The 55071-nt window shown below is 45.5% G+C and carries 50 protein-coding genes, 1 tRNA gene, 1 other RNA gene and 4 pseudogenes; 30 read left to right on the top strand and 26 right to left on the bottom strand.

What is annotated here, in order from left to right; genetic code table 11:
- A pseudogene (locus KIH43_RS02645) lies at positions 1 to 753 on the bottom strand (LPS-assembly protein LptD); the annotation flags it as partial.
- Between the two features lie 33 nt (positions 754 to 786).
- Here KIH43_RS02645 and KIH43_RS02640 point away from each other — a divergent pair.
- From KIH43_RS02640 to ruvB, 10 genes and pseudogenes are all read left to right on the top strand, one after another.
- Positions 787 to 1791: a phosphotransferase gene (locus KIH43_RS02640; protein ID WP_297717440.1), complete on the top strand. Its 1005-nt coding sequence runs from the start codon at positions 787 to 789 to the stop codon at positions 1789 to 1791.
- Positions 1792 to 1799: 8 nt separating this feature from the next.
- Entirely contained in the window at positions 1800 to 2516 is a 717-nt protein-coding gene (murU, locus tag KIH43_RS02635; RefSeq protein WP_297717437.1) for an N-acetylmuramate alpha-1-phosphate uridylyltransferase MurU, read from the top strand.
- Complete coding sequence (pepP, locus tag KIH43_RS02630; protein ID WP_297717434.1) at positions 2509 to 3867, top strand: Xaa-Pro aminopeptidase; 1359 nt, start codon at positions 2509 to 2511, stop codon at positions 3865 to 3867. The genes murU and pepP overlap by 8 nt, the downstream gene beginning before the upstream one ends.
- Positions 3867 to 5024, top strand: coding sequence for an FAD-dependent monooxygenase (locus KIH43_RS02625; RefSeq protein WP_297717431.1), 1158 nt, complete (start codon positions 3867 to 3869; stop codon positions 5022 to 5024). The genes pepP and KIH43_RS02625 overlap by 1 nt, the downstream gene beginning before the upstream one ends.
- Positions 5025 to 5175: 151 nt before the next feature.
- Positions 5176 to 6192, top strand: a complete 1017-nt coding sequence (dusB, locus tag KIH43_RS02620) for a tRNA dihydrouridine synthase DusB (RefSeq protein WP_297717428.1) — start codon at positions 5176 to 5178, stop codon at positions 6190 to 6192.
- A 71-nt stretch (positions 6193 to 6263) separates the two neighbouring features.
- Complete coding sequence (locus KIH43_RS02615) at positions 6264 to 6503, top strand: helix-turn-helix domain-containing protein (protein ID WP_296967395.1); 240 nt, start codon at positions 6264 to 6266, stop codon at positions 6501 to 6503.
- Between the two features lie 58 nt (positions 6504 to 6561).
- Positions 6562 to 8142: a bifunctional phosphoribosylaminoimidazolecarboxamide formyltransferase/IMP cyclohydrolase gene (gene purH / locus KIH43_RS02610; protein WP_297717425.1), complete on the top strand. Its 1581-nt coding sequence runs from the start codon at positions 6562 to 6564 to the stop codon at positions 8140 to 8142.
- A 28-nt stretch (positions 8143 to 8170) separates the two neighbouring features.
- Positions 8171 to 8629, top strand: a pseudogene (gene ruvC, locus KIH43_RS02605) (crossover junction endodeoxyribonuclease RuvC); the annotation flags it as partial.
- 89 nt (positions 8630 to 8718) lie between these two features.
- A complete protein-coding gene (ruvA, locus tag KIH43_RS02600) occupies positions 8719 to 9300 on the top strand; it encodes a Holliday junction branch migration protein RuvA (protein WP_296967389.1) in 582 nt (193 codons plus the stop codon).
- Positions 9301 to 9354: 54 nt separating this feature from the next.
- Positions 9355 to 10416 carry a Holliday junction branch migration DNA helicase RuvB gene (gene ruvB / locus KIH43_RS02595; RefSeq protein WP_296967388.1) on the top strand — a complete coding sequence of 354 codons (1062 nt, stop codon included), beginning with the start codon at positions 9355 to 9357 and terminating at the stop codon, positions 10414 to 10416.
- A gap of 26 nt (positions 10417 to 10442) precedes the next feature.
- On the opposite strand, the pseudogene KIH43_RS02590 reads toward ruvB, so the two are convergent.
- The 3 genes and pseudogenes from KIH43_RS02590 to tyrS form a co-directional block, all read right to left on the bottom strand.
- Positions 10443 to 10769, bottom strand: a pseudogene (locus KIH43_RS02590) (M15 family metallopeptidase); the annotation flags it as partial.
- Complete coding sequence (locus KIH43_RS08910) at positions 10682 to 11095, bottom strand: M15 family metallopeptidase (protein WP_366069216.1); 414 nt, start codon at positions 11093 to 11095, stop codon at positions 10682 to 10684. The gene KIH43_RS08910 and the pseudogene KIH43_RS02590, both read right to left, overlap by 88 nt.
- A gap of 59 nt (positions 11096 to 11154) precedes the next feature.
- A complete protein-coding gene (gene tyrS, locus KIH43_RS02585; protein WP_297717422.1) occupies positions 11155 to 12387 on the bottom strand; it encodes a tyrosine--tRNA ligase in 1233 nt (410 codons plus the stop codon).
- Positions 12388 to 12474: 87 nt separating this feature from the next.
- Between tyrS and KIH43_RS02580 the strand changes: the two genes are divergently transcribed.
- On the top strand, positions 12475 to 13602 hold the full coding sequence (locus KIH43_RS02580; protein ID WP_297717419.1) for an anhydro-N-acetylmuramic acid kinase: 1128 nt from the start codon (positions 12475 to 12477) through the stop codon (positions 13600 to 13602).
- 6 nt (positions 13603 to 13608) lie between these two features.
- Here the strand turns inward: KIH43_RS02580 and erpA are convergent, their stop codons facing one another.
- From erpA to rplM, 4 genes are all read right to left on the bottom strand, one after another.
- Positions 13609 to 13995 (bottom strand): iron-sulfur cluster insertion protein ErpA, encoded by a 387-nt coding sequence (gene erpA / locus KIH43_RS02575; protein WP_297717416.1) that lies wholly within the window; start codon positions 13993 to 13995, stop codon positions 13609 to 13611.
- A gap of 88 nt (positions 13996 to 14083) precedes the next feature.
- Positions 14084 to 15142, bottom strand: coding sequence for an N-acetyl-gamma-glutamyl-phosphate reductase (gene argC / locus KIH43_RS02570; protein ID WP_297717413.1), 1059 nt, complete (start codon positions 15140 to 15142; stop codon positions 14084 to 14086).
- A gap of 139 nt (positions 15143 to 15281) precedes the next feature.
- Positions 15282 to 15683 (bottom strand): 30S ribosomal protein S9, encoded by a 402-nt coding sequence (rpsI, locus tag KIH43_RS02565; RefSeq protein WP_296967375.1) that lies wholly within the window; start codon positions 15681 to 15683, stop codon positions 15282 to 15284.
- Between the two features lie 9 nt (positions 15684 to 15692).
- On the bottom strand, positions 15693 to 16121 hold the full coding sequence (rplM, locus tag KIH43_RS02560; RefSeq protein ID WP_297717408.1) for a 50S ribosomal protein L13: 429 nt from the start codon (positions 16119 to 16121) through the stop codon (positions 15693 to 15695).
- A gap of 418 nt (positions 16122 to 16539) precedes the next feature.
- On the opposite strand from rplM, the gene KIH43_RS02555 reads away from it, so the two are divergent.
- On the top strand, positions 16540 to 16962 hold the full coding sequence (locus KIH43_RS02555) for an OsmC family protein (RefSeq protein ID WP_296967370.1): 423 nt from the start codon (positions 16540 to 16542) through the stop codon (positions 16960 to 16962).
- On the opposite strand, the gene rnpB is transcribed toward KIH43_RS02555, so the two are convergent.
- The 13 genes from rnpB to KIH43_RS02490 form a co-directional block, all read right to left on the bottom strand.
- Positions 16963 to 17269: RNase P RNA component class A (gene rnpB / locus KIH43_RS02550), an RNA gene on the bottom strand.
- A gap of 50 nt (positions 17270 to 17319) precedes the next feature.
- Positions 17320 to 18378 (bottom strand): dihydroorotase, encoded by a 1059-nt coding sequence (pyrC, locus tag KIH43_RS02545; protein WP_297717405.1) that lies wholly within the window; start codon positions 18376 to 18378, stop codon positions 17320 to 17322.
- A 1-nt stretch (position 18379) separates the two neighbouring features.
- Positions 18380 to 19720, bottom strand: coding sequence for a glycerate kinase (locus KIH43_RS02540; RefSeq protein WP_297717403.1), 1341 nt, complete (start codon positions 19718 to 19720; stop codon positions 18380 to 18382).
- Positions 19721 to 19729: 9 nt separating this feature from the next.
- Complete coding sequence (locus KIH43_RS02535; RefSeq protein ID WP_297717400.1) at positions 19730 to 21553, bottom strand: ABC transporter ATP-binding protein/permease; 1824 nt, start codon at positions 21551 to 21553, stop codon at positions 19730 to 19732.
- 9 nt (positions 21554 to 21562) lie between these two features.
- The gene (nudB, locus tag KIH43_RS02530) at positions 21563 to 22021 is read right to left on the bottom strand and encodes a dihydroneopterin triphosphate diphosphatase (protein ID WP_296967362.1); all 459 of its coding nucleotides are present in this window, start codon (positions 22019 to 22021) and stop codon (positions 21563 to 21565) included.
- 33 nt (positions 22022 to 22054) lie between these two features.
- Positions 22055 to 23854 (bottom strand): aspartate--tRNA ligase, encoded by a 1800-nt coding sequence (aspS, locus tag KIH43_RS02525; RefSeq protein ID WP_296967360.1) that lies wholly within the window; start codon positions 23852 to 23854, stop codon positions 22055 to 22057.
- Between the two features lie 15 nt (positions 23855 to 23869).
- Positions 23870 to 24523 carry a DUF502 domain-containing protein gene (locus KIH43_RS02520; RefSeq protein WP_297717396.1) on the bottom strand — a complete coding sequence of 218 codons (654 nt, stop codon included), beginning with the start codon at positions 24521 to 24523 and terminating at the stop codon, positions 23870 to 23872.
- A gap of 52 nt (positions 24524 to 24575) precedes the next feature.
- Positions 24576 to 26162: a ubiquinone biosynthesis regulatory protein kinase UbiB gene (gene ubiB, locus KIH43_RS02515; RefSeq protein WP_297717393.1), complete on the bottom strand. Its 1587-nt coding sequence runs from the start codon at positions 26160 to 26162 to the stop codon at positions 24576 to 24578.
- Positions 26163 to 26165: 3 nt separating this feature from the next.
- Positions 26166 to 26783: an SCP2 sterol-binding domain-containing protein gene (locus KIH43_RS02510; protein WP_297717390.1), complete on the bottom strand. Its 618-nt coding sequence runs from the start codon at positions 26781 to 26783 to the stop codon at positions 26166 to 26168.
- A gap of 53 nt (positions 26784 to 26836) precedes the next feature.
- Positions 26837 to 27763: a Tim44-like domain-containing protein gene (locus KIH43_RS02505; protein WP_297717387.1), complete on the bottom strand. Its 927-nt coding sequence runs from the start codon at positions 27761 to 27763 to the stop codon at positions 26837 to 26839.
- A 65-nt stretch (positions 27764 to 27828) separates the two neighbouring features.
- Positions 27829 to 28572 (bottom strand): bifunctional demethylmenaquinone methyltransferase/2-methoxy-6-polyprenyl-1,4-benzoquinol methylase UbiE, encoded by a 744-nt coding sequence (gene ubiE, locus KIH43_RS02500; RefSeq protein ID WP_296967351.1) that lies wholly within the window; start codon positions 28570 to 28572, stop codon positions 27829 to 27831.
- On the bottom strand, positions 28569 to 28970 hold the full coding sequence (locus tag KIH43_RS02495) for a DUF971 domain-containing protein (RefSeq protein WP_296967350.1): 402 nt from the start codon (positions 28968 to 28970) through the stop codon (positions 28569 to 28571). The genes ubiE and KIH43_RS02495 overlap by 4 nt, the downstream gene beginning before the upstream one ends.
- Entirely contained in the window at positions 28970 to 32809 is a 3840-nt protein-coding gene (locus tag KIH43_RS02490; RefSeq protein ID WP_297717382.1) for an FAD/FMN-binding oxidoreductase, read from the bottom strand. The genes KIH43_RS02495 and KIH43_RS02490 overlap by 1 nt, the downstream gene beginning before the upstream one ends.
- Before the next feature lie 134 nt (positions 32810 to 32943).
- On the opposite strand from KIH43_RS02490, the gene ilvA reads away from it, so the two are divergent.
- The 3 genes from ilvA to queF are packed head-to-tail and all read left to right on the top strand — an operon-like array spanning position 32944 to position 36223.
- Positions 32944 to 34464, top strand: a complete 1521-nt coding sequence (ilvA, locus tag KIH43_RS02485; RefSeq protein ID WP_297717380.1) for a threonine ammonia-lyase, biosynthetic — start codon at positions 32944 to 32946, stop codon at positions 34462 to 34464.
- Between the two features lie 12 nt (positions 34465 to 34476).
- Positions 34477 to 35385 carry a 5'-nucleotidase gene (locus KIH43_RS02480; RefSeq protein ID WP_297717377.1) on the top strand — a complete coding sequence of 303 codons (909 nt, stop codon included), beginning with the start codon at positions 34477 to 34479 and terminating at the stop codon, positions 35383 to 35385.
- Positions 35386 to 35395: 10 nt separating this feature from the next.
- On the top strand, positions 35396 to 36223 hold the full coding sequence (queF, locus tag KIH43_RS02475; protein ID WP_297717374.1) for an NADPH-dependent 7-cyano-7-deazaguanine reductase QueF: 828 nt from the start codon (positions 35396 to 35398) through the stop codon (positions 36221 to 36223).
- A gap of 86 nt (positions 36224 to 36309) precedes the next feature.
- On the opposite strand, the gene ssb is transcribed toward queF, so the two are convergent.
- Positions 36310 to 36765 carry a single-stranded DNA-binding protein gene (ssb, locus tag KIH43_RS02470; protein ID WP_296967342.1) on the bottom strand — a complete coding sequence of 152 codons (456 nt, stop codon included), beginning with the start codon at positions 36763 to 36765 and terminating at the stop codon, positions 36310 to 36312.
- Between the two features lie 87 nt (positions 36766 to 36852).
- The gene (locus KIH43_RS02465; protein WP_297717369.1) at positions 36853 to 38031 is read right to left on the bottom strand and encodes an MFS transporter; all 1179 of its coding nucleotides are present in this window, start codon (positions 38029 to 38031) and stop codon (positions 36853 to 36855) included.
- A gap of 37 nt (positions 38032 to 38068) precedes the next feature.
- On the opposite strand from KIH43_RS02465, the gene uvrA reads away from it, so the two are divergent.
- Positions 38069 to 40957, top strand: coding sequence for an excinuclease ABC subunit UvrA (gene uvrA / locus KIH43_RS02460; protein ID WP_297717366.1), 2889 nt, complete (start codon positions 38069 to 38071; stop codon positions 40955 to 40957).
- Positions 40958 to 40975: 18 nt separating this feature from the next.
- On the opposite strand, the gene KIH43_RS02455 is transcribed toward uvrA, so the two are convergent.
- On the bottom strand, positions 40976 to 42958 hold the full coding sequence (locus KIH43_RS02455) for a monovalent cation:proton antiporter family protein (protein ID WP_297717363.1): 1983 nt from the start codon (positions 42956 to 42958) through the stop codon (positions 40976 to 40978).
- 11 nt (positions 42959 to 42969) lie between these two features.
- Between KIH43_RS02455 and KIH43_RS02450 the strand changes: the two genes are divergently transcribed.
- The 9 genes from KIH43_RS02450 (at position 42970) to rapZ (ending at position 49405) form a co-directional block, all read left to right on the top strand.
- Positions 42970 to 43962 carry a KpsF/GutQ family sugar-phosphate isomerase gene (locus KIH43_RS02450; protein WP_296967333.1) on the top strand — a complete coding sequence of 331 codons (993 nt, stop codon included), beginning with the start codon at positions 42970 to 42972 and terminating at the stop codon, positions 43960 to 43962.
- A gap of 20 nt (positions 43963 to 43982) precedes the next feature.
- Entirely contained in the window at positions 43983 to 44555 is a 573-nt protein-coding gene (locus KIH43_RS02445; RefSeq protein ID WP_297717361.1) for an HAD hydrolase family protein, read from the top strand.
- Positions 44556 to 44558: 3 nt separating this feature from the next.
- Positions 44559 to 45200, top strand: coding sequence for an LPS export ABC transporter periplasmic protein LptC (lptC, locus tag KIH43_RS02440; protein ID WP_297717357.1), 642 nt, complete (start codon positions 44559 to 44561; stop codon positions 45198 to 45200).
- A 10-nt stretch (positions 45201 to 45210) separates the two neighbouring features.
- Positions 45211 to 45762 carry a lipopolysaccharide transport periplasmic protein LptA gene (lptA, locus tag KIH43_RS02435; protein ID WP_296967326.1) on the top strand — a complete coding sequence of 184 codons (552 nt, stop codon included), beginning with the start codon at positions 45211 to 45213 and terminating at the stop codon, positions 45760 to 45762.
- Positions 45759 to 46526 (top strand): LPS export ABC transporter ATP-binding protein, encoded by a 768-nt coding sequence (gene lptB / locus KIH43_RS02430; RefSeq protein ID WP_296967324.1) that lies wholly within the window; start codon positions 45759 to 45761, stop codon positions 46524 to 46526. The genes lptA and lptB overlap by 4 nt, the downstream gene beginning before the upstream one ends.
- A gap of 183 nt (positions 46527 to 46709) precedes the next feature.
- Positions 46710 to 47033 carry a ribosome-associated translation inhibitor RaiA gene (gene raiA, locus KIH43_RS02425; RefSeq protein WP_296967322.1) on the top strand — a complete coding sequence of 108 codons (324 nt, stop codon included), beginning with the start codon at positions 46710 to 46712 and terminating at the stop codon, positions 47031 to 47033.
- Positions 47034 to 47066: 33 nt separating this feature from the next.
- Positions 47067 to 47528 (top strand): PTS sugar transporter subunit IIA, encoded by a 462-nt coding sequence (locus KIH43_RS02420; protein ID WP_296967320.1) that lies wholly within the window; start codon positions 47067 to 47069, stop codon positions 47526 to 47528.
- Complete coding sequence (gene hprK / locus KIH43_RS02415; RefSeq protein ID WP_296967319.1) at positions 47525 to 48511, top strand: HPr(Ser) kinase/phosphatase; 987 nt, start codon at positions 47525 to 47527, stop codon at positions 48509 to 48511. Before KIH43_RS02420 ends, hprK begins: the two co-directional genes overlap by 4 nt.
- A gap of 3 nt (positions 48512 to 48514) precedes the next feature.
- Complete coding sequence (gene rapZ / locus KIH43_RS02410) at positions 48515 to 49405, top strand: RNase adapter RapZ (RefSeq protein ID WP_297717354.1); 891 nt, start codon at positions 48515 to 48517, stop codon at positions 49403 to 49405.
- On the opposite strand, the gene mutY is transcribed toward rapZ, so the two are convergent.
- Both mutY and mutM read right to left on the bottom strand, forming a co-directional pair.
- Positions 49350 to 50492, bottom strand: a complete 1143-nt coding sequence (gene mutY / locus KIH43_RS02405; protein ID WP_297717351.1) for an A/G-specific adenine glycosylase — start codon at positions 50490 to 50492, stop codon at positions 49350 to 49352. The two genes, rapZ and mutY, sit on opposite strands and share 56 nt — an antisense overlap.
- Positions 50477 to 51313, bottom strand: a complete 837-nt coding sequence (gene mutM / locus KIH43_RS02400; protein WP_297717349.1) for a bifunctional DNA-formamidopyrimidine glycosylase/DNA-(apurinic or apyrimidinic site) lyase — start codon at positions 51311 to 51313, stop codon at positions 50477 to 50479. The genes mutY and mutM overlap by 16 nt, the downstream gene beginning before the upstream one ends.
- Before the next feature lie 35 nt (positions 51314 to 51348).
- Between mutM and KIH43_RS02395 the strand changes: the two genes are divergently transcribed.
- The 5 genes and pseudogenes from KIH43_RS02395 to KIH43_RS02375 form a co-directional block, all read left to right on the top strand.
- On the top strand, positions 51349 to 52836 hold the full coding sequence (locus KIH43_RS02395; protein ID WP_297717347.1) for a lipoprotein insertase outer membrane protein LolB: 1488 nt from the start codon (positions 51349 to 51351) through the stop codon (positions 52834 to 52836).
- Complete coding sequence (gene ispE, locus KIH43_RS02390; RefSeq protein WP_297717345.1) at positions 52829 to 53713, top strand: 4-(cytidine 5'-diphospho)-2-C-methyl-D-erythritol kinase; 885 nt, start codon at positions 52829 to 52831, stop codon at positions 53711 to 53713. Before KIH43_RS02395 ends, ispE begins: the two co-directional genes overlap by 8 nt.
- A 5-nt stretch (positions 53714 to 53718) precedes the next feature.
- A tRNA-Gln gene (locus KIH43_RS02385) sits at positions 53719 to 53795 on the top strand.
- 54 nt (positions 53796 to 53849) lie between these two features.
- On the top strand, positions 53850 to 54815 hold the full coding sequence (locus tag KIH43_RS02380) for a ribose-phosphate pyrophosphokinase (protein ID WP_296967313.1): 966 nt from the start codon (positions 53850 to 53852) through the stop codon (positions 54813 to 54815).
- 146 nt (positions 54816 to 54961) lie between these two features.
- A pseudogene (locus tag KIH43_RS02375) lies at positions 54962 to 55071 on the top strand (50S ribosomal protein L25); the annotation flags it as partial.

Below are 55071 nucleotides of genomic sequence, written 5' to 3'. Positions count from 1 at the left end.
AGATGTGTATAAGAGACAGCTTCCCATCGGCAAACTGAAATAGGGCACATAGGCCATAGGAATATTGAACACATGCATGACACCATCCTGGCCGGTCATCTCTTTTTGTTCAGTGTCAATCTCAATTTTGCTGGCGGTAAAGTACCAATCTAAATTTTGCGGATTACAAGTGGAATAGCTTGCGTTATCAAATCCAAAAATATCGCCGCTCTTAATCGTCAGTAAGCTAGCTTTTCCACTTGCGCGTGTATCGCCAAATTCATAAACCGGCAGATCCATTGAACCATCACGCGCATCAACTTTAAGCTTTGCTTTGGGGCCTTTGAAATTGACATTGCCTTTACTCATTTCCGCATTACCCACTACATCAGCAACATCGGTATCGGGATCGTAGATGATTTCATCACCCTTGATCACTGTTCCATTGCGACGTATTTGTGCGCGCCCTTGCAAATGCATGTCTCTCTCAACGACACCGTCAATAACGTCACTAGCAGTAAATGTCAAAGCCCTGTTGTCTTTAATTGGAATGCCAGTACGCAATTGGTCATCTAGCTTTAAAACTGTCACATTGCCGCGATCGGGCAATATCGGCGGAGCTTCAGCAGGCTTCGTAGCAGTTGGTGATGCTGGCGCCATCTGCGCACTCGCCAAAGATGAAAACTGTAGGGCGACCAACCCTAATCCGATCCGTCGGGCTATAGCGAAAAAAAGAGGGGCGCTAAAGCCGGCGCGACGGCGATAATGAGTCATGGATCCTAACCCGCCTTATTATACGAATCGACCATGATTGACACACGCCTAGACACCCTCCGAAACTGGTTAAAAGCCCTGCAGCCTAAATGGCAATTGGATCTCGATACATTGGCTCCAGCCTCTGCCGATGCCAGCTTTCGCCGCTATTTCAGAATTGAGTCCAAAAACCCGGATTTTGGTACCCTGATCGTGATGGACGCGCCCCCACAGCATGAACCATTGGACGCCTTTATTCAGGTCGATTTCTTGCTGCTTGCTGCAGGATTAAATGTTCCTAAAATTTTGGAACAAAATGCTGCCGATGGATTTCTCCTGCTAAATGATCTCGGCAACGAAACTTATCTCATGGCACTGAATGAACACAGCGCCAACGCTTTATATCAAGATGCAACGGTTGCATTAATTAAGATGCAACTCGCAAGTCAGCCTGATGTTCTACCCAATTATGATCGTGCACTCTTGCAACGAGAATTAGATTTATTTCCAGAGTGGTATTTACACAAGCACCTAGGCATTGAATTAAATACTCAGCAGCAAGCGCAACTCAAGCAATCATTTGAGCTCATTATTGAGAATAATTTAGCGCAGGCCAAAGTGTATGTTCACCGCGACTATCACTCACGCAATCTCATGGTCACTAGCGTGAATAATCCTGGCGTACTAGATTTTCAAGATGCTGTATACGGCCCCATTACCTATGATGCCGCATCATTGTGGCGCGATGCATATATTGCATGGCCTGAAGAACGCGTGATTGATTGGGTTGTGAAATTTTGGGAACAAGGTCGCAAAGCAGGTTTACCAATGCCAGAAGATTTTGGTCACTTTTATCGCGACTTTGAGTGGATGGGCATACAGCGCCACCTTAAAGTACTCGGCATTTTTGCAAGGTTATTTCATCGTGACGGCAAAGACGGATATTTAAAAGATATTCCATTGGTTCTTGAATATGCAATAGCAACTGCTAATCGGTATATAGAACTCAAACCATTAGCTCGTATTTTGGAATCTACCCGTATAACCCATTCTCAATAATCATGGTTATGCATCAGACCATTTCACTCCCTTGTTTTATTTTGGCTGCAGGCAGAGGTGAACGCATGCGTCCCCTAACGGATAGCGTGCCAAAACCTTTGCTTACCATTGGTAATAAGTCTTTGCTTGCCTGGCATCTTGAAGCACTCTCAAAAGCAGGTCTAAAACAGGTGGTCATTAATCATGCGTGGTTAGGCGAAATGATTGAGCGCTCCCTGGGATCTGGGGAGCAATTTAATGCTGCAATCACTTATTCTCCAGAAAAAACAGCTTTAGAAACTGCCGGGGGAATTGTCAAAGCTTTACCTCTGCTTGCGCCATTGGACTACTTTTTAGTCATTAATGGCGATGTATTCACCCCTGATCTACCTCTACACAATATTCTGGAGACTGTCTCTCGCTTGAGAAATGATCCAGAAAAACCACTGGCCCATCTTTTATTAGTTCCCAATCCAAGCCAACATCCTCAGGGCGATTTTTATCTGCAAAATAGCAAAGTCATGAATGTGAATCCAGGCCAGTCCGAGCGTTTAACCTTTTCTGGCATAGGTATTTATCACAAAGATCTTTTTCAAGGCCTCCAAGTGGGCAGCCCAAGCAAACTCGCCCCATTACTCATTACTGCCATGGAGCTAAATCGAGTAACTGGTGAAAAATATTTAGGTCCATGGCACGATGTAGGTACGCCACAACGCTTACAAGAGCTAAATGCAGCATATGAATAAAAATTCCATTTATCAACAACGCAGAAATGTTTTAGCAAAATACATTTTTGATAAAACGGGTGGGGGCATTGCTGTCATTGCAACTGCACCCGAAGTCACGCGTAATCGTGACAGCGATTTTCCCTATCGACATGACAGTGACTTCTTTTATCTCACTGGCTTTGAAGAACCCGGCGCTACATTAGTCATGAATATTATTCCCAAGGGAAAATCATTCGATCTTCAATCTCATCTCTTTTGCAGACCAAAAGATCTAGAGAGAGAAATCTGGGATGGCATCCGCTTAGGCCCAGAAGCTGCGCCAGAGGCGCTAGGTATTGAATTTGCCCACAGCAATGAGCATCTCGATCAAAAGCTTAGCGAATTATTGGCTGATCAAACCGCAATTTATGTACGACTAGCCGAAAGCGCAGAGGCGGATCGGCGCTTACGACATTGGATGAAACAAGTCCGTGGACAGGCGCGTAGCGGAGTTAATGCCCCAGGAGAGTTTCATGATGTCGATGCATTCATACATGAAATGCGCTTATTTAAAGATGCTCATGAAATAGAAATCATGCGCCGTGCAGCAGCAATCTCTGCACGCGCCCACATTCGTGCAATGCAGACATGTAAACCTGGCATGCGCGAGTACCACCTAGAAGCTGAGTTATTGCATGAGTTTCGTCACAGTGGGGCGCAGAGCGTAGCCTATAACAGCATTGTTGCTGCCGGACCAAATTCTTGCATATTGCACTATCGCGCAGGCTCAACCGAATTACGCAGTGGTGATCTATGCTTAATTGATGCTGGTTGTGAATTAGATGGTTATGCTTCTGACATCACGAGAACTTTTCCAGTCAACGGAAAATTTACTGGACCACAACGTGCGCTCTATGACATCACATTAGCCGCGCAGGAAGCCGCTATTGCAGCCACACGCCCAGGCAACACCTTCATGGAGCCGCATGATGCAGCGTTAAAAGTCCTTACTCAGGGTCTACTTGATGAAAACTTACTCAAGTTATCTGAAGTGGGCTCATTAGATAACGCAATTGAAACAGGTGCATATCGCCGCTTTTATATGCATCGCACTTCCCATTGGCTAGGCATGGATGTTCACGATGTAGGTTCTTATCGTGAATCTACCGCAGAAAAAGAAAAGCCTTGGCGCACACTTCAAAATGGCATGGTGATCACTATTGAACCAGGACTCTATGTGCGTCCAGCCGATGATGTAAATGAAGCCTTTTGGAATATCGGCATTCGCATTGAAGATGATGCCGTTATCAACGACTCCGGCTGTGAATTAATCTCTCGTGGCGTTCCAGTGAAACCCGATGAGATCGAAGCAATCATGAAGAATGGCTAATGAGCGCAAACGTTAGCGATATCGTTATTCATGGAGGTGGCCCGGTCGGGCTTGCCTGCGCCGCATGGATATTACAAAAATATCCAGATGCAAAACTTACCCTACAAGATCGCAATCCTGTAGCTGATGCCGATCTTGCCAATACAGATAGCAGAGGCATTGCCCTTTCTCATGGGAGCAAACTTTTACTCGATACGATCAATGCTTGGCCAACCGAATGCGCCGATATTCATCGTGTTCATGTTTCACAAGCAGGTCGATTTGGGCGCGCACTCATGACGCGAGAAGAGCTTCATCAAGAAGCTCTAGGACATATCATTCGTTATCGTGATATCCATCTTGCACTTCGACAGGCTTTAAGAAAAATACAACCTCAGAGCCCCAATTTTGTTTGGCAACACATAGAAAATACCAGTGATGGCGAACAAATCAATGCACGTTGTGTAGTGCATGCAGAAGGTGGTTTATTTAAAAAGCAGGATTGGATTGAATCTGGTCACGATTACGGGCAATCGGCCTTAGTAGGTCTAGTAGAAGTCGAAAACGCCATTCCTCATCAAGCTTGGGAACGCTTCACCGCTGAAGGTCCACTTGCAGTTCTGCCGAGTCATTATGGGCCACATATTCTCAATCTTGTATGGTGCGGATCACCACAGTCATCGAAGCAACGCTTAGAGCTCAATGAGTCCGATTTTTTAGATGCACTACAAAAAGAATTTGGCTCCAGAATTGGACGTTTTCTCAAAATTCAAGATCGACGTTTATATGAACTCGGCTTAAATTATCGAAAGCACATCACCAAAGAAAATGAAGTGTGGATTGGCAATGCTGCACAAACTTTGCATCCGGTTGCAGGACAAGGTTTGAACTTAGGTTTACGGGATGCATACCTTTTAGCAGAGACATTAGCGAATATGTTTTCTGGATCCACCAGCGAACTCTCCAAAAATCATATTCAAAGTTCCTTGGAAAATTACGCCCAAAGTCGTAAAGCAGACCGAACCGCCACCATTGGGTTAACGGATTTCATGGCACGCGTCTTTACATCCAATCTCGCTCCTGTAGTGATTGCTCGTGGATTGGCCTTATCGGCCCTCCAATGGGTTCCACCAGTCAAAACGGCTTTAGCTCGCCAGATGATGTTCGGTAAGCGCTAAGAGGCTATAAAAGCCCTTAAATTCAACCTCTTTTGGCTTGATCTACATCAGGTAATCTGCCTAAAAAATAGGCAGATTTAGGTCTATTTGTGCTAAAGTGTCATGCTTTCCCCAAAACACACATTTCGCCCTTCAATAACACCTCTAATAAATGAAGATTGGTCCTCATACCCTAGCAAATCGACTCTTTGTTGCCCCGATGGCAGGGGTAACCGATCGTCCATTTAGACAACTTTGCAAAAAGTTGGGTGCAGGGTATGCCGTTTCCGAGATGATTGCTTCCAATGCCCTTCTTTGGAAAAGCGAAAAAACCCAACGCCGCGCCAACCATGTAGGCGAGTTCAAACCCATTGCCGTTCAAATTGCTGGAGCAGATCCCGTCATGATGGCTGCAGCGGCCAAACTCAACGTAGAACACGGCGCACAAATTATTGACATCAATATGGGTTGCCCAGCAAAAAAAGTTTGCAATGTTGCTGCAGGATCCGCCCTATTACGCGATGAGCCTTTAGTGAAACAAATTTTAGAGGCTGTAGTGAAAGCAGTAGGAACGGGACCCGACGCTGTTCCAGTAACACTCAAAATTCGTACTGGCTGGGATCGTGATCATAAAAACGCCATCGAGATTGCGCGACTCGCTGAGCAATCCGGCATTTCGATGCTTACTGTGCACGGAAGAACGCGTGCGGATCTTTATCATGGTGAGGCGGAATACGAAACGATTGCTGCGGTAAAGAGTAGCGTCCAAATTCCTGTTGTTGCAAATGGTGATATTCACAGCCCAGAAAAAGCGGCTTTTGTTTTAAAGGCCACTGGTGCTGATGCCATCATGATTGGCCGCGCAGCCCAAGGACGTCCCTGGATTTTTCGCGAGATCCATCACTACCTAGAAACCGGCAAGAAACTCCCAACGCCTCAGGTTACTGAGATCCAAGAAATTATGAATGAGCACTTACTAGATCACTATGCGTTCTATGGAGAACACATTGGTTTACGTACTGCTCGCAAACATATCGGTTGGTATTGCAAAGGTCTGCGCGATTCTCATGCATTCCGTCAGCGCATGAATACGGCAGATGATTGCAAAACACAACTGCAAATGGTGAATGATTATTTTGATGAGATGAAGTCCCACTCCGACCGTCTCCTCTTTTTAGAGGCGGCATAGTTTTATTGTTTTATTTGGTTTTTATTTCTTAGTTATTACTTATTAGTTATTTTGATTTACAACATTATTTTATGAACAACCAGCACCCCATTACTGAATGCATTCAAACACAATTGCAAGATTACTTAAATGATCTGAAAGGCACACCGCCAACCGATATATATCAAATGGTGCTGGCGGTTGTGGAAAAGCCGATGTTAGAACTTGTCATGCAGCATGCTAAACATAATCAGTCTCTAGCAGCGCAGTACCTCGGCATTAACCGCAATACTTTGCACAAAAAACTGGTTGAGCATCAGTTACTCAAATAATTACCTCGCTCCCATACAGCGCTATTTCCTTTTTATTTACCTTACCCTTCGAAAATTTATGATCCGCACAGCACTTCTCTCTGTCTCCGACAAAAACGGCATTATTCCTTTTGCAAAAGCACTACATGAGCAAGGTGTTAAATTAATCTCAACTGGTGGGACTGCAAAACTATTGGCCGAAAATCATTTGCCTGTAGTAGAAGTGTCTGCTCTAACGCAATTTCCTGAGATGCTCGATGGCCGAGTAAAAACATTGCATCCTATGGTTCATGGTGGATTACTAGCGCGTAGAGATGTTCCCGAACATATGGCCGCCCTTCAAAAACATGGCATCAATACGATTGATATGTTGGTCATCAATCTTTATCCATTTAATGAAACCGTTGCTAAGGAGCGCTGCTCTTTCGAAGATGCTGTTGAGAACATTGATATTGGCGGTCCAGCCATGCTGCGTGCTGCTGCCAAAAACCATCAAGATGTTACTGTCCTGATTTCCCCTGAAGATTACGCGCCCGTATTGGCAGAAATGAAAGCGAACAACAATACGGTTTCTTATAAAACCAACTTGGCCTTAGCTAAAAAAGTATTTGCTCATACCGCTCAGTACGATGGAGCGATTGCAAACTACCTATCCGCTCTAGGCGATGATCTTGCTCATCAAAACCGCTCAACTTATCCAGAAACATTGCATCTTGCCTTTGAAAAGGTGCAAGAGATGCGCTATGGCGAGAATCCTCATCAATCAGCAGCCTTTTACAAAGACCTCAATCCTGCTGCTGGCTCGCTTGCCAATTACAAGCAATTACAAGGTAAAGAGCTCTCTTATAACAACATTGCAGACGCTGACTCCGCCTGGGAATGTGTCAAAAGCTTTACTGGCGATACTGGTGGAGCAGCAGCCTGCGTCATCATTAAGCATGCCAATCCTTGCGGAGTGGCTGTTGGCGCAACTGCTCTTGAGGCCTACCAAAAAGCATTTAAAACGGATCCTAGCTCTGCCTTTGGAGGCATCATTGCCTTTAACGTTCCCTGCGATGGCGCAGCCGCTCAAGAAATTTCTAAACAATTTGTTGAGGTACTCATTGCGCCTAGTTTTAGTGATGATGCAAAAGCCATTTTTGCTACAAAACAGAATGTACGTCTTTTAGAGATCCCATTAGGCTCAGCCTTTAATCAATTTGATTTCAAACGTGTCGGTGGTGGCTTATTAGTGCAATCTCCAGATGCCAAAAATGTTCTCCAAAATGAGATGCGTGTCGTTAGCCAAAGACAGCCCACTCCAAGCGAAATGAATGACATGATGTTTGCATGGCGTGTTGCCAAATTTGTTAAATCTAATGCCATTGTGTATTGCGCCAATGGTATGACTTTGGGTATTGGCGCTGGCCAAATGAGTCGGGTGGACTCAGCACGCATGGCTAGCATCAAGGCTGAAAATGCTGGTCTGAGCCTGAAAGGATCAGCGGTCGCTAGTGATGCGTTTTTTCCATTTAGAGATGGTCTAGATGTTGTAGTGAATGGTGGTGCAAGTTGTGCAATTCAACCTGGTGGCAGCATGCGAGATGATGAAATTATTGCCGCGGCAAATGAACATGGCATTGCCATGATCTTTACAGGCACACGTCACTTCCGCCATTAATCTTTTTCAAGAGCATCACTAAAAATACATGCGCTGGATTGGAATTGACCCGGGTTTACGAACCACAGGATTTGGGATCATCGACGTAGATGGTCAAAAGCTAACTTATGTTGCTTCTGGCACGATTGAAAGTGGCGATCCAGCAAAGGGTTTGCCAGAGCGCTTAGGTACTCTGTATGCAGGCGTTAAAGAGGTTCTACAAACCTATCATCCACAGTCGGCAGCCATTGAAGAAGTCTTCCTCAATGTCAACCCTCGTTCTACCTTAATGTTAGGTCAAGCTAGGGGTGCAGTGATTTCTGCACTAGTCTCAGAAAATCTTCCAGTGGCGGAATACAGTGCATTAAGAGTTAAACAAGCGATCGTGGGCACTGGTCGTGCAGCTAAGCCACAAGTACAAGAAATGGTGAAGCGCTTATTGCGTTTAAACCGCGCTCCTGGATCAGATGCCTCAGATGCTTTAGGGGTCGCTATTTGTGCTGCACACCATGCTCAAATTCCTAAAGCTGTTAGCTCTGCTTTGGCTACAAAAAAACGTAAAAAGTGAAAAACTGTTCGACAGGTTAAGATCTCTACATGATTGGTCGCATTCAAGGCATCCTCGTTTCAGTACACCCCCCACGTCTCTTGGTAGATTGCCAAGGGATTGGCTATGAAGTAGATGTGCCGATGAGTACCTTGTACCAACTCCCTGCCGCAGGACAAAAAGTGACGTTATTAACTCACTTTCAAGTGCGTGAGGACGCACAGCAACTTTTTGGTTTTGCAACCGAAACCGAGCGGGAAGCGTTTAGACAACTAATTAAGATTAGTGGTGTTGGGTCAAGAACCGCATTGGCGGTGTTATCCGGTATGAGTGTCAATGAATTGGCACAAGCGATTACGCTTCAAGAAGCTGGGCGATTAACCCAAATCCCAGGCATAGGTAAAAAAACAGCCGAACGCCTTTGCTTAGAACTCAAAGGAAAACTAGCCCCTGATTTAGGCATCCCTGCTGGCAAATTGCCAACAACAGATGCTCACAGCGAAGTATTGCAAGCCCTTTTAGCTTTGGGGTATTCGGAGAAAGAGGCGCTTTTGGCTCTCAAACAAATACCTTCAGACACCAACGTTTCCGATGGCATTCGACTAGGACTAAAGTATTTATCTAAAGCCTAATTTGCTATTTTTATCACTTCACCTTCCTCTATAAAACACCGCTAAACTTGCAGCATGGCCATTCACACTGACGACTTAAGTGCTATTCCAGATGATCTTCCTGAGAGCAATGATCGGATTGTCAGTGGGTCCGCGGGCAATGCTGAAAGCGTCTTTGAAAAAGCCCTACGACCAAAACAATTAGATGAGTACGTGGGACAATCTAAAGCGCGCGCCCAATTAGAGATTTTTATCAGCGCTACTAGAGCAAGACAAGAAGCACTCGACCACGTTCTGCTATTTGGCCCACCGGGATTGGGCAAAACGACTTTGGCACACATTATTGCTAGGGAACTTGGGGTGAATCTACGTCAAACTAGCGGCCCTGTTTTGGATCGACCTGGTGATCTTGCGGCTTTACTCACCAATTTAGAAGCAAATGATGTCCTTTTCATTGATGAAATTCATCGCCTATCTCCTGTTGTCGAAGAAATTCTGTACCCTGCTCTAGAGGACTATAGCCTTGACATCATGATTGGTGAAGGGCCTGCTGCTCGCAGCGTCAAAATTGATTTAAAGCCATTTACCTTAATCGGCGCTACTACTCGCGCCGGTATGCTCACCAATCCGCTACGTGATCGTTTTGGTATTGTCGCAAGACTAGAGTTCTATACAACCGAAGAACTCACCAAAATCATCAATCGCTCGGCGTCATTACTTAAAGCAAATATTGATCCTGATGGCTCAATAGAAATTGCTAAGCGAGCACGTGGCACCCCTCGGATAGCCAATCGCTTATTGCGCCGAGTCCGCGACTACGCAGAAGTCAAAGGCACAGGCACCATCACCAAAGAGATGGCTGATGCCGCCTTGAAGATGCTTGATGTTGATCCCAGCGGTTTTGATGTCATGGATAGAAAACTGCTTGAAGCCATCTTGCATAAATTCGATGGTGGCCCTGTAGGTATTGATAACTTAGCTGCCGCGATTGGTGAAGAGCGCGATACGATTGAAGATGTTCTAGAGCCTTATTTGATTCAGCAAGGCTATCTACAAAGAACGTCGCGTGGCCGCGTAGCAACACGTCAAGCATACGAGCACTTTGGTTTAATGCCGCCATCCAGCCTCTTCGAATAATCGGGTTAGCTTTATACCAGTGCAGATCACTGCACTAAAAAATCAAAATAGGTGTCTGGGAATGGCTCATCTTTAAGAGTGAAATGCCACCACTCTTTATCGTAAGGCATAAAGCCATGTTTCATCATTAAGGTGCGCAAAAGCAATCTATTAGCTTTTTGCTGGGCAGTGATATTTGGATAGTCTGGCCAAGATTGGGGGCCGAAGAAATCAAATCTTGACCCCATATCCAATGGTTTACCGCCTCTACTTAAATCAACAATTGTTAAATCAACAGTGCTTCCTCTGCTGTGCCCCGATTTCTCTGCGATGTAACCCTCTTTAAATAAATTTCGCTTATCCACATTTGGATAGTATTCAGACTTATTTTGGTATCCCTTAAATCTTCAGCCCAGACCATAAAATCATTTACAGCCCTCTGTGGTCGATACGCATCAAAAATCAATAAGCCCAAACCGAATTCATTTAACTCTTTTTGTATGTTAGCTAGTGCTAACGCTGCTGGTTTTGTGATGATGGCGCGATTAACCCCATACCCTTGAATGGGTCTACCAACAAAATTTTGATGGGTGAAGTACTGCAATTGCGTGTGGATAGAGGGAGACACTTGATCTAAATACAAAAAATCAGCAGGAAGAGCCCATCCAAAGGCACTTAACGATAGGCAATAAATGCCCATTAATAACCTTCTAAGTGTGGAACACATCTGTAGTTGGTTCCTCGCGAGGATGTTAAAAATCAGCTTAAGTGAACTTTAGCAAACTTACGCTTACCCACCTGAACAACGTAAGTTCCTGCCTCAATCTTCAGTTGTTTGTCACTGATGGTGGCACCGTCGATCTTCACACCATTTTGTTCAATATTACGCATCGCTTCGGAAGTTGATGGTGCTAAGCCAGCAGATTTCAAAAGGGTTGCAACTCCTAATGGCGCGCCCGAAAGCGTCACTTCTGGAATGTCATCTGGCACTCCGCCTTTTGCACGATGATTGAAGTCTTCCAATGCTTTTTCAGCGGCAGCTTGCGAATGAAAACGTGCAACAATTTCTTGGGCAAGCAATACTTTGCAATCTTTAGGATTGCGGCCTGCAGCCACCTCTTGCTTCATGAGATCTATTTCACTCATTGGGCGGAATGAGAGCAAAGTAAAGTAGTCCCACATCAAATCATCAGAAATACTGAGTAGCTTGCCAAAAATATCGCCGGCAGACTCGCTAATGCCGATGTAATTGCCTTTTGACTTACTCATTTTTTCAACACCATCAAGACCAACTAGCAGCGGCATCGTCAAAATACATTGTGGTTCCTGGCCATATTCTCTCTGGAGCTCACGACCAACTAAGAGATTAAATTTTTGGTCTGTTCCACCAAGTTCTAAATCGCTTTTCAAAGCGACTGAATCATATCCTTGCATTAGTGGATACAAAAACTCATGAATAGAGATAGGAACGCCATTGCGATAACGCTTTGTAAAATCATCACGTTCAAGCATGCGAGCAACAGTATGTTTTGCCGCTAACTGAATCATGCCACGCGCACCTAATGGATCGCACCATTCGCTGTTGTAACGAACTTCAGTTTTTGCCGGATCCAAAACCATACTTGCTTGACGGTAATAGGTTTGCGCATTCACAGCGATTTCTTCGGCAGTTAATGGCGGACGAGTTGCATTTCGACCAGAAGGATCGCCAATCATGCTCGTGAAATCGCCAATCAGAAAAATGACGGTATGACCCAAATCTTGCAACTGACGCAATTTATTTAAAACGACGGTATGACCCAGATGAATATCGGGCGCAGTAGGGTCTAAACCTAACTTAATTCGCAAAGGGGTCTTCGTAGCGTAACTACGAGCCAGCTTTTGAACCCAATCTGCCTCTACTAGCAACTCATCACAGCCACGTTTTGTGACTTCGAGCGCCGCGAAGACTTCAGGGGTCAAAGGATATTTTTGTTCTGCTTGAGCCGTCATACTGATTCGTCTAGCTGTTTCAGTTAAATTAGTATTTAAATTGCTAAAGCATAATTGTCGCATCACTGAGAGCAGAACCCTGAACCCATGACTCAATCACACTCCCTCTACATAGGCCTGATGTCTGGCACTAGCCTGGATGGGATTGATGGCGTTTTGGCCCGAATAGACCCCCATGGCGCCACCACTGCCATCGCGTCAGCCAGTACCCCATTCGCACCGGAGCTTCGCAAAGCCCTCTTCGAACTCCAAAGTCCAGGCCCCAATGAACTCCATCGAGAAAAGCAGGCCGGAAATGCCCTGGCCCTGGCCTATGCTGAAGTTGTTGGTCAATTACTTCAAAAAGCGCGACTAACAGCGAACGATATCGTTGCAATTGGGGCGCATGGACAGACGATTCGGCACCAACCGGATTTAGGGGAAATGGCGTACACCCATCAAACCCTCAATCCCGCTCTTCTAGCAGAAAGGACAGGTATTGATGTCATCGCCGACTTTAGAAGTCGTGATCTTGCCGCTGCTGGACATGGCGCTCCTTTAGTGCCCGCATTTCATGCGCAACAATTTTCAGAACCCAAGAATCTTGCCATTTTGAATATTGGTGGCATTGCTAACCTCACTCTCATTTCTCAGAGTGGCGAAGTGACTGGATTTGACTGCGGTCCAGGAAATATGTTGATGGATGCTTGGATACAAAAGCAAATTGGCAAGCCTTATGATGAAAACGGGAATTGGGCATTACAAGGAAAAGTAGATGAGTCTTTATTAAAAAAGTTATTGGCTGATCCCTTTTTTAATAAAACTCCACCAAAAAGTACTGGGCGTGATGACTTTCATATGGATTGGTTGTTAGAAAATATTGGCAATAAGAACATCCCGCCCGAAGATGTACAAGCTACTTTGTTACACCTTAGCGCGCACTCTATACTCGATGCTCTTGCGCGCCATGCCCCGCAAACCCAGAAGTTAATTACATGTGGCGGTGGCGCTCAAAACACCGCTTTAATGAATTTACTTAAAGTAAAAGCCCAATATTTGTGTCCAGAGCTAGCAGAAATCACGACTAGCGACTCGGTTGGTATTCATCCACAACTAGTAGAGGGTTTGGCCTTTGCATGGCTCGCTTGGGCGCACAAACAAAAACGGCCAGCAAATTTGCCAGCCGTTACAGGAGCGAAAGGTCCTAGAATTTTAGGTGCCTGCTATCCTGCTTAATTTCTTTTAGGCAGAAAAAGAAGATCCACAACCACAAGTCGTAGTGGCATTCGGATTTTTGATCACAAACTGTGAACCATTGATATCTTCCTTGTAATCAATCTCAGCGCCAACTAAGTATTGAAAACTCATCGAGTCGACCAGGAGAGTTACACCATTTTTTTCAAACTGTGTGTCATCTTCGTTGACTGCATCATCGAAAGTAAAGCCGTACTGAAAACCTGAACAGCCTCCGCCCTGGACGAATACACGCAGCTTCAACTCGGGATTGCCTTCTTCGGCAATCAAATCTGCCACCTTGGCAGCTGCCGCATCGGTAAATACCAACGGCGTAGGTGGTTCAGCCAAGTCTTGCGCCGCCGGCGTATTTTGCTGAGTAGCTAATTCGGTCATGATTTGCTCCTAAATCAAAAGGGTATGTCTTATTTTAGGCTTTTAATGCCCAGCTTGCTGAAGGGGGATTACCCCCATTCCTATTTTGTTATGGCGATACCGCTATCTGAGTCAATCCTGTTGTCTCAGGCAACCCAAACATCAAATTCATGCATTGCACACCCTGACCAGAAGCGCCTTTTACTAAGTTATCCTCTACCACCAAAATAACTAAAGTATCACCACCGCCTGGACGATGAACAGCAATCCTCATGCCATTACTTCCCCGCACAGAACGCGTTTCTGGATGGCTACCTGCAGGCATCACATCAACAAAAGGTTCGTTTTTATAAAAATCTTCAAATAGCTTCTGATAATCAACGTCTTTACCTGCTTCAGTTAAGCGCACATAGATAGTCGAATGAATACCTCTGATCATGGGCGTGAGATGGGGTACAAATGTCAGCCCAATTTGATCATGACCAGCAATTGCCTTAAGACCTTGCACAATTTCTGGTAGATGGCGATGACCTTTAACACCATACGCTTTAAAGTTATCACTTGCTTCAGACAATAAAGTGCCGATCTCTGCTTTACGTCCGGCACCCGAAGTGCCAGACTTCGAATCAGAAATAATGTGATTGCCATCAATCAATTGCTTTCCACCAGTTGACTTAGGCGAGAGCAAGGGCGCCAAACCTAATTGAATAGATGTTGGATAACAACCGGCCAAACCGACCACGCGCGCCTTTTTAATGGCTTCACGATTGATCTCAGCCAAACCATAAACAGCTTCTGCCAAAATTTCTGGGCAACTATGTTCCATGCCATACCATTTAGCAAACTCTTTCACATCTTTTAAACGAAAGTCTGCCGCAAGATCTAAGATCTTCACATTATTCGCTAGCAACTCTTTAGCTTGCGCCATAGCAACACCATGCGGGGTTGCAAAGAACACAACATCGCACTCATTTAAGTTGGCTTCATCAGGCGTTGTAAATTTCAAATCGACACGACCACGCAAAGATGGGAACATCTCCGCTACAGGCATGCCTGCCTCGGTGCGAGATGTGATGGCCACAATATTCACTTCAGGGTGCTGCGCTAGTAAACGCAAGAGCTCTACCCCGGTATATCCTGTGCCACCAACAATACCTACCTTAATCATGTCTTTCTCCAAAATACTTCATAAGTCATTACTAAATCTTGTAGAGATTAATACAAGACTTTGACAATAGGCTTTATTGTAGAAACAAAAAGGGTCGCTTGCGCGACCCTTTCGATAAAACAACAGCGACTGATCGAAATTAGCGCTTGCTGAACTGCTTGCGACGACGAGCGCCGTGCAGACCCACTTTTTTACGCTCAACTTCACGAGCATCACGCGTAACCAAACCTGCTTTAGACAAGGTAGGCTTCAAAGCATTGTCGTAGTCGATCAAAGCACGAGTTACACCGTGGCGAACTGCACCAGCTTGGCCAGTTTCACCACCACCAGATACGTTTACCTTAATATCAAAGGTCGTGAGGTGTGATGTCAAAGCCAATGGCTGACGAGCAATCATGCGCGATGTTTCACGAGCAAAATACGCATCGATAGGCTTACCGTTAACAGTAATTTCACCTTTGCCAGACTTAATAAAGACGCGCGCAACAGAACTCTTGCGACGACCTGTACCGTAATTCCAATTTCCGTAATTAATAGCCATTTGGTTTCCTTAAATCTCTAACGCTTTTGGCTGTTGAGCCGCATGCGGATGATTAGCGTCGCCATAGACTTTTAATTTCTTAATCATGGCATAGCCGAGTGGGCCTTTTGGCAACATACCTTTCACAGCCTTCTCGAGAGCACGACCTGGGAAACGATCTTGCATCTTGTCAAAGTTGGTCTCGGAAATACCACCTGGGTATCCGCTGTGACGGTAATACATTTTGTTCAAGCCTTTTGTGCCTGTAACACGCAGCTTAGATGAATTGATCACGACGATAAAGTCGCCAGTATCAACGTGTGGTGTGAATTCAGGCTTGTGCTTGCCGCGTAGACGGTGTGCCACTTCACTGGCGACACGACCGAGGACCTTGTCCGTTGCGCCAATCACGAACCATTCACGCTTTACCTCATGGGATTTTGCGGAAAAAGTTTTCATGATTTCTCAAATTGTTATAGTCAAAAAATTACTCCAACTACACTGCTTCCACTTTGGCCCTGCTTATGTTTGCAAGCTCGCAGATTCTGCAATCTAACTGGTACAACAAATTACCGCTGACTGGTTCGGTAATTCAGTAAAGCCTTGAATTGTAACCCAAAAAAAACCCAGGAACGAGTCCTGGGTTGGAATCCACCTATGTTTGGGTGGAGGAGACACTGGGAGGCAAACGAAAGTCTTATACAAGACTGACTGCCAATGGGGTTATTCTACACAAGATCTTTGGTGCAACGCAAGAAAATTGACCAAAATCAATTTTTTGCTGCTTTTTGGGTACATTTGATCAAAAGATATCGCGTCAATGTATTGGTAAACTATTGATAATATTGATTAATTTTGTAAGTTAGGGGTCACTAATATGGAATGTCGAGTAAGTTGGTTGGGTAATAGCGGCATGGCTTTTTCAGCTCAAACCGGTAGTGGTCATCTCGTCAACATGGATGGCGCCCCCGAAGCTGGGGGCAAAAACCTCGCTCCGCGGCCCATGGAGTTGCTTTTGGCTGGTGCTGGCGGTTGCTCAGCATTTGATGTGGTTTTAATCCTACAAAGGGCTCGTCAAGCGGTAAGCGCTTGCGAGGTAAACCTACAAGCCGAAAGAGCAACCGAAGATCCTAAAGTCTTCACAAAAATCAACTTGCACTTCACGGTCAAGGGTAAAGATTTAGATCCAACAAAAGTAGATCGCGCTGTCAAACTTTCTCACGACAAATATTGTTCAGCTACTGCCATGTTGGCAAAAACTGCTGAGCTCACCTACAGCGTAGAAGTCATTTCAGAATAAGTGCAGAGTCAATCGATAAGCCGGATTCTGTCGCCTAAGCTTTCACTTAGGGGCAATCATTCCTCTAGGCCGTTAGTTACCTAACGGCTCAAGCTCCCTACCCGCAGACTCAGCGGGACGCCTCATCGTCTGCATACTTGGGATTGCTCCAGGTGGAGGTTACCGCGTTTCACCGTAACTAAATACGCTCGTCTCTGTGGCCCTATTCCTCACGTCACCGTGGATGGCCGTTAGCCATCACCCTACCCTATGGAGTCCGGACTTTCCTCCCCCTCCAAAAAGAGGCGGCGATTGCCTAATTGACTCTGCGACTGCAGTCTAACGCAGTCAGCAAAAGTTGGCTTAAAAAAGATAGGCTTACTTCAATGACCAGGCAATAGTCTCGCCTGCACGCAAAGGAACAATCGTGGCATCGCCCAGTGGAAGTTCAGCTGGAATGCTTTGGGGCTGTTTCACCAAGGTAATTTTGGAAGTGTTACGCGGCAAACCATAAAAATCGGGGCCATAAAAACTGCTAAATGCCTCTAATCGATCTAGCTTGCCTGCACTTTCAAATGCTTCTGCATAGAGACCCAGTGCATTAAAGGCACTGTAACAACCTGCACATCCACAAGCAGCCTCTTTCGCACCTTTTGCATGGGGCGCACTATCGGTTCCCAAAAAGAAACGGGCATTACCACTAGTAGCAGCCTCTAGAAGTGCAACCCGATGCTCTTCACGCTTTAAGACCGGCAAGCAATAGTGATGCGGACGAATACCCCCAGAAAAAATTGCATTACGGTTCATCAACAAATGTTGTGGCGTAATGGTGGCGGCAATCAGATGGCGATCTCCAGTTGCGGCATCTCTAACATAGTGAGCGGCTTGCTTAGTTGTAATGTGCTCAAACACAATTTTGAGCAAAGGAAAATCTTTGCGTAATGGCTCTAAAACTTGATCAATAAACACTGCTTCACGATCAAAAATATCGACGTCTGCATGAGTTACTTCGCCATGTACCAAGAGAGGCATACCAAGCTCTTGCATCGCCTCTAGCGCTTTATAGCAACGCTTGATGTCACTCACACCCGCGTCACTATTAGTGGTAGCTCCAGCGGGATATAACTTCAAAGCAATCACTCCCTCTGCTTTCGCTTTACGAACTTCTTCCGGTGTTGTGTTGTCCGTGAGATATAAAGTCATTAACGGAGTAAAAGCATTAATACCCAACGACTTTAAATTTGCATCAATCCTAGCGCGATAAGCCTTTGCCAACTCCACTGTTGTCACAGGAGGCTTTAAGTTTGGCATGATGATGGCGCGTGCAAATTGACGAGCAGTATCTGCCAAAACATCTCTCATGACTTCGCCATCACGAATATGTAAGTGCCAATCGTCTGGCTGAGTCAATTCAATTTGTGTAGGACTAGAGGTCATATTATTTTTTAAGCAAGATGATGCGGAAATCATTGACATTCGTAAGTGTAGGGCCAGTTTCTACTAAAGCCCCTAATTCTGCAAAGAAACCGTAACAATCATGGGCTGACAAGAATGTATCGGGCTCCAATCCTTGTTCTTTCGCTGCGATGCGAATGTCTTGATCAAACCAAGCGCCAGCATTCCTCTCGCTACCATCGATTCCATCGGTATCGGCTGCTAAGGCTGCCATATTTGGGATATCGGCACTTGCCGCAAAAAGAGCGAGAAGATATTCACTGCAACGCCCCCCTCGACCTTTGATGCCATTGGGAATCGTGACGGTGCATTCTCCACCAGAAATCAGTGCTATCGGGCCAGAACTTTTTGTCTGATATTCCCTAACTATCTGCGCTTGAGACCTTCCCACCTCTTGCGCTTCACCAGTAATGGTGTCGCCCAAAATAACCGGCTCATAACCTAATGTACGAACATAATCTGCGGCCGCTTCCAGGCTTTTGTAGGCCGTTGCAATCACATGATTAGCTACTTGGGCATTTACCAAATCGACATCTTTCAATGTCTCTGGTTTTTCACCAGCTAAACCTTGCTCAAGATGAGCAAATACTGAAGCAGGAATCACTTCTTTGTTGAGGTGATATTTCTCTAGAATTTTGAGCGCATCTAAATAGGTGGAGTAATCTGCTGCACAAGGCCCACTTGCAATATCAGCTGGCGAGTCTCCAGTGACGTCGGAAATTAAAAATGCTTCAACACGAGCACCTCGCGCAATAGCTAACCTTGCTAAATTACCCCCCAAAATTGCGGAGAGATGCTTACGAACGACATTCATTTCTTCAATTGGCGCACCACTACGCAGCAATGCTTCGGTCGTCTTGCGCATATCTTCAATCGTGATGCCATCCACAGGCAAAGTAAGCAAACTTGAGCCACCGCCAGAAATCAAAGCGATCATGACATCCCCGGCCTGTAACTGGTTGACTAAAGCATGAATCTCTCTAGCCCCGTCCATACCCGCTTGATCAGGCACAGGATGGCCCGCCTCCACAATCTTGATCTTTGTCGTTGGAGAGTGATGTCCATAACGAGTCAGAACAGTTCCCTCTAGCTTTACTTGAGGCCAATGCAATTTGGCATATGCCTCTAATGCAGTAGCCATAGATGCACTGGCCTTACCAGCGCCTATCACCAAACATTTTTTCTGTGGTTCACTCCCAACTGGAAATATCTTTTCTAAATATTGAGGAATGATGATTTGTGGATCAGCAACAGAAACTGCCGCAGAAAAAGCATTCTTCAGAATGGTTTCGGTGTTTACTGTAGAAGGATGAGGCTGCGTCATAAACCCATTCTAATCAAATACCGAACGCTCCTGCATTTGCCACATTTCTGCATACTTTCCATTTGCATGAAGCAGTTCAATATGCGTTCCGCGCTCAATAATTTGGCCCTGATCCATTACCAAAATTTGATCTGCATGGGTAATCGTGGAAAGGCGGTGCGCAATAATCAATGTTGTCCGATTTTTTGCCAAACTTAAAAGCTCTTCCTGAAAAGCCCTTTCAGTCTTGGAATCTAAAGCAGAGGTGGCTTCATCAAATATCAACATCGCTGGTTTTTTTAGCAATGTTCTTGCAATTGCCACTCGCTGCTTCTCACCCCCAGAAAGCTTTAAACCTCTCTCTCCAACTTGAGTGTTATAGCCCTCTGGAAGCTTCTGAATAAAACTATCTATTTGAGCTGCCCTTGCAGCCTCTTGGACTTGAGCCATGGTGGCTGAAGGGTCGCCGTAAGCAATGTTGTAACCAATCGTATCGTTAAACAAAACGGTATCTTGAGGAACAATACCAATCGCCTTACGCAGACTAGCTTGGGTGACATCTTGAACATTTTGACCATCAATCAAAATTTTTCCAGACTGCACATCGTAAAAACGAAATAACAATCTAGCCAAAGTACTTTTACCAGCACCACTTTGACCCACTACTGCCGTAATCGTACCCGCTGGAATATTAAAACTAACATCATGCAAAATTTCCCGTTTTGAGTCGTAATGAAATGAAACATGCTCGAAACGAACGTCTGGCCCAGCACCAAGATTTTGAATGTGCAAAGGATGCGCGTTGGGAGAATCGGCGATTTCCTTATCAGCATTTAACAAGGAAAACATTCGATCCATGTCTGTAAGCGATTGTTTAATTTCTCTATAGATAACGCCTAAAAAATTTAAGGGAATGTAGAGCTGCATCATCAAGGTATTGACTAGCACAAGATCCCCCAAAGTCATCGTGCCATTGACTACGCCAAGCGTGGCACGCCACAAAATCAGCATCAAACCGATTGCAATAATGGTTTGCTGGCCCAGATTTAAAAAGGCTAGCGTCTTTTGCGATTTAATAGCTGCAGTTTGATAGCGCAACAAATTTTCATCATAACGACGGGCCTCAAAGGCCTCATTACCAAAATACTTTACGGTCTCAAAGTTCAAGAGAGAATCAATTGCCTTTTGATTGGCTTTTGAATCCATATCATTCATAGCCCGGCGATAATGCGTGCGCCATTCAGTAACAACAATCGTAAATGCGATATAAATAATCAGCGCCACAAAGGTAATAGCAGCAAACCAGATGTCATAGGAGTAGGCGAGGTAACCTAGTACCAAACAAAACTCAATGAGGGTTGGCAATATGCTGTATAGCGAATAAGAAATCAGTGACTGAATCCCACGAGTTCCCCGTTCGATATCGCGACTCACACCACCAGTCTGACGCGCCAAATGAAAACTCAGCGCCATGGCATGCAAATGCTCAAATACTTGCAAGGCCACCTTCCGAACTGCATTTTGTGTCACTCTTGCAAATAAAGCTTCACGCATCTCCGCAAAGAAAGAAGCTGAAATTCTTAATAAACCATAGGCAAGAATGACGCCTACAGGGACCACCAACAAGGCCTGAGGAGAACTCGATTTGACATCTAAAGAGTCAATCAACTCCTTCATCAAGATGGGGATACCTAAATTGGCGATCTTGGCTGCAACCAAGCAACTCAAGGCCAACAGTACTCTGAAGCGATATTCGAAGAGATATGGCAAAAGATCGCGAATGACACGCCAATCACCTCGGGAAGGCGTTTTGGCACCAACACTACTTGGGTGGTAACGCGATGAATGCCTCATCTCAAGCTCTTACTCGGTTCTATTTGAATTTGCAGAAAATAATTTCAAAATGGCTTCGCCATTGCTTCGCGAAAAACATTTTTTTGCAGCCTCTTGAAATGGTAACCATTGGTAAGCCACATGCTCTCTTGGGGAAAGTTGGATCGAAGTACCTTCAGGCACCTTCAGCGCAAACCAATGCTCAACATTTCTCGTGACGCCAGGCGGATAGCGAAAACGCCATTCTGGATATATCTCGTATTCGATTTGGTGGTGCATGTTTTGCAATGCTCCCTCTGGCAAAGATGCTATGACGATACCGGTTTCTTCATACACCTCACGCGTCGCAGCAATTGTCAGATTCTCATCAGGTGCATCTAGACTTCCCGTGACAGACTGCCAGAAGTCTTTTCGATCCGCACGCTCAATTAATAAAACATCCCTATTCGATTGGTAGATAACTACTAAAACCGAAATAGGGATTTTCAAGGTATTACTAAAACGGCGGCTACGAGCGATGTCTTATGCAGCAGGTGCCGCTTGACGCAGACGAATATGCAACTCACGCAATTGGCGCTCATCTACCGGACTAGGCGCTTGCGTTAAAAGACACTGCGCACGCTGTGTTTTAGGGAAGGCGATTACATCGCGAATGGATTCTGCCCCAGTCATCATAGTAACGATGCGATCTAAACCGAATGCAATACCGCCATGAGGAGGAGCTCCATATTGGAGGGCATCGAGTAAGAAGCCGAATTTCGCTTGTGCTTCCTCGGCACCAATTTTCAAAGCGCGAAATACCTGACTTTGGACAGCCTCTTGATGAATACGTACTGAACCTCCACCAATTTCACTGCCATTAAGCACCATGTCATATGCTTTTGCCAAACATTTACCAGGATCAGATTCAAGGTACTGCATGTGCTCATCCTTAGGGCTAGTAAACGGATGATGGCATGCAACCCAACGTGCTTCGCCTTCGTCGTAATCAAACATTGGGAAGTCAACAACCCACAAAGGCTTCCAACCCTCCGTAAAGAGACCATGCTCTTTACCCCATGCAGAATGACCAATACGAAGACGTAGATTTCCTATCGCGTCATTCACCACTTTTTCTTTATCGGCACCAAAGAAGATGATGTCGCCATCTTTTGCGCCTGTGCGCTTCAAAATTCCATCAATTGCAGCATCGTGCAAGTTTTTCACAATAGGAGATTGCAAGCCATTGCGGCCCTCTGCAACCGAATTGACCTTAATCCAAGCCAAGCCTTTGGCGCCATAGATACTCACGAACTGGGTGTAGTCATCAATTTCGCTACGGCTAATTTCAGCACCACCTGGTACACATAAACCAACAACGCGACCACCAACTTGATTCGCTGCGCCAGAGAATACTTTGAAATCAACATCTTTCATCAAATCGGTCAATTCAGTGAACTCAAGATGGACGCGTAAATCAGGTTTATCTGAACCAAAGCGCGCCATTCCCTCAGAGTACGGCATGGTAGGGAACGGATTTGGCAATTCCACATTCATCGTCTTCTTAAAGATATGACGAATCATGTTTTCGAATAAATCGCGAATTTCCACTTCACTCAGAAATGCAGTTTCACAGTCGATTTGAGTAAATTCTGGTTGACGATCGGCACGCAAGTCTTCATCACGAAAGCACTTCGTGATTTGGTAGTAGCGATCAAAACCTGCCACCATTAACAATTGCTTAAATAATTGCGGAGATTGTGGCAAAGCAAAGAACTGGCCGTCATGTACACGGGATGGAACTAAGTAATCACGAGCGCCTTCTGGCGTACTCTTGGTCAACATAGGCGTTTCGATATCGATGAAACCCATGTCATCCAAATAGCGACGGCACTCCATCGCCACGTTGTAACGTAAACGCAGATTCTTTTGCATTTGCGGACGACGTAAATCCAAGACACGATGCGTTAGGCGCGTAGTCTCTGATAGATTTTCATCATCCAATTGGAATGGCGGAGTAATTGATGCATTCAAGATCACCATGCTATGGCACAAGATTTCAACTTTGCCACTCACCAAATCGGTGTTTTCCGTTCCCGCAGGACGAGCACGCACTAGACCTTTAATCTGAATACAAAACTCATTACGCACTTGCTCAGCGAGCGCAAACATTTCCGGACGATCTGGATCACAAACTACCTGCACAAAACCCTCGCGGTCTCGCAAGTCAATAAAAATCACCCCACCGTGGTCACGGCGACGATTGACCCAACCAGAAAGGGTGACTTCTTGTCCAATTAATGAATCCGTTACTTGGCCACAAGTATGGCTACGCATTGACATAACAATTTCCTAAAATCAAAAATGGCGTGATGACTGCTGAGAAGTCAGAGCACTAGAATTATTTGGTGGTACAGAACCCATAGACACGATATGTTTTAAGGCCTCCTCTACACTCATCTCTAACTCGATAGTGAGAGAGCGAGGAACAATCATAAAAAAGCCTGAAGTGGGGTTAGGGGTTGTTGGCAAAAACACATTGACATAGTCATCGCCTAATTTTGTAGTGACCTCTTTTGCAGGCGTACCAGTCTGAAAAGCAATTGCCCATGAATCCGCATGCGGATAGCGAATTAATAGCGCTTTACTAAAGGCTTGACCGCTACCAGAAAATAACGTGGATGAAACTTGTTGAACGCTCGAATAAATCGAACGCACAATCGGAATACGGTTAATTTGCTTATCCCACATCCGAATCCACCACTGCCCAGCAAAACTAATGGCGAGAACTCCGGTGAGCATAATCACAGCAATGACGATCAAAACACCTACACCAGGAAGATCGCGGAAGTGCTGCACATCTACTGCGGCATCGTGAGGAAGCACCAAGATAATGGCATGCATTACCGAGCCAAAAACGCCGTCAAGAACACCTAAGCCCCATGCGATCACCCAAACCGTGATCGACAACGGTGCCCAAACTAAGATGCCTGCAATAAAGTATTTTTTCATGTGTTCTGCCTAGCCCGCTATTTTAGCGGTTTAGGGACCAAGCCAGGAAGGGCTAATAAATGCGCAGGGAAATAATCAAAATTCCTGCCAAAAAGCCGCCAGCAAAGAGCAGGGCTCCCGCTATCAGGCGATGAGTGCGTCTTTCTTGCAATAAAAGGGCCTTTAAGACCTCCAGCTCCCCATTTTGGTCTTTCAACTGGTTGCGGGACTGAGCCAAACTATCGGCCAATAAACGTGGCAAAGTAGGCAAAATTTTCGCCCAAATCGGCGCTTCTTCCTTAATGCCATCCAAAAGGCCACGCCAACCCAACTGTTTACTGACCCACTTTTCTAAGATGGGTTTAGCTGTTTTCCATAAATCAAGGTCAGGATCTAATTGGCGCGCCAATCCTTCAACATTCAACAGGGTTTTTTGCAATAAAGTAAGTTGCGGCTGAATTTCGACCTTGAAACGACGTGAAGTTTGGAACAAGCGCATCAATACGATACCCAAAGAAATTTCTTTTAGTGGGCGATCGAAATAAGGCTCACATACCGACCTGATCGCACCCTCTAATTCCTCTACACGAGTATCAGCTGGAACCCAGCCTGACTCAATATGCAATTCTGCAACTCGCCGATAGTCACGATTAAAGAAGGCTAAAAAATTCAAAGCTAGGTAATTTTTATCTGACTCACTAAGAGCGCCAACGATTCCAAAATCAAGGGAAATAAAACGGCCAAATGTTTCCGGCTCCAAGCTGATCATGATGTTTCCAGGATGCATATCCGCATGAAAGAAGCCATATTCAAAGACTTGGGTGAAAAATATTTCCACGCCATCTGCTGCTAATTTTTTAAAGTCAATGCCTGCTTCTCGTAATACCGCAGTTCGCCCGATGGAGATACCATCCATTCTCTCCATCACAATCACGTTTGTATAACAAAGATCCCAATACATCTCTGGAATCATTAATTTTTTGGAATCTACAAAATATCGTCTCAGTTGACTTGCATTAGCTGCCTCGCGCATGAGATCTAATTCATCATGCAAATATGTATCAAACTCAGCAACGTTTTCACGCGGCTTTAAGCGACGACCATCTTCTGAGCTTTTTTCTATAACTTTTGCCAGGTCATACATCAGCGCTAGATCGCCCTCAATCACAGGCAAGATGCCTGGTCGCAAGACTTTAATTGCTACAGGCTTATGTGACCACTCTGGATGTTTTTCTGTACCCCGCAAAACTCCAAAATGCACTTGGGCAACGGATGCACTCGCCACAGGAGTGGCATCAAAACTGAGGAAAACTTCTTCAATAGGCTTTCCTAAAGCTTCTTCGATTAATCGACGCGATTCCTCATTAGAGAAAGGGGGAACTTGATCTTGTAACTTCGCCAACTCATTCGCAATATCTTCTGGCAGTAAATCACGGCGCGTTGATAGCACTTGACCAAATTTAACAAAAATGGGGCCCAATGCTTCTAAGGTCAAACGAATGCGCTCACCGCGTGCTAGCTTGGTTCCTGGCGAGGTCCAGCAAATAACGGTTAAACAGCCGCGGCCAATACCTGGTTTCAGGACATCACGTAATAGCGGCAATAAACCGTAGCGCCAAGCGGTAAAGAAAATAAAACACAGTCGAGCAATTCTACGCACGATTTACTTAAGCCTTTGCTCAATCAATTGAATGCGTTTATCGAGACGATCTACTGCATCGCGCAGATCACTCAACTCAGATTTATGAACCAAAAAATCTCGTTTATTTAAAAGCACTTTTCTCTCTTCACTGACATACTCCACTACATTGTCCAGTAAATCACCTGCTGCAGAGCGTGTTGCTAAAACCCACTTTTTGCCTTGTCGTACAGCAAAATGCGCAGGAGCATCGCCAATAAAGTGTGCTAGATCCTCTTCGTATTCCCAACGCAATTGACCTGCCAAACGACCAATCAGCTGCGCCAAGTCCGCATCACCTGTGATTTTGACAGCTTTAAATGCCTGCTCTTTCAAGTTTCCTGAACTTGTTACCAACCCACTGAGAGCGCTAGGAGAAACTTCCAAAGCCAATGTTGGTGTATCTAGATCTTTTAAAGCCTCGAAAAATCCAGAAGCTCCAATCATCAAACCTAAGTCTCCAGCTGGGAGACTCACCAGTATGGTCTTACCAGCATGCTTGGTCAGTTCAGCAGATGCCCAAGATTCACGCCTCAAAACGTGATTGATCGCACGGCTTGCTGCGCTGGCAGCGATGAAGTGGGTGGACGATAGCGTATTCATTAGTGTAAAAAACCCGCACAAGTGCGGGTTTTCCGTTGGAAAGTACCTACAGCTTAAACCAACTGCGAGATGCCGGCTAGTACCCAACCTCCAGGACCTTCTACGGGTTTACTTAAATTCCATATTTCTGAGAATTCGCTACCCGGGGCGCCCGGCTGCTCACGAATCATGCCGCTGAACTGAACACTGCAAAAATAATGTGCATCGGCAGTTTCAATTCCCAATAAACGCGCATCAATGGTGAGCACATCCGTCTGATTGGTGCTATCAACTCGCCCTGCCAAATCCTGTTGAATCGTTGCGAACATCTCCGGAGTAGTGAATTCACGCAACGATGCAAGGTCACCTTGATCCCAGGCTTTTTGTAATGTCACAAAGTACTGTTTTGCATTATCTAAAAAAGTTCGCTCATCAAACCCTGGAGGCAATGTTGACTGAAAAGGCTCAGGCGTTGCTCCAACACCCGCAAAAGCACTTGATGCTGGCGTGAAGGCCGGCTCAATTCGAGGTGCCTGATCATAACTAGCACGCTGCATTCCAGAGTTCGGAATATTTCCACTCTGTCCGGCGCCAGACATCACAGGCAACAATTTGCGAATAACAAACATGATCACAAACCCTGCAAGCATTGCAATCAATAAACCAGTAATCAACGAGGATGCAGCTTCACCCAATCCAAAGTGAGACAACAAATACCCAATACCCAATCCAGCTGCTAGACCGCCAAGAATTCCACCCATACCCCCAAATCGACTTGGAGTAGGTGCTTGTGGTGCAGGAGCTTGAGGCGCTGCAGCTGGGGCTGCAGGCTGGGCTTGTTGGACAGGTTTTTGTGCTGGGGTTGCTTGTTTTTGTATAGGCGCACTGGGAGCTCTGCCAATACTTTTACCACCACCCAGGCGTGCTGCATCAACATGACCTACTGTTGCGAATATCAAAGCAAAGCTTAGTATCACTGCTTTGAAAAATTGTTTGCTCATATCTTTTACTCCTTCTTGAACTGCTGGATTACCTGCATTTGTTATCACTGAAAATATCATGCGTACTAGTATTTAATACCAATATGTAGGGCAACGATACCCCCAGTCATTCTGTGGGTTTCAACCTCATCAAAACCCACGCCTAACATCATTTCTTTAAGAGTTTGAGCATCGGGGTGCATCCGAATCGACTCGGCTAAGTAGCGGTAACTATCAGAATCCTGGGCGATTTTTTCACCCAACCAAGGTAAAACCTTAAATGAATATGCATCATATACGGGCTGCAGGAAAGCATCTGGCTTGGAAAACTCCAACACCAAAACACGACCACCTGGTTTGATCACTCTGCACATTTCAGACAGAGCAACTTCTTTGTGAGTCATATTCCGCAAACCAAATGCGACAGTCACTACATCGAAATGGTTATTGGGAAATGGGATCTTTTCTGCATCAAATTGCACACAAGGCAAGGCAATACCGCGATCGAGCAATCGATCACGACCAACGCCCAACATGGATGCATTGATATCACTTAACCAAACTTGGGCATCAGAGTGCCGCCCCCATTCGGTAGCTTTGGCAAATGCAGCAGCAAGATCTCCAGTTCCACCAGCAATATCTAATATTTTCTGACCAGGGCGTACGTTTGCTTTAGCAATGGTGATTTTTTTCCAAACACGATGCAAACCAAAAGACATCAAGTCGTTCATCACATCATATTTATTGGCTACCGAGTGAAATACCTCGGCTACTTTGCCGGCTTTCTCAGCCTCGTCAACACTTTGATACCCAAAATGCGTTTTGCTCATGAATGACTTCCACAAGAATGGCCATGTGAGTGGCCTGTCTGCGCCATTTGCGCATCACGATCAAGGCCTGCTGCTGCCAATTTATCCAAATACTCCTGCCAAACTTGCTCCTGGTTTTCGCACAAAAAATATAAGTAGTCCCAGGTATACAAGCCTGAGTCATGCCCATCAGAAAAGGTGGGTTTTAACGCGTAATGGCCAACAGGCTCCAAACTAGCAATAGATACTTCCCGCTTACCTGTCTGTAAAGTTTCTTGGCCAGGTCCATGACCTTGCACCTCTGCAGATGGAGAAAGCACTCTTAACAACTCGAATGGCAGACGGAAATTTTGGCCGTCTTCATAAGAGAGCTCTAAAGTTTTCGACTGTTGATGTACAACAATATTTGTTGGAATCATTAAACCAATACCCTTTCAATACCACCTTGGTTAGCTTTGGTAACGTAATCTTCCATCCAATTTTTACCGAGTAATTTTTGCGCCATCTCTACAACAATGTAATCAGCAGTAGTATCACTATCCGCATCAAAACGGGTTAAACCCTGCAAGCAAGATGGGCAGCTAGTTAACACTTTGATATCCCCATTGAAATGGTTTTTACGCAATTCATTGGCACCTTTTTCCATCTCAATTTGTTTACGAAAGCGCACTTGCGTAGAAATATCTGGGCGTGTCACTGCAAGAGTTCCTGATTCACCACAACAGCGATCGTTTTTTGCAATCGCTTTGCCATCTTCTAGCTGAATCAGTTCGTTCACAGTCTTCAAAGGATCCTGCAATTTCATAGGCGAATGGCAAGGGTCGTGATACATATATTTCACACCTGTCACACCCGAGAGCTTGACGCCCTTTTCAGCCAGGAATTCATGAATATCAATAATGCGGCAACCTGGGAAGATTTGCTCAAATTGATAGCCGGCCAATTGGTCATAGCAAGTACCACAAGACACCACTACTGTTTTGATATCCAAGTAGTTCAGAGTATTGGCAACACGATGGAATAACACGCGGTTATCCGTAATCATTTTTTCGGCTTTTTCGTAATCACCGTTTCCTCGCTGAGGATAGCCACAGCATAAATATCCAGGGGGTAGAACAGTTTGCACCCCAACATTCCACAACATTGCTTGTGTAGCTAAACCCACTTGCGAAAACAAGCGCTCGGAACCGCAACCTGGGAAATAAAAGACAGCCTCTGTATCAGCGGTAGTAGTCTTTGGATCACGAATGATTGGCACATAGTTTGCATCCTCTATGTCCAATAAAGCCCGCGCAGTCTTTTTGGGTAAATTCCCAGGCATTTTCTTATTCACAAAGAAAATGACTTGCTCCTTTATGCTTGGCTTGCCAACGGTTGCCGGAGGATGCGCGGTTTGCTGCTTTGCGAACTTGCGCAGAACGTCATTACCCAAACGCTGTAACTTATAACCCCAGCCAATCATTGTTTTACGAGCTAAATGAATGGTATCGGGATTGGTCGCGTTTAAGAAGAACATTGAGGCAGCTGTACCAGGATTAAAACGCTGTTGCCCCATTTTGCGCAATAGATTGCGCATGTTCATACTGACGTCGCCAAAATCAATTTTCACTGGGCAAGGTGTTAAACATTTATGACATACGGTGCAATGTGCTGCAACATCATCAAACATCTCCCAGTGGCGAATAGATACGCCACGGCGAGTTTGCTCTTCATACAAAAACGCTTCTATTAAAAGGGAGGTAGCCAAAATTTTGTCACGCGGACTATAGAGCAGATTTGCGCGTGGCACGTGGGTTGAGCAAACTGGCTTGCACTTACCGCAACGCAGACAATCTTTAACGCTATCTGCGATCGCACCAATATCACTTTGTTGCATGATGATCGACTCATGCCCCATCAAACCAAAGCTTGGCGTGTAGGCCATACCAAGATCGGCATGTGGCATCAACTTGCCTTTATTAAAACGACCTTCAGGATCAACCCGATTTTTATAACTGCGGAAGTCTTTTAACTCCTCTTCAGTTAAGTATTCCAACTTGGTGATACCAATTCCATGTTCGCCAGAAATTACACCATCAAGTGAACGGGCTAATTTCATGATGCGATCAACAGCACGATGTGCATCTTGCAACATCTCGTAGTCATCTGAGTTCACAGGAATGTTGGTATGCACATTACCGTCACCAGCATGCATGTGCAGCGCTACAAATACACGCTTGCGCAAAATATTTTTATGAATTGCCTCTAGCTCTGCCAAGATAGGCTCAAAAGCCAAGCCGCCAAAAATAATTCTTAACTCAGAGCGCACCTCATCCTTCCAGGAGGCACGCAAGCTGTAGTTCTGCAGTTGCGGAAAATAGGTATCCATCTGCGACAGCCAGTCAGACCAACGCGCACGTACTTTTGCTATTACCTCAAGCGCTTGTTGTACGCGATCACCCAAAATCTCTGCAGTGGGAATTTCAAAATCTTCGTCACTTTTACCCAACGGCAAAGCGCTCTTTTTCAAGAAGGATTCAAGGCCATCAAGGACCTGTAATTTATTCTTTAAAGAGAGTTCAATATTGATGCGATCAATACCATCTGTGTATTCACCCATGCGTGGCAACGGAATCACCACGTCCTCATTAATCTTGAATGCGTTGGTATGGCGAGCAATCGCTGCGGTACGGGCACGATCTAACCAAAATTTCTTGCGAGCTTCAGCGCTAACCGCAACAAAGCCCTCGCCCACCCGTAAGTTGGCCATGCGCACTACTTCGCTAGTAGCTGCCGCAACCGCCTCTTCATCATCGCCAGCGATATCACCAATTAACACCATTTTTGGCAGGCTATTACGCTTGGATTTTGTTGAATATCCAACAGCGCGTAGATAACGATCATCTAAGTGCTCTAATCCAGCCAGAATAGGGCCACCTTGTTTACTCAAGCCCTCAAGATAAGCCTTGATTTCTACAATACTAGGAATTGCTTCGCGCGCTTGTCCGAAGAACTCTAGACAAACCGTGCGCATAAATTTTGGCATGCGGTGCAAAACCCAAGTTGCACTGGTAATCAAACCATCACAACCTTCTTTTTGCACCCCAGGCAAGCCTGCTAAAAATTTATCTGTTACGTCTTTTCCTAAACCTTCTTTGCGAAAGCGTTTACCTTCTACTTCGAGTAATTCCGTTTTAAGTATGCGTTGACCAGGCTCACTATTGCCATCAGACCATGTCAGCTCAAAGCGAACTTTTTCAACATCATGGATCTTGCCAAGATTATGATCAAGACGAACCACATCCAACCAATTGCCTTCTGGGTCAACCATACGCCAACTAGCAAGATTGTCTAATGCGGTTCCCCAAAGCACTGCTTTTTTACCGCCAGCGTTCATAGCGATATTTCCACCAATGCAACTTGCATCTGCAGAGGTGGGGTCAACTGCAAACACTAGACCGGCATGCTCAGCAGCATCTGATACGCGGCGTGTCACCACACCTGCGCCAGTAAAAATCGTTGAGACTTCATGATCAACGCCAGGCAAGCGCTTGTTTTGAACGCCATCAATTTGCTGCAACTTTTCTGTATTGATCACTGCAGACATGGCATACAAAGGAATGGCGCCACCGGTATAACCTGTGCCACCCCCTCGCGGAATAATTGTCAAACCTAATTCAACACAAGCCTTCACTAAACCTGGAATTTCAGATTCATAATCAGGTTTCAGAACAACCAATGGGAACTCAACGCGCCAGTCAGTAGCATCAGTGACATGCGCCGCACGCGATACCCCATCAAAACAAATATTGTCACTGGCAGTATGACGACCTAACTCTTTGCGAGCACGCTTACGGATCTGCTCGACTTCTTTAAAGCCGTTTTCAAAACTTTCAATCGCGCGATAAGCTGCACTCAACAAAATTTCCACTTGCTCAGCTGAATCACCATTGTTGCGCTTTTTAACTTCACCCAAGCGGTGCCATAAGGCATCTATTAGCTGTTGTCGACGACTTGGGTTATCTAACAAATCATCCTGCAAAAAGGGATTGCGCTGAACAACCCAAATATCACCCAAGATTTCAAACAACATGCGTGCAGAACGCCCCGTTCTACGGACACCGCGGAGCTCATTGAGTACGCGCCATGACTCCTCACCTAATAGGCGAATCACAATTTCTCGGTCAGAAAATGAGGTGTAGTTGTAAGGAATTTCGCGAAGACGGGGAGAACCCGCCTCAGCATCCAACAACTGGTTCAAAGCCAATGGTGCGTTCATAGCGACTTATTTGATAAATAGGCATTTTAATTGAGCATTCTTGATACTGTCAGGAATCAGAGAAAGTTGCTTCTTTAGGGGATAAACCCCTGCAAAACTAAGGGCTTAGGGGTCATCCGTGGTACGCTCAATAGATGGCTACGAACTATTTAAAGAAAATTTTATCGGCGCGCGTCTATGACGTTGCCAGAGAAACTGAGCTTCAGGTCGCTCCTGAGCTCACCAAACGCTTAGGTAACCAGGTTCTTCTCAAAAGAGAGGATAACCAGCCAGTTTTTTCATTTAAGCTGCGTGGCGCCTATAACAAAATGGCACATTTACCCGCTGAGGCCTTAAAACGCGGAGTCATTACTGCTTCAGCAGGAAATCATGCCCAAGGGGTGGCTCTTTCAGCCGCCAAAATGAAATGCAAGGCCGTCATTGTGATGCCGGTAACTACACCGAGCGTCAAAATCGATGCTGTTAAAGCAAGGGGAGGATCTTGGGTAGAAATCATCCTTCACGGCGAATCCTACAGCGATGCTTTTAAGCACTCTGAGCAACTGGCCAAAAAGAAAGGTTTGACATTCGTTCATCCCTTCGACGATCCAGACGTCATTGCAGGACAAGGCACTATCGCGCATGAAATATTCACTCAATATGAAAAGCCTATTGATGCTGTATTTGTAGCGATTGGTGGTGGTGGCCTGATTGCAGGTATTGGTGAATATATCAAAGCAGTCAGCCCTAAAACTAAAGTCATTGGTGTCCAAGCATCAGACTCTGATGCGATGAATCAATCACTCAAAGCGAATAAGCGTATTGAGATGAAAGATGTCGGTTTGTTTTCGGATGGCACTGCAGTCAAATTGGTTGGAAAAGAAACCTTTCGCATCTGCAAAAAAGTGGTTGATGAAATCGTCACTGTTGATACCGATGAAATCTGTGCGGCAATTAATGATGTGTTTACCGATACCCGCAGCATTCTTGAGCCTGCTGGCGCGCTTGCCATTGCAGGCATGAAGAAGTATGTCGAGAAAAAACGCATCAAGAAAAAAACCTTAGTCGCCGTAGCATGTGGCGCAAATATGAACTTTGGTCGCCTGCCCTTGGTTGCTGAACGAGCCGATGTTGGCGAATTCCGCGAAGCAGTATTTGCAGTCACTATCCCCGAGGAGCGTGGATCGTTTAAACGCTTCTGTGAGCTACTTGGCAAACGAAATGTTACTGAGTTTAACTATCGCATTGGCGATCAAAGTGAAGCGCATATTTTTGTTGGCATCAGCACGCAAAAAGCTGGTGATAGCGAGGCGATTGCAAAGCATTTTCGCAAAGCTCAATTTGCGACAATTGACCTTACCCATGATGAACTTGCAAAGTCTCACTTACGTCACATGGTTGGCGGACATTCAGCACTAGCCAAAGATGAATTACTTTATCGGTTTGAGTTTCCTGAGCGCCCGGGCGCTTTAATGAAATTTTTAACCAGCATGGCGCCCAACTGGAACATTAGCCTCTTTCACTATCGCAACCATGGCGCTGACTATGGCCGCATATTAGTAGGTATTCAGGTGCCCAAAAATGAGCAGAAGAAATTCCAAAGTTTCTTGGCAACCTTAGGCTACCCGCACTGGAATGAGAGTGATAATCCTGCATATCGCCTCTTCTTAAAATAAAAGTGATTCCAGATGTCATACACGCTAACCGGGAAACTTGTTGTTGCTATTTCTTCACGCGCCCTGTTTGATTTCGAAGAAGAAAATCGCATCTTTGAATCCTCTGACGATAGTGCTTACATGAAGTTACAGTTAGAGCGTCTTAGCGAAGCAGCTCAAAAGGGCGTGGCATTTCCTCTCGTAAAAAAGCTTTTAGCCTTTAATGAAGAGGGTGAGCAACGTGTAGAAGTCGTCATCCTCTCGCGCAATGACCCAGTGAGCGGCTTACGGGTATTCCGCTCCGCCGAGTTCCATGGCCTTCGTCTTGAGCGGGGTGTTTTTACGCGTGGTAGACCGCCTTATCACTACCTACGCTCTCTACACGCTAATCTCTTTTTATCTGCAAATGAGGATGATGTTCGGGCAACTCTTGATGCAGGCTTTCCGGCCGCGCGCGTTTTTCCAGAATCAAGCAAGACTGCAGAGTCACATCCTAATGAAATTCGCATTGCGTTTGACGGTGATGCAGTGCTCTTCTCAGATGAAGCAGAACAGGTATTTCAGAAAAAAGGTTTGGAAGCCTTTGTAGATCACGAAAGTAAAAAGGTAGATACGCCGTTACCTCCAGGTCCATTTAAGCCATTACTTGAGGCACTACATCGACTACAACGCACTACCAGTGAAAATGGCATGCGCATTCGCACGGCATTAGTTACTGCGCGCTCTGCTCCAGCCCATGAGAGAGCCATTAGGACATTGATGGCATGGGGTGTAGATGTTGATGAAGCAATGTTCTTAGGTGGCCTTTCGAAAAGCGAATTTCTTAAAGAATTTGAGCCTGATTTTTTCTTTGATGATCAAACCGGCCATTGCCAATCTGCTGCGTCGGTTGCACCAACAGGTCATGTTGTGTCCGGTGTATCAAATAAACCAAAGAAGTAAGCATACGTTTATGGCAAAACTACCTCTTGGTCAATCGACACAATATCCGCAGCAATACGATCCAGACTTACTTTTTCCTATTCCTCGCGCGGATAATCGTAAGAAATTGGGCCTGCATGATAGCGGCGCACTTCCTTTTGTGGGAGTGGATATCTGGAATGCCTTTGAGGTCAGCTGGCTAAACCCCAAAGGGAAGCCACAAATTGCTTTAGCTGAATTTCATGTGCCGGCAGATTCACCGCATATGATTGAATCTAAATCTTTCAAGCTCTATCTCAATAGCTTGAATAATGCGCGCTTTGAAAGCGAAGATGCTCTTCGACAGCGGCTGATAACAGATATTTCCAATGCTGCTGGCAGCCCAATACATACACGCCTGACCCCCACAGACCATATTGCCAAAAAAGGGATGCAAGAAATGAGCGGGATCTTGCTTGATCGTCTTGATATTGAAGTAGACCCTTTATTGCCTGCCGACCCCAGCTTACTTGGGGTCAATCAGGATTTTGGCCCTATCGAACAATGCTTCGTCTCGCATTTACTCAAATCAAATTGCCCCGTTACTGGACAGCCAGACTGGGCAAGCATTCAAATTCGCTATCAAGGACGTCCTATTCTTGAAGAGGGCTTACTGCGCTATCTGATTGGATTTAGGCACAAAGGAGAGTTTCACGAACATTGTGTTGAAACCATCTTCACAGACATTAAACGCGAATGTAAACCGGATAAATTATCTGTCTATGCTCGCTACACCAGACGGGGCGGTCTAGATATCAATCCATTTCGCACTGATCATAATTCTCCTTGGCCAGACAATATTCGTCATGCGCGCCAATAGCAATTGATGCCTCATAAATGAAAAACCCCTTCTAGGAATTCCTACAAGGGGTTTTTATTTGCAGCAGCTACTGCGTTACGCACTACTTAAAATGGAATATCGTCATCCATTGCACCAAGAGATGCTGCACTAGATGAGGCAGGTGCTGATTGCTCTGCAGACTTAGAGCGACTATAACTCTCGCCGCCATCGCCGCCTCCACCAACAGGCTTACCGCCTAGCATTTGCATTGTTTCTGCAACGATCTCTGTGGAATATTTTTCTTGTCCACTCGCATCGGTCCATTTACGAGTACGCAAACGACCCTCAACATAAACCTGCGAACCTTTTTTGAGATACTGGCCAGCGATTTCTGCTAACTTACCAAAGAACGCTACGCGATGCCACTCAGTAGTTTCTTTCATTTCGCCAGTTTGTTTATCTTTGTAGCGATCAGATGTTGCTACTGAAATATTTGTAACGGCGTCGCCGCTTGGCATGTAACGCGTTTCTGGATCACGTCCTACGTTACCCACGATGATGACCTTATTTACCGAAGCCATGTTGTCTCCCGAAGAAAAATACTGCTGTTAATAACACTAAAAATGACTACTGAATTTCTAAACATCAATGAAAAGCTGCGGCTTTGTCTATGCTGCGATATCTTTTGATTGAGGAACCTTTGCAGGCAACTCACGCATCGACCAAGCAATTATAAGCCAGCAAATGAGGAGTACAGCACCCATCACAAAGACTGATAATTCTCCATGGCTATCCATTAAATATCCGCCAATTGCTGCTCCGGTGAATAAACCAATTGACTGAGTTGTGTTGTATACACCGAGGGCAGTGCCTTTAGATTCCTTAGCAAAGCGCGATACCAAAGAAGGTTGTAAGGCCTCTAATAAGTTAAATCCCACAAAATAAATCAATAAAGCAATGGCAATAGAAATAATGGATGAAGTCTTTGTAAATAGAATCTCAGCAATCAATAACAAGACAATCGCAAGTAACAAAATTGTGCGCAGTTTTTGTTTTTTTTCACCAAAAATCAAAATGGGTGCCATGCAAAAAAATGACAGCAAAACTACTGGCAGATAAATTTCCCAATGTGATGAAAGTGGCAATCCAGCTTGTACTAATAGACGGGGTACCACCAAGAACATCGCCACTTGCGTAGCATGCAAAACAAAGACGCCTACATTCAAACGCACTAATTCCGGTCTAAAAAATACCTCTCGCAGCGAAGCTTGTGCAATTGGAGTGTTAGTCTTGCCTGAAGGCAAAAGGTAGTAAGTCACTAACATTGCTACGACACCAAGGATTGCTAAGACCACAAAAATCCCACTCAAACTAATCATGCGATATATGGGCGCCGCCATCACCAAGGAGAGGGCGAATGACAGGGCAATACTGCCACCGACAAGCGCCATGGCTCGGGTACGTACCTGTTCGCGCGTTAAGTCAGCAACCCATGCTGAGATTGCCGCTGAAACAGCCCCAGCACCCATAATGCCGCGACCCAAAGCAATCCAAAGCAAATCATCCTTGGCTGCACAAATTAAGGCACCAGCCACAAACAAAGAGAGGCCCCACAAAACAACCACTTTACGACCAACCCGATCAGATAAACGCCCTAACGGAATGTAAAAACACGCCTGCACAATATTGAAGATTCCCAGCGTCAAGCCAACCCAAAGGGCATGCTCACCACCAGGCAAACCCCTTGCGTGGATGCTAAATACGGGCAATAAGAGGAACAGGCCTAGCATTCGTAGGCCGAAGATGCCTGCTAAGGCCAGAGTGGAGCGAAGTTCAGAAGGATTCATCAGAAAGAGCTATATTAACAAGTTACGCTAAAAAATCATGAATAACGAAATCAAGATCCGTGGTGCCCGCACCCACAACCTCAAAAATATCAATCTAGACATCCCTAGGGAAAAACTCGTCGTCTTAACTGGCTTATCGGGGTCTGGCAAAAGTTCATTAGCTTTTGATACCTTATATGCCGAAGGGCAGAGACGTTATGTTGAGTCGCTTTCTGCTTATGCCCGTCAATTTTTACAGTTGATGGAAAAACCAGATGTTGACACGATTGAAGGTCTTTCGCCTGCAATCTCCATTGAGCAAAAAGCAACTAGTCACAATCCACGCTCAACCGTAGGAACCGTTACAGAAATTCATGATTACTTGCGTCTATTATTTGCACGCGCAGGAACGCCGCACTGTCCTGATCACAATCTACCTTTAGAAGCACAAAGTGTTTCGCAAATGGTGGATACCGTTCTCGCATTACCAGAAGATACTAAATTAATGATTCTGGCTCCCGTAGTCAGTGAGCGCAAAGGCGAGTTTGTCGACCTCTTTCAAGACTTGCAAGCACAAGGTTTTGTGCGCTTTCGCGTGCGCTCTGGCGGCGGCACAGCTAACGCGGCTAAGGCAGAAATTTTTGAAGTGGATCAAGTTCCAGCGTTAAAGAAAAACGATAAGCATTCTATTGAGGTTGTTGTAGATCGCATCAAAGTGCGTCCTGATATTCAACAGCGACTTGCAGAATCCTTTGAGACTGCTCTCCGCTTAGCGGATGGTAAAGCCATGGTGGTAGACATGGATACCGGCAAGGAAATGATTTTTTCAAGTAAGTTTGCCTGCCCCGTGTGCTCGTATTCATTGCAAGAACTTGAGCCACGCCTCTTTTCCTTTAATAACCCAATGGGTGCTTGTCCTTCGTGTGATGGGTTAGGGCATCAATCGTTCTTTGATCCTAAGCGCATAGTGGCCCATCCCGAACTTTCACTGGCCTCTGGTGCAATCAAAGGTTGGGATCGCCGCAACCAGTTTTACTTCAAGCTACTGCAAACCCTTGCTAAACATGGCGGGTTTGATGTTGAGAAACCGTTTGAATCACTTTCTAAAAAGCAACAAGACCTCATCTTGTTGGGCTCCGGTGATGTAACCATCCCCTTTGAGTATATTAATGAGCGTGGCAAAAACACGATCCGTGAGCATGCGTTTGAAGGCATTGTTGCCAATTTTGAGCGTCGCTATCGCGAGACGGATTCAGTCACCGTTCGCGAAGAATTAGCGCGTTATCAAAATATTCAAACTTGCCCAGAGTGCAATGGCAGCCGCTTGCGTAAAGAAGCGCGCTTTGTCAAAGTGGGTGAGAAAAAACAATCCCGCGCTATATATGAAATCAGCGCACTGCCACTCAAAGAAGCCAAAGAATATTTTGAATCATTAGAGCTTCAAGGCGCCAAGAAAGAAATTGCTGACAAGATTGTGAAAGAGATCAGTGCTCGTTTACGCTTTTTAAATGATGTAGGGCTTGACTATCTATCTCTTGAACGCAGTGCCGATACCCTATCAGGTGGTGAAGCACAACGAATTCGCCTTGCAAGCCAGATCGGTTCTGGTTTAACAGGAGTGATGTATGTATTGGATGAGCCTTCTATCGGATTACATCAACGTGATAACGATCGATTAATTGGTACGTTAAAGCACCTACGTGATTTAGGTAATAGTGTCTTGGTAGTAGAGCACGATGAAGACATGATTCGTGCCTCAGACTGGGTAATTGATATTGGCCCTGGCGCTGGAGTGCATGGTGGCGCTATCGTGGCTCAAGGTACGCCGGCTGAAGTTGAAGCCAACCCGAACTCACTCACAGGCGCCTATCTCGCAGGACGAGAAGCTATCGAAGTTCCACAAAAGCGTATTCCTGTAAACGATCGTTTTCTTGAAATTATTGGTGCACGTGGCAACAACTTGCAGTCAGTGCATGCCAAAATTCCAGTGGGGCTTTTAACCTGCGTAACCGGTGTATCTGGATCAGGGAAATCTACCCTCATTAATGACACGTTGCATCATGCAGTAGCGCAACATCTGTATGGCTCAAGCACTGAGCCGGCTGCTCATGATGCTATTAAAGGCCTTGAGCACTTCGATAAAGTGATTAGCGTTGATCAATCGCCTATCGGCAGAACTCCACGGTCCAATCCGGCTACCTATACCGGTCTATTCACTCCTATTCGTGAATTGTTTGCTGGAGTTCCAGCAGCTCGCGAGCGTGGTTATGAAGCTGGCCGCTTTTCTTTTAACGTCAAAGGCGGTCGTTGCGATTCCTGTGAAGGGGACGGTGTCCTCAAGGTAGAAATGCACTTCTTGCCTGATGTTTATGTTCCATGTGACGTTTGTCATGGAAAGCGCTACAACCGCGAGACCTTAGATATTCGTTACAAAGGTAAAAATATTCACGAAGTGCTGTCGATGACTATTGAACAAGCACATGAATTTTTTGAGGCTGTACCTGTTGTTAAAAGAAAACTTAAAACACTTTTAGATGTCGGGTTAGGCTATGTTCAGCTTGGTCAAAGCGCAACTACGCTATCTGGTGGCGAAGCTCAGCGCGTGAAATTATCGCTTGAGCTCTCGAAACGAGATACGGGCAGAACGCTCTATATCCTAGATGAACCAACAACCGGCTTGCATTTTCATGACATTCAGTTGCTGCTCACCGTGATTCAAACTCTCAAGAAACAAGGGAACACAATTGTCATCATTGAGCACAATTTGGATGTCATTAAAACCGCAGATTGGATTATTGATTTAGGTCCCAAAGGCGGAGCTGGTGGCGGGCAAATCATAGCAACTGGAACACCGGAGGATGTGGTGAAAAATACAGCTAGTTTTACTGGTCACTATCTAGCGCCACTACTCGCACGCAAATCTACTGCCAACAAGAAAAAGAAATAATCTTTTTTAACCGAGATCTCAGAGTAATTTAGCTTCAGCCAAGTCAATTGCTTCAGAACTACCTGAGATCACCAAGATATCGTTTGCCAGTAGTTGCAATTCGGGCGTCAGTATCAACTTTGCATAATCAGCATTACGCCCTTTACGACGGACCGCTTGAACACTGACCCCCTCGGCTCCCAAATCTAGTTCCTCTAGTGTTTTGCCGACAGCCTGTGAATTAGGCAGCAAAGTGATCGAATGTAGGCGCCAAGATTCATTTGACCCAAAATCATCATCACTTGAGCCGCGGAAATAACCCCTCAACAAGCTATAGCGCTCCTCGCGCGCAGTCGTAATGCGTCTGACTACCTTACGCATGGGCACACCCATGATCAAGAGCACATGGGACGCAATCATCAAACTGCCCTCAATCAACTCAGGAACTACTTCGGTAGCACCAGCGGCTTGTAACTTACCAATATCAGCATCATCTCTCGTACGCACTAAAACGGTCATGCCTGGTCTTAAATGTTCGACCTGGCGCAAAACCCTTAAGCTTGCTGGTGTATCTGCGTAAGTGATGACTACAGTCTTAGCCCGAGATAAGCCAGCGGCTACTAGATAATTTTCACGGCTAGCATCTCCATAAACCACGTTGTCGCCAGCAGCAGCAGCTTCCTTTACTCGATCAGGATCCAAATCCAAAGCAATGTAAGGAATTTTTTCTTGATCGAGCATACGAGCGAGACTTTGGCCAGATCGTCCAAAGCCACAAATAATGACGTGATTTTCATTGCGCACACTCTTTGCAGCAACCCGTGTTAATGCGAGTGATTGCAATAACCATTCATTGCTTGAGAAACGCATGGCAATACGATCGCTGTATTCAATGAGAAATGGAGCGCAAAACATCGAGAGGAGCATGGCAGCTAACACTGCCTGACTTAATGTTGGATCAATTAAATCTAGACCATCAATTTGATTTAACAATACAAAACCAAATTCACCAGCTTGGGCAAGACATAAGCCCGTGCGAATCGAAATACCTGGACTGGAGCCAAAAAAGCGAGCAAGTATTGCGATCAATCCAAATTTAAACAATAGCGGCCCTAATAAAAGGACTATCACTAGAACCCACTGCTCGCTAATGACCTTAAAGTCAAGCAGCATGCCAATCGTAATAAAGAACAGCCCCAGCAATACATCACGAAAAGGTTTGACATCTTCTTCAACTTGATGACGGTAGGGTGTTTCAGAAATCAACATGCCCGCCAAAAACGCGCCGAGCGCCAATGAGAGCCAAAAGTGCTCTGTTAATGCCGCCATACCCAAAACAATCAACAATAGATTGAGCATGAATAGCTCTTGTGAGCGCAGTTTTGCTACCAACCTAAACCAACGACTCATCAGCGACTGACCAATAAAGAAAATCAATGTCAATGCCACTGTAATTTTGATTGAGGCAGCAGTTAAGGCGACAAAGAGATCTTTAGGATTCTTTCCAAGAGACGGCAAAAGAATCAACAAGAACACCACCGCCAAATCTTGAAATAACAAAATACCGACAACATTGCGTCCATGCTCTGTTTCTAATTCAGCACGATCGGCAATGAGCTTAGTGACAATCGCCGTTGAAGACATCGCTAGCGCGCCACCCAGTGCAATTGCAGCTTGCCAAGAGATGGGATAAATCCAATTCATGAGAAGACTGGCTGGCACAGCTAACAGCATGGTTAAAACCACTTGGCTGCCACCGAGTCCAAATACGATGGTTTTCATCGATCTGAGCTTATGGAGGTTGAATTCCAGCCCAATCGAAAACATTAAAAAAACCACGCCAAACTCTGCTAAATACTTAACAGTAGCTGAGTCACTTGCCAATCCAAGCGTATTAGGGCCAATCAGCACGCCAATGGCCAAATAGCCCAAAATAGGGGGTAAGCCAAAATAGCGGAAAATAACAACTCCAGCCACACCAGCGGCTAGGAGAATGAGAGTTAATTGAAGGACTGACGGCATATACTTACTCGATGATAGCTAAGACTCGTGAACGTACCCTAAAGCTTGCTCGCGACACCCTCACCATTGAGGCTGCTGCACTGCAAACAATGCGCGATCGCCTTGAAGGCATCCATGCGGACGCCTTAGTACATGCCGTACAGCTTTTGCACGACTGCAAGGGCAGAATTGTCGTTTCTGGCATTGGCAAGTCGGGTCATATTGCCCGAAAAATTGCCGCCACTTTTGCTTCGACTGGATCACCAGCATTTTTTGTTCACCCAGCTGAGGCCAGTCATGGTGACCTAGGGATGGTCACTAGAGATGATGTTTTTGTTGCCCTCTCTAATTCTGGCGAAACCGATGAACTATTAACGATCGTGCCGATTGTGAAACGTACTGGCGCCAAACTGATCGCACTCACAGGCGCCCCAGAATCTTCACTTGCCAAATTAGCAGATGCGCACTTAGATACCAGCGTTGAAAAAGAAGCGTGCCCGTTAAATCTTGCACCCACCAGCAGCACAACTGCCACATTAGCGATGGGAGATGCTCTCGCGGTTGCCTTACTAGATGCACGTGGCTTTAAAGCAGAAGATTTTCAGCGCTCCCATCCTGGTGGTCGATTGGGCCGAAAACAATTAATGCATGTGAGCGAAGTCATGCGCGGGCTTAATGACACACCAAAAATTTCTGTACAAGCCTCACTTCAAGAGGCATTGCTGGAGATGACAGCAAAGCGTATGGGTATGGTGGTAGTGCTAAATGAGAGTCAAAAAGTCTTTGGCATATTGACTGATGGTGATCTACGTCGACTACTAGAGAAAAGTTCTGATTTGAGTAGCATCACCCTGAAAAATGCGATTACTCCTAATCCACGGACCATACCGCCGGAGCTTTTGGCAGAAGAAGCCATTGAGATGATGGAAAAGCACCGCATTAATCATTTAGTCGTAACTGATCAAGATGGCACTTTATTGGGCGCATTAAATCTTCATGATCTTTTTGCAGCTAAGGTCATTTAACACTCGCAACACTCAACTTTATGTCCAACATCTTTGCCCATCATCAAACAAATCCATACCCAGATCACCCGCAAGCCTTAGAGCGCGCAGCAAATGTGAAGTTATTGGTATTGGATGTTGATGGTGTTCTCACCAACGGACAAGTTTGGATTGGTGCAGATGGCAAAGAATCACTTAAGGCCTTTGATATTCAGGATGGCTTGGGTATTAAGCTCTTAGAGCAATGCAATATCCCCACTGCGATCATTACCGGCAGAAACTCCAAGATGGTTCTGGCGCGTTGCGAGGAATTAGGTATTCAACATGCCCACATGGGAGTGGAAAACAAATCCTTAGTTTTGGCTGAGATACTGAAATCCCTTGGCATGCAAGAGAAGGACTGTGCAGTCATGGGAGATGATTGGCCGGATCTCGCTATGATGAAAAATGCTGGCTTACGAATTGCTCCAGCTCAAGCACATTTGGAAGTAAAAAAAGTGTCTCACTTAATCACTGCGCGCGAAGGTGGTAGCGGCGCAGTGCGCGAGGTGTGCGATTTGATCCTCAAAGCACAAAATCGCTATGATGAATTACTTAATAAGGCTAAACAGTAAAGGATGTCATTCACCTCTCAACAAATCAAAATAGGTATAGGTCGCACTTTATTGCGCCTAATGCCATTGATTGTGATGGGCGTTTTAACCTTAATGACCTTCTGGCTGGTGCAAAAAACCTCTCCGCCAGAAGCTCCTGCACAAGAGCGCATTCGCCTTCATGAGCCAGATTACATCATTAAACATGGCACACTTTCAGCTCTCAATGAACTTGGTAATACTAAGTACAGAATATTGACCGATAAACTCACACACTATGACGATGATGCTTCGATGGATTTTGACATTCCTCGCATGCGTCTTTTCCAACCGAATAAAGCACCAGTCACCGTGAAGGCTGACACTGGCCATATGGATGGCGATCTGACTATTCTTGAGCTTTTTAATAATGCTTCTATCTTCAGACCTGCTCAGGCAGCAACAGAGACCGAACCAGCTACATTGCGCATGCTCGCAACCTCTAGCTACTTCAAGGTGTTAATTAATGATGACATTATTGAAACGAATCGCCCAATCACGCTTGAGCAAGGCACTTCCATGATGAATTCAACTGACGGGGGTATTTTCAATAACATTCAACAGAGTATGACTCTCTCAGGTCAAGTTAAAGGTCGAATTGAGCGCGCGCCCAAAGGGGCTCAATAAAATGTCTCCCATGAAATATCTATTTTGCTCGGGGGTTTTTATTGCCGCACTGGTCACCCATCAGCATGCGCTTGCCGAAAAAGCAGATCAAGACAAACCCATCATTTTGGAAGCGGAAAAGGTTTCTGTGAATGATGTTCAGCAGGTATACGACTTAAAAGGTGAGGTTTTATTAATTAAAGGCACCATGCTAGTTACGGGAGATGATGGCCATATTCAAGTGGATCCCGAGGGTTATGAATTTATCGACGTCAAAGGCTCACCAGATGCAACAGCGAGTTTTCGGCAACGTCGTGAAGGCCCAGCTGATGAATTTATCAATGGACGCGGCACCCAAGTAACCTATGACGCCAAAACAGAGATTCTGACCATTACCGGCGATGCGAGCCTTAAGCGCACGCTGAATATGCAAATGCTCGATAAACTACACGGCTGGAAAATTGAGTACGATGATGTCAAAGAACGTTATCGTGTTTTACCTCCTGCTAATGCCAAACCAGAGGACCTACCCTTAGCGCGCGCAATCCTCTCACCAAGACGAAAAGCTACCTTAGAGAAATGACAACGGATTTAACGGCTCAAAATTCAAAACCCACACTAAGCGCCCACAATCTTCAGAAACGCTATGGATCTAGAACCGTAGTCCGAGATGTTTCTGTAGAGGTTAAGTGCGGTGAAGTGGTAGGTCTCCTAGGACCTAATGGTGCTGGCAAAACCACATCTTTTTACATGATTGTGGGGTTGGTACCTTTGGATGCCGGACGCATTGTCTTGGATGGAGCAGACATTACTCACCTGCCTATTCACGAGCGAGCTCGCATGGGATTGTCTTACCTTCCACAAGAAGCATCTGTTTTTAGAAAATTGAATGTAGCTGAAAATATTCAGGCCGTTTTAGAGCTGCAGGTTCAAGGCGGCAAACCCCTAAGCAAAGGTGAAATAGCAAGTCGTCTTGATGAATTGCTAGGTGAGCTACAGATTAGTCATCTGCGCAATAATCCCGCCCTTTCCTTATCGGGTGGAGAGCGTCGACGGGTGGAGATTGCCCGCGCCTTAGCATCCCAACCCAAATTTATCTTGCTTGATGAGCCATTTGCTGGCGTTGACCCTATTGCTGTTGGGGAAATTCAGCGTATTGTTCGTTTTTTAAGAGATCGACAAATTGGCGTTTTAATTACCGACCACAATGTGCGTGAAACTCTGGGTATTTGCGACCACGCTTACATCATCAGCGAGGGAAGCGTCTTGGCAGAAGGCCAGCCCGACCAAATTATTCAGAACGATGCCGTTCGTCGAGTCTACCTGGGTGAAAACTTCCGGATGTAAGCCCAGCAAGGCGTCCCATCCCATGCATTAAAAAAGTGCCTTTACCCCCTTGGATTTGAGCAAAATCGCTGATACGCTGGAGGCTCATGGTTTATTTTCCAAAAAAAACAGCTCAAAAAATATAGGGGCTTACTGCGCACCCCAGGCATTGCTTTGCGCATGTGTTGATAAAAGGAGTTGCTCATGAATTTGAAAATCAATAGCCGTCATGTCGAAGTTACCCCAGCTATGCGCACGCACCTTGAGGCGGGATTGGCCAAAATTCGTAAGCACTTTGATCATGTAATTGATGCATCTGCCTTTTTGGTAGTTGATAACGCCAAAGAGAAGGATCGTCGCCAAAGCGCTGAGATCACTATTCACCTCAAGGGCAAGGAACTATTTGCCGAGGCTCACAATGCAGACCTCTATCATGCAATGGATGCAGTGGTAGATAAACTCGAGCGTCAAGTTGTCAAACACAAAGAAAAGATCCAAGATCACCATCACGAAAAGCGATTTGAGTAATCTTTTTCGTCAGGACACCTATAATCAATCTCAATGAATGCCCTGACTCATCTGTTCACCCCTGACTGCATCGCATTAGACGTCCTAGCCAAAAGCAGGTCTGATGCCTTTGCAGCCGCCGGGGACCTCTTTGCCAAACAAGTTGGTATTGATGCAAGCTCGGTTATTGAATTTCTAAATGCTCGAGAGGATCTGGGCTCAACTGCTCTAGGCGCTGGTGTTGCCATTCCTCATGGTCGCGTAAAAGGTCTTAAACAACCTGCAGCTGCTTTTATGAGGCTTCAAGACGCTATTGAGTTTGCCGCGCCTGATAACGAGCCTGTTTCCACTCTCATTTTTTTATTGGTCCCGGAAAAGGCAACCCAACAACATTTAGAAATTCTGTCGTCTATCGCCCAACTACTTTCAGATTCTGATACGAGGCAGCAGTTAGCCTCTGCCACAGATAAAGTAAAAGTTAGTGAATTGTTACAAGGATGGGGTAACCAAAAATGACTCAGCCCTTACTCTTAGACGGAGTAACTGCTCAGCAGATTTTTGACGACAATGTTTCTGATTTAAAGCTTTCATGGATTGGCGGCCTTGAAGGTGCCGATCGGACCTTTCCACCAGAAGCCGTTAAAGCTGCGGCTGCCAGCTCTGACTTGGTAGGCCACTTAAACCTCATTCACCCTAGTCGTATCCAAATTTTTGGCGAGCAAGAGGTTGACTATCATGCCGCCCTGGAAACCAAACAAAAGCAAGAGCAAATTGCGAGCCTCATATCCAAAACGCCACCGTGCGTGATTGTGGCTGATGGCAAGCCTGCAGATCCCGACCTGCAATTGTTTTGTCAGCGCTCCTCCACACCCTTATTTACTACCCAAATTTCTGCTGCTGAGGTCATTGACCATCTTCGTACTTACCTTACCAAGATCGGTGCACCACAAATTACGATGCATGGTGTATTCATGGATATCTTGGGCTTAGGAGTATTGCTCACCGGAGAATCTGGCCTTGGAAAAAGCGAGTTAGGTTTGGAACTAATCTCGCGTGGACATGGTTTGGTAGCAGATGATGCGGTTGATTTCTCACGCTTAGGACCTGATTACATTGAAGGTCGCTGCCCCGTCATACTGCGCAACCTATTGGAAGTGCGTGGCCTAGGCTTACTCGATATTCGCACCATCTTTGGCGAGACCGCCGTACGCCGCAAATTAAAACTCCGCCTCATTGTGCAACTAGTACGTCGTACTGATGGCGAATTTGAGCGTCTACCGCTAGAAGCTCAGCATATTGATGTTTTAGGCATCCCTATTCGCACAGTAAAAATTCAGGTGGCCGCAGGTCGAAACTTGGCAGTTTTAGTTGAAGCAGCTGTTCGAAATACGATTTTGCAATTACGTGGCATTGATACCCTAAAAGAATTTATTGAACGTCAACGACTACAAATGAATGCGGAATCGGATTCAATCAAATCTCAGGGTCGCCTACTTTAAAGCATGCAGATTAATCTGATTACCGGAATCTCAGGCTCGGGTAAATCAGTTGCCCTGAGAGCATTTGAAGATGCTGGCTATGATTGCGTCGATAATCTTCCCGTTTCACTACTAGAAAATCTCATTGGCACTCTGGCAAAAGAAAAGAGTGAACGCGTAGCTGTTGCGATTGATGCAAGACGAGGCCAATCCATCGCCGAACTCCCATCCATATTGGAGAATTTAAAGCGCGATCATCAAGTTCGGATTGTTTTTCTAAATGCCGATACCAACACCTTGGTGCAGCGCTTTTCTGAAACACGTCGTCGCCACCCACTCTCCAGCAACGACAAAGAAAATCAGTCAGCCACCCTCATTGAAGCTATTGACAAAGAACGTAACCTGCTCGAACCATTGCGCGCTCAAGCCCATAGCATTGATACCAGCAATCTTCCTGCGCATGCGCTTCGCTCCTGGATTCAGGATCTTTTAAAAGATAAGCCCATTGGCTTAACTGTGATTTTTGAATCCTTTGGATTCAAAAAGGGTGTTCCTAGCGAAGCCGACCTCGTTTTTGATGTGCGTTGCCTCCCCAATCCTCATTACGATCAATTGCTAAGGCCGTTAACTGGCAATGACAAGCCAGTAAAGGAATTTTTAGAGAAAATTCCTGAGGTGGTCAGCATGGAAAACGACATTACTCAATTTATTGAGAAGTGGTTGCCCCACTATATTGCTGATGGCCGCAGTTATTTAACTGTCGCTATTGGATGTACTGGTGGACAACATCGTTCGGTGTATTTAGTTAATCGCATTAGCGAACATTTCCGTAGTCAGAGGTCACTTGCTAGCCTTCAACTCAATTTTTTAGATCGTCACCGCGAACTGGACTCAATCCCTGCAGCAAAACCTTGATCGGCTGGGGTAGCCCATAACGACCTAACTGGTTCAGGGAAATCCACTTCAAGCTAGGGTCGAGTAAATCGGTTTTTTGGGTAGCCTCGCTGCTCCACACCTGTATCCACAAACATCTGTGGGTAAAGACATGTTTAATGCGTTGACTAAGTGTCATCTTTTTAAAGATCGGTTGCCAGACATTCACATTCTCTGTCGGCAAGATTTCTTTCAACAAACTTTTTGTATTGACCAAAACAGCTTGTTCTGCAGCCTTACTAGTCCATGGTGATTCGGGCAATGACCATAGACCGCCCCAAATCGCTTTATCTGGACGCTTTTGGAGGAGAATGAAATTACCGGCACGTATTAAAAGCATGTTGCTAATAAACTCTGGGGATTTCGTTTTAGTCTTTTTTTGCGGCAAAACTAATACTTGATTGCTTAAATTTGCCTGGCAAGACTGCTCGAAAGGGCATTTTTTCTCTACACCCAAACAAACTGGTTTGCGAGCGGTGCACCAAGTGGCTCCAAAATCCATTAAGGCTTGGGTATACACCGGCATATCCTTGGCATTCTTTGGCAAGAGATCAATAGCCAATTGCCATAGCTGATCATCCGTTTTCTTATCTTGAAGCACACCCTCTACTGCATATAAACGCGCCAAAATTCTTTTGACATTCGCATCCAGAATAGGCGCTCTCTCATGAAATGCAAAGGCCGCAATTGCACCAGCAGTAGATCGCCCAACGCCTTTCAATTTTTCTAATGTATGCGGATCTCTTGGAAATTGCCCTCCAAAATCCTTCATCACTTGTTGGGCGCAGGTATGCAGGTTCCTTGCTCGCGAGTAATACCCAAGCCCCGCCCATTCAGCTAGTACATCATCGATTGGCGCGCTTGCTAATTTTTGCACTGTTGGAAAACGTTTCATAAATCGGGGATAACGCTCAAGCACGGTAGTCACTTGCGTTTGCTGCAACATAATCTCCGATACCCAAACTGCATAGGGATCACGATTTCCTTGCCAGGGTAAACCTGATCGCCCGCTTCGGGCATGCCAAGAAATTAGTTTTTCTGCGAAGGTGGCGCTTAACGTTTTTGGCATGCGGGACAAAAATACGTGGAGCGCTGACCTTGCACGATTTGCCTAATCGGGGTTTTGCATACCTTACATGGCTCATCTTTACGGTCATAGACCGTGGTTTGCACCATGAAGTGACCTGGATCTCCCTCGCTGTTTACAAAATCCTTGAGACTACTTCCACCAGCAGCAATCGCTTTTTTGAGTATGACTCTGACTGCTTGCGCCAAGCGAGAGCATTGAGGGCGACTGAGCTTTCCAGCGGGTGTTGCGGGATGGATGCCTGCTTCAAAAAGACTTTCCGAGCAATAAATATTACCAACACCGACAACTGCTTGACCTGCTAATAAAAACTGCTTTACGGCAACCGTTCGTTTACGTGAGGCCTGATACAAGACTTGGGCCCCTAGCTCTCCAGCAAAGTCTGATGAGAATGGCTCCACCCCCAGCTTTTGCAGCAAGGGATTATCTTCGATGCGTCCTTGTGATTTTGGATGCCACAAAATTGCCCCAAATTTTCTTGGGTCGTGCAATCGCAAACTCAATTTTCCAAATTCTATTGCCACACGATCATGCGGCTTTAAAGGTTCATTGGATGGCAAAACACGTAAAGTTCCCGTCATCCCCAAATGGATCAGCAGATATCCTTCATCAATTTCAAATAGAAGATATTTACCTCGCCTCTCAATTGCCTTTACCTTTTTGCCGGGGAGTATTTTTAACAGCGCTTTGGGCACAGGCCAACGCAAGCGCCCATCAATGATTTTGATAGCGCTAATCAAGCGCCCCTGCAAATGGGGGGCTATACCCAAACGGGTGACTTCTACCTCTGGCAACTCTGGCATAAATCCATTGTAGATTCGCAGATTAGAATGTGCTTATGAGCAAATTTTTACTGAGGCCCTATTTCAAGGGTTTGCGACTTCTCCTCGTCGCCTGCTGGATCACCATACCTTGCTTTGCCATTGCGCAAGTGGATGACGCCCAAACAGGAAAAGCCGTTTTTGAAGTGCTTGCATCGGAAATTGCCTTGCAAAGAGGTGAAGCTGGCTTAGCGTATAGCACTTACATGGAGATGGCGCGCCAATACAAGGATCCGCGTTTGGCACAAAGAGCCATGGAAATTGGAATTACTGGGGGCTCACCTGAACTCGCTTTAAATGCTGCAAAGACCTGGGAGAACCTTTCTCCCTCCTCCCAAACGAAACCTAAAGAAGTTCTAGTTACCTTGCTGATATTAAGCAATCGCTGGTCAGAAGCAGTAAAGCCAGCGATCGCCTTACTCAAACAACAAAATCCATCGCAACGAGAAAGCACTCTGGTGCAACTGCAGGCATTGCTTGCGAAAGCAAAGGATGAGTCAGATGCGCTGCGTGCCTTTTACGAAATTGCCTCAACAGCAAAACCGGACATCAAAGATCCCAGTCTGCTTTACACGTATGCCATGTCTGCAGAAAAAGCAGGGCACCTTGATGTCATGGAAAAAACATTGCGTGAAATTTTGCGAAAAAATCCAAACGATGCCAACTCTTTAAATGCATTGGGCTACTCTTTAGCCGACCGCAATATCAAATTGCAGGAAGCATTTGCACTGATCACCAAAGCACACCAACTTTCCCCAAAAGATAGTTTTATTTTGGACAGTTTGGGTTGGGTAAATTTTCGGCTTGGTAAGAATGCTCTAGCTTTAGAGCAACTCCAACAAGCATTCAAAATAAAGCCCGAAGCAGATATTGCAGCACACATTGGAGAAGTTCTTTGGGTAATGGGACGCCCTGCAGAGGCTGAAGAAATATGGAAGCAAGGCCAAAAATTAGATGCTAATAATCCCACTTTGAAGGAAACTTTAAAACGCTTAAAACCTGACTGGTCAAATACGGATCAAGCAGCCAATGGTCTGTGGGATGGGCGTTTTGCTGTCAAAGTCACAGGGCTAACTGACGCCCAAAATCAAGGTGGCTCAGGCGGTTTCACACTTACCCAAGAACAGCTTAAAGATGTATTAGAAATTCGCAACCCTGTTGGTGGGGCCATTGCAAAAATTACCATCACTCCTGGCGAGGCCGTGCTCGAACGTGATGGACAGGTCATCACAGCAATAGATGCAGATACGCTAGTACAAAATACTTTGGGTCTACCACTGCCAGCCAGAGGACTCTCAAATTGGCTCAGAGGTGAAATAAGGCCAGGTAGCGAAGCTAGTGTTGAACGCAATGCAAAAGGGCAAGTAAGGAGCATTAAGCAAGATGGCTGGGATTTATTCTATACATGGAGCGATAAAAATCGTCTTGAAAAATTAACGATGACCAGAAGCTCTAATATTGGATCGATCGATATTCGTTTGGTATTTGACAATCCAAATGAATGAAATACATAAACCCTCTCTAACGCTGCGCTCACCAGCAAAGATCAATTTGTTTTTGCATATCATTGGTCAGAGAGCAGATGGGTATCACCTACTCCAATCCGCATTCCAGCTGATTGATTGGTGCGACACGATTTACTTAAGAAGCACGCAAGATAACAAAATACATCGCATCAACCCCATTCCTGGTGTTCAACCAGAAAATGACTTAGTCGTTCGCGCAGCGCGCTTACTAAACGAGTACTGCCATACGCAGCATGGTGTCGAGATATCTGTAAAAAAAGAAATCCCCATGGGCGCAGGTTTAGGGGGAGGGTCGTCCGATGCAGCAACCACCCTCATCGGTCTTAATCAATTATGGAACCTCAATCTTGATCAAAAAACCCTCAGCGAACTTGGCCTCCAGCTCGGCGCAGACGTGCCTTTCTTTCTTTTTGGCAAGAATGCGTTTGTCGAGGGAATTGGGGAGCAGATGCAAGGATTGGCCTTAGGTCAGCAAGATTACGTGGTCATCTTTCCCAAAACAGGAGTAGCCACAAAAGCAATCTTCCAAGACCCTGAATTGACCCGAAATCATGGTCAGATTACAATGGAGGGCTTTCTTGCATCGTCTTGGTCCGATCTTTCAAATGATTGTCAGACAGTGGCGATGCGGATTTGCCCTGAAGTGAAGCAAGCTTTGGATTGGATACGTCAGGCTGTACCGGGTTCAGAACCCCGTATGTCAGGCTCCGGAAGTAGCGTTTTTGCCGTCTTAGACCCTAAGACTGATCGCGACAAACTGGAAAATCTTCTACAAAATCTTCCAAAAGGGTGGGTAGGCCGAATTGTTGGGGGGCTAAATAAAAATCCCGCTTACAATTTGGTTTCTTCAGATTGATCTGTAGGGGAATCGCCAAGCTGGTTAAGGCACTGGATTTTGATTCCAGCATGCGAAGGTTCGAATCCTTCTTCCCCTGCCAAATACTGTAGAAACGATAAAGACAACCTTTTGACCCTACAAAACCCCTAAGACTATGTCACCGACAAGCTCCGATTTATTAACTTTATTTACTGGCAACGCAAATCCGGTTTTAGCGCAAGCAGTTGCTAAAGAACTCAAGTTGCCACTAGGTAAAGCTTTTGTTGGTCGTTTCTCAGACGGTGAAATTCAAGTAGAAATTCAAGAAAACGTTCGCGGCAAAAATGTTGTAGTGATTCAATCAACCTGTGCACCAACTAATGACAGCTTGATGGAATTAATGATCATGATTGATGCTTTAAAGCGGGCTTCCGCTAGTCGCATCACTGCAGTGATTCCCTACTTTGGATATGCTCGCCAAGATCGTCGTCCACGCTCAGCTCGTGTTGCTATTTCAGCCCGCATCGTAGCTAATATGCTCCAATCCGTTGCTGGCATTGAGCGCGTCCTCACAATGGATCTTCATGCCGATCAGATCCAAGGTTTCTTTGATATTCCAGTAGATAACATTTATGCCTCACCAGTTTTGCTTGCTGACCTACAAGCCCAAAAGAGTCAGAAGGATCTGATTGTTGTCTCCCCAGATATCGGCGGCGTTGTACGCGCTCGAGCAATGGCTAAACAATTGGGCACAGATTTAGCGATTATTGATAAACGTCGTCCCAAAGCGAATGTGTCTGAGGTTATGCATCTCATTGGCGAAGTAGAGGGTCGTCATTGCGTCATCATGGATGACATCATTGACACTGGTGGAACCCTCTGTAAAGCCGCTGAGGCACTCAAAGAGCGTGGCGCCAAAGGTGTCACCGCATATTGCACGCATGCCGTGTTATCGGGTGGCGCTGTAGCTCGTATTGCAGCCTCAGAATTAGACGAATTAGTAGTAACCGATACCATTCCATTGACTGAAGAAGCGCTAAAAGTGGGCAAAATTCGCCAATTGAGCGTTGCACCATTGCTTGCTGAGACCCTTTCTCGTATCAGTAAGGGTGATTCAGTCATGTCGATGTTTGCTGAATAAACCAAAAAATACGGTTTTAAGCCCATTTTTAGGGGTTTAAGGCGGTTTTTTGAGGGTTTATAGGTAAATCCCTTCCTTCCCACGATATAATTTAAGGCTTTTCCGTTTGGTCGCGAACGGAAATTAACCTTAAAAGGGAATTTAATATGAAAGTTGTTGCATTCGAAAGAAGCGTACAGGGAACGGGTGCGAGCCGCCGTCTGCGCAATTCCGGAAAAACTCCGGGAATCGTTTACGGTAGTAAAGATCCAGCCTT

It is taken from the genome of Polynucleobacter sp. (assembly GCF_018500155.2).
Classification (GTDB): Bacteria; Pseudomonadota; Gammaproteobacteria; order Burkholderiales; family Burkholderiaceae; genus Polynucleobacter.
The sequence above is the reverse complement of the archived record's forward strand: the minus strand, read 5'-3'. Positions and strand labels throughout refer to the sequence as shown.

Bases quoted from the DNA above. Each gene is read 5' to 3' on its own strand.
- erpA (WP_297717416.1), bottom strand. From the start codon at position 13,995: ATGACCGAATTAGCTACTCAGCAAAATACGCCGGCGGCGCAAGACTTG.
- ssb (WP_296967342.1), bottom strand. From the start codon at position 36,765: ATGGCTTCGGTAAATAAGGTCATCATCGTGGGTAACGTAGGACGTGAT.
- KIH43_RS02465 (WP_297717369.1), bottom strand. From the start codon at position 38,031: ATGAATCCTTCTGAACTTCGCTCCACTCTGGCCTTAGCAGGCATCTTC.
- aspS (WP_296967360.1), bottom strand. From the start codon at position 23,854: ATGTCAATGCGTAGCCATACTTGTGGCCAAGTAACGGATTCATTAATT.
- rpsI (WP_296967375.1), bottom strand. From the start codon at position 15,683: ATGGCTATTAATTACGGAAATTGGAATTACGGTACAGGTCGTCGCAAG.
- raiA (WP_296967322.1), top strand. From the start codon at position 46,710: ATGAATTTGAAAATCAATAGCCGTCATGTCGAAGTTACCCCAGCTATG.
- KIH43_RS02520 (WP_297717396.1), bottom strand. From the start codon at position 24,523: ATGAAAAAATACTTTATTGCAGGCATCTTAGTTTGGGCACCGTTGTCG.
- ruvA (WP_296967389.1), top strand. From the start codon at position 8,719: ATGATTGGTCGCATTCAAGGCATCCTCGTTTCAGTACACCCCCCACGT.
- lptB (WP_296967324.1), top strand. From the start codon at position 45,759: ATGACAACGGATTTAACGGCTCAAAATTCAAAACCCACACTAAGCGCC.
- mutY (WP_297717351.1), bottom strand. From the start codon at position 50,492: ATGCCAAAAACGTTAAGCGCCACCTTCGCAGAAAAACTAATTTCTTGG.
- KIH43_RS08910 (WP_366069216.1), bottom strand. From the start codon at position 11,095: ATGGGCATTTATTGCCTATCGTTAAGTGCCTTTGGATGGGCTCTTCCT.
- KIH43_RS02455 (WP_297717363.1), bottom strand. From the start codon at position 42,958: ATGCCGTCAGTCCTTCAATTAACTCTCATTCTCCTAGCCGCTGGTGTG.
- KIH43_RS02395 (WP_297717347.1), top strand. From the start codon at position 51,349: ATGAGCAAATTTTTACTGAGGCCCTATTTCAAGGGTTTGCGACTTCTC.
- queF (WP_297717374.1), top strand. From the start codon at position 35,396: ATGGCAAAACTACCTCTTGGTCAATCGACACAATATCCGCAGCAATAC.
- KIH43_RS02380 (WP_296967313.1), top strand. From the start codon at position 53,850: ATGTCACCGACAAGCTCCGATTTATTAACTTTATTTACTGGCAACGCA.
- KIH43_RS02580 (WP_297717419.1), top strand. From the start codon at position 12,475: ATGACTCAATCACACTCCCTCTACATAGGCCTGATGTCTGGCACTAGC.
- pepP (WP_297717434.1), top strand. From the start codon at position 2,509: ATGAATAAAAATTCCATTTATCAACAACGCAGAAATGTTTTAGCAAAA.
- ubiE (WP_296967351.1), bottom strand. From the start codon at position 28,572: ATGAGCAAAACGCATTTTGGGTATCAAAGTGTTGACGAGGCTGAGAAA.
- KIH43_RS02490 (WP_297717382.1), bottom strand. From the start codon at position 32,809: ATGAACGCACCATTGGCTTTGAACCAGTTGTTGGATGCTGAGGCGGGT.
- KIH43_RS02640 (WP_297717440.1), top strand. From the start codon at position 787: ATGATTGACACACGCCTAGACACCCTCCGAAACTGGTTAAAAGCCCTG.
- ruvB (WP_296967388.1), top strand. From the start codon at position 9,355: ATGGCCATTCACACTGACGACTTAAGTGCTATTCCAGATGATCTTCCT.
- tyrS (WP_297717422.1), bottom strand. From the start codon at position 12,387: ATGACGGCTCAAGCAGAACAAAAATATCCTTTGACCCCTGAAGTCTTC.
- pyrC (WP_297717405.1), bottom strand. From the start codon at position 18,378: ATGACCTCTAGTCCTACACAAATTGAATTGACTCAGCCAGACGATTGG.
- KIH43_RS02625 (WP_297717431.1), top strand. From the start codon at position 3,867: ATGAGCGCAAACGTTAGCGATATCGTTATTCATGGAGGTGGCCCGGTC.
- ilvA (WP_297717380.1), top strand. From the start codon at position 32,944: ATGGCTACGAACTATTTAAAGAAAATTTTATCGGCGCGCGTCTATGAC.
- hprK (WP_296967319.1), top strand. From the start codon at position 47,525: ATGACTCAGCCCTTACTCTTAGACGGAGTAACTGCTCAGCAGATTTTT.
- KIH43_RS02495 (WP_296967350.1), bottom strand. From the start codon at position 28,970: ATGATTCCAACAAATATTGTTGTACATCAACAGTCGAAAACTTTAGAG.
- KIH43_RS02540 (WP_297717403.1), bottom strand. From the start codon at position 19,720: ATGACGCAGCCTCATCCTTCTACAGTAAACACCGAAACCATTCTGAAG.
- KIH43_RS02445 (WP_297717361.1), top strand. From the start codon at position 43,983: ATGTCCAACATCTTTGCCCATCATCAAACAAATCCATACCCAGATCAC.
- KIH43_RS02615 (WP_296967395.1), top strand. From the start codon at position 6,264: ATGAACAACCAGCACCCCATTACTGAATGCATTCAAACACAATTGCAA.
- rapZ (WP_297717354.1), top strand. From the start codon at position 48,515: ATGCAGATTAATCTGATTACCGGAATCTCAGGCTCGGGTAAATCAGTT.
- KIH43_RS02450 (WP_296967333.1), top strand. From the start codon at position 42,970: ATGATAGCTAAGACTCGTGAACGTACCCTAAAGCTTGCTCGCGACACC.
- KIH43_RS02480 (WP_297717377.1), top strand. From the start codon at position 34,477: ATGTCATACACGCTAACCGGGAAACTTGTTGTTGCTATTTCTTCACGC.
- lptC (WP_297717357.1), top strand. From the start codon at position 44,559: ATGTCATTCACCTCTCAACAAATCAAAATAGGTATAGGTCGCACTTTA.
- mutM (WP_297717349.1), bottom strand. From the start codon at position 51,313: ATGCCAGAGTTGCCAGAGGTAGAAGTCACCCGTTTGGGTATAGCCCCC.
- lptA (WP_296967326.1), top strand. From the start codon at position 45,211: ATGAAATATCTATTTTGCTCGGGGGTTTTTATTGCCGCACTGGTCACC.
- KIH43_RS02510 (WP_297717390.1), bottom strand. From the start codon at position 26,783: ATGAATACGCTATCGTCCACCCACTTCATCGCTGCCAGCGCAGCAAGC.
- dusB (WP_297717428.1), top strand. From the start codon at position 5,176: ATGAAGATTGGTCCTCATACCCTAGCAAATCGACTCTTTGTTGCCCCG.
- KIH43_RS02535 (WP_297717400.1), bottom strand. From the start codon at position 21,553: ATGAGGCATTCATCGCGTTACCACCCAAGTAGTGTTGGTGCCAAAACG.
- KIH43_RS02420 (WP_296967320.1), top strand. From the start codon at position 47,067: ATGAATGCCCTGACTCATCTGTTCACCCCTGACTGCATCGCATTAGAC.
- argC (WP_297717413.1), bottom strand. From the start codon at position 15,142: ATGATTAAGGTAGGTATTGTTGGTGGCACAGGATATACCGGGGTAGAG.
- purH (WP_297717425.1), top strand. From the start codon at position 6,562: ATGATCCGCACAGCACTTCTCTCTGTCTCCGACAAAAACGGCATTATT.
- rplM (WP_297717408.1), bottom strand. From the start codon at position 16,121: ATGAAAACTTTTTCCGCAAAATCCCATGAGGTAAAGCGTGAATGGTTC.
- ispE (WP_297717345.1), top strand. From the start codon at position 52,829: ATGAATGAAATACATAAACCCTCTCTAACGCTGCGCTCACCAGCAAAG.
- KIH43_RS02505 (WP_297717387.1), bottom strand. From the start codon at position 27,763: ATGAGCAAACAATTTTTCAAAGCAGTGATACTAAGCTTTGCTTTGATA.
- murU (WP_297717437.1), top strand. From the start codon at position 1,800: ATGCATCAGACCATTTCACTCCCTTGTTTTATTTTGGCTGCAGGCAGA.
- uvrA (WP_297717366.1), top strand. From the start codon at position 38,069: ATGAATAACGAAATCAAGATCCGTGGTGCCCGCACCCACAACCTCAAA.
- KIH43_RS02555 (WP_296967370.1), top strand. From the start codon at position 16,540: ATGGAATGTCGAGTAAGTTGGTTGGGTAATAGCGGCATGGCTTTTTCA.